The following is a 52,680-nucleotide window of genomic DNA, read 5'->3' on the forward strand; positions in this document are numbered from 1 at the left end:
GGTGCTCGCCGAGCGGGGGTACGCCGGGCTCAGCACCAACCGGGTCGCGGCCACGGCCGGGGTGAGCGTCGGCTCGCTCTACCGCTACTTCGGCGACAAGGACGACCTCGTGCGGGAGCTCCGCGTGCGCAGCACCCAGGACATCCTCGGCGAGCTCACCGCGGCCATGTCCTCGGCGGTCGGCCTGCCCACCCGCGACGCGATCCGCCAGGTGCTCGCGACCCTCGTCGCCGCGCTGCAGCGCCACCGCGCGCTCACCTCGGCCCTGGTCAACGAGGTCCCGTTGGGTGCCCAGAGCAACGTGCTGCCGGAGGTCGAGCAGCAGCTCGCGCAGTTCACCCGGCTGTTCGTCGCGGTCCACGCCCCGCACCTCGAACCGGCCGAGGCCGACGCGCGCATCTACCTCGCGCTGGGCGTCACGCTCAGCACCTGCCTGCGGATCGCGCTCGACCCTCCGCGGGGGATCTCCGAGGAGAGGCTGCTCGACCTCACCGCCGACCTGCTGCACACGGGCCTGGTGCTGCCCTAGAAAGGGGCCCTGCGCTCGGCCGGGCTGTCAGCGCGAGGACTCGTTGCTCTCCTCGGGAGGGTTGTGGCGAGGGGGCGCGAGCGGCCCGGCCGTGCCCTCCTCGGGCTCGCCGCTCTCGCTCGGCGGGTAGCCCCCGGTGGCGTCCTCGGGGGAGATCGGGTCGGGGCTCTCGCCCATCCCCGAGACCTCCGACACCTGGCCGGAGCGGTCCGGGTCCTCGGTCGGGCTCTGCTCTGCGCTCATGCGTCCTCCTCGGTCTGGGCCGACAGTGACCGCAGGTGGTGTCGACCATGCGTCTCAGGCGGTCGAGCCATCGGACCGCCCGAGGTCCACGCGAGGGCCGGAGCCGATCTCGGCCGCGGCTCCGGTGAGGTCGTCCGCGTCGGCACGCACACGCCGAGGAGTGGTTAACAATCGCTAACCGAACGGTTAGGGTGGCCGCCATGAGCGAGTCGACCTACGAGCTGTCCCGCGAGCACGAGGAGTTCCGCCGCAGCGTCCGCGAGTTCGCGGAGGCCGAGATCGGGCCGCACGCCGCGAAGTGGGACCGCGACCACCACTTCCCGGTCGACGTGGTGCGCAAGATGGGCGCGCTCGGGCTCTTCGGGCTCACCTCCCCGGAGGAGTACGGCGGCGCGGGCGAGCACGGCGACTTCACCAGCCTGTGCGTCGCGATCGAGGAGATCGGCCGGGTCGACCAGTCGCTCGGCATCACCCTCGAGGCGGCGGTCGGCCTCGGTATCAACCCGATCCTCACCTACGGCACCGACGAGCAGCGCCGGACGTGGCTGCCCGACCTGGTGGCAGGGGAGCGGCTCGCCGGCTTCGGCCTGACCGAGCCCGGCGCCGGCTCCGACGCGGGCGCCACCAAGACCCGTGCGGTCCTCGAGAACGGTGAGTGGGTGGTCAACGGCGCCAAGCAGTTCATCACCAACTCCGGCTCCGAGATCACCAGTGTGGTCACCGTGACCGCTCGCACCGGCACCCGCGAGAACGGCTCGCCCGAGATCAGCGCGATCATCGTCCCGAGCGGCACCCCCGGGTTCACCGCCGAGAAGGCCTACGACAAGCTCGGCTGGCACGCCTCGGACACCCACCCGCTGGCTCTCGAGGACGTGCGCGTCCCCGAGGCGAACCTGCTCGGCGACCGCGGTCGTGGCTACGCCCAGTTCCTCGCCACCCTCGACGACGGCCGGGTCGCGATCGCCGCCCTCGCCGTCGGCTGCATCCAGGCCTGCCTGGACCTCAGCCTCGAGTACGCCGGCGACCGTCAGACCTTCGGCGGCCCCATCGGCCGCAAGCAGGGCGTGGCCTTCCAGATCGCCGACCTCGAGGTGATGCTGCACGCCAGCCGCCTGCTGACCTACCGCGCCGCCGCGATGAAGGACAGCCAGCGCGACGGCGGCGGCGCCTCGATGAAGGACTTCAAGCAGGCGGCAGCCGTCGCCAAGCTCTACGCCACCGAGTCGGCCGTGACCGCCACCCGGATCGCGACCCAGGTGTTCGGCGGCTACGGATTCATGGAGGAGTACCCGGTCGCCCGGTTCTACCGCGACGCCAAGGTGCTCGAGATCGGCGAGGGCACCAGCGAGGTGCAGCGGATGCTGATCGCGCGCGGGCTCGGCCTGCCGGTCGAGTAACCGCGTCCGGCGCGCGGGTGCCGGCCTTTCCCGTTCGGGCAGATCGACCCGATAGCCTGATGGGCATGGGGAGTCGGTGGCACCGCGTCTTCACCGAGGCCTACCGGTTCCTCGCGGTGGGCGGCATCGCGACGATCGTCGCGTTCGTGATCTTCAACTTCCTCGTGCACGGGTTCAACACCGAGCACAAGGCGCTGCTCGACGGGCATCCCTACCTCGGCTACGTCATCGCCAACACCGTGGGCATGATGGTCAGCTACCGCGGCAGCAAGACGTGGGTGTTCAAGCACCGGCCACCGCGCTCGGCCGACGGCGGGCGTACGGCGTTCATCGCGATCAACCTCGTCACGATGCTGATCCCGATCGCCTGCCTGTGGCTGAGCCGCAACGTCTTCGGCCTCGACGACCCGTGGTCGGACAACGTCTCGGCCAACGTGGTCGGCCTCTTCCTCGGCCTGGTCGCGCGGTTCTACCTGTTCCGCAGGCTCGTCTTCAGGCACCCGGTGCATCTGCCCGACCTCATGCACAACCCGATGCAGGTCTTCGACCTCAGCGAGCTCGTCGAGGAGGAGCCGGTCGCGGTCGAGGTCGTCACGGACGTCCGGAGCCGGCCCACAGGGCCGTCCAGGAGTGACCCAGCTCGGCGACCAGCTCTCTGAGCAGCGGCAGGCTGACGCCGACCACGTTGTGGTGGTCGCCCTCGATGCCGGTCACGAACGCGCCGCCGAGCCCGTCCACGGTGAACGCTCCGGCGACGAGCAGCGGCTCCCCGGTGGCGACGTACGCCGTGATCTCCTCGTCGCTCACGTCGGCGAAGTGCACGGTCGTCGCGGCGGTCGCCGCCGCGACCTGACCCGAGGCGGTGTCGGTGAGGCAGTGCCCGGTGAGCAGGACGCCCGACCGCCCGCGCATCGCGCGCCACCGGTCGACGGCCTCCGCGGGGTCGGCCGGCTTGCCCAGCGCTGCGCCGTCCAGCTCGAGCACGGAGTCGCAGCCCAGGACGAGCGCGTCGGTCGGCAGGTCGTCGCGGGCGGCGACCGCGGCGCTCTTGAGCTCCGCGAGCTGGAGGGCGAGCTCGGCCGGCGGCAGGCCGTCGAGCTGGGACTCGTCGACGCCGGACACGACGACCGTCGGGTCCAGGCCCGCGCTGCGCAAGGTGGCGAGGCGGGCGGGAGAAGCGGAGGCGAGGACGAGGGTCACGCCGGCGATTGAAGCATCTCGAGGTCGGCGCCGAACGCGCAGGCCGTGAGCGGGGCCAGGGGGTCGTCCGGCTCGAGGTGCTCCAGGGCGCGCATCGAGACCATCACGTTGAGCAGCATCCCGTAGGCGATGAAGTCGCGGACCTCCTCGTCGGTCCAGCCGGTGCGCCGGATGGTCGCGAACACCTCGCCCATGCACGAGCGCGCGGCGGCCGCGATCTCGTCGATCCCGCCGGCGGAGAACCCGTGCATCATCACCTGCAAGAAGGCGTGGTCCTGGAGCAGCTCGGTGTACGCCATCGCCATCCGCTCCCGGCCGTCCTCGGTCGTGGGGTCGAACCCCGGGTCGTCGACGACCGCAGCGAAGGCGTCGCGGATCCCGCCCACCGCGCGCTCGAACACCGCGAGGAACAGCTCGAGCTTGGTGCCGAACATCCGCACGACGTACGGCTGGGAGACCCCGGCCTCCTTGGCGACCGCATCCGTGCTGGTGCCGTGGTAGCCGCCGCGCGCGAACGCGCGCGTGGCCGCTTCGAGGATCGCCTCGCGCCGCTCGTCCGCACTCATCCGGGTAGCTCTCGAGGGATTCATGCTTGACAGATTATCAGTCGATTACTTAGCGTCGGCGGCCTAGTAATCATTCAATTACCAACTTGGAGATCCGATGACCCTCCTCGACGTGGCGGCCCCGCCCGCCCCGGCGCGATCACGCCGCGCGCCGGTCTGGCTCGCGATCGTGGCCGCCTCGCTCCCGATGTTCATGGCCACCCTCGACAACCTCGTGATGACGAGCGCGCTGCCGGTCATCCGTGCCGACCTCGGCGCCAGCGTGGGCCAGCTGTCGTGGTTCATGAACGCCTACACGCTCACGTTCGCGACCTTCATGCTGCCGGCGGCGACGCTCGGTGACCGCCTCGGCCGGCGCCGCGTGATGCTCGCCGGGCTGACGATCTTCACGCTGGCCTCCATCGCCTCCGCGACGAGCACGACGTCGGAGGCCCTGATCGCCGCCCGCGCGGTCCAGGGGCTCGGCGCGGCCGCGATCATGCCGCTCTCCTTGACCCTGCTCGCGGCTGCGGTGCCGCCGGCCATGCGCTCGGCCGCGATCGGGATCTGGGGCGGCGTCAGCGGCCTCGGGGTGGCGCTCGGCCCGGTCGTCGGCGGTGCGGTCGTCGAAGGGGTCAGCTGGCAGGCGATCTTCTGGCTCAACGTGCCCGTGGCCGCCGTCGCCGCCCCGCTGCTCGTCGTCGCCGTGCGGGAGTCACGGGGCGCGTGGCAGCGGCTGGACCTCCCGGGTGCGGTGCTGCTCGGCGGCGCGGTGTTCGCCGGCATCTGGGGGATCGTCCACGGCAACGACGACGGGTGGACGGCGCCCGGTGTCCTCGGCCCGCTGGTGGCAGCGGTGCTGCTGGTGCCGGCGTACCTGCTCTGGGCGCGGGGCCGCTCGTACGCCGTGCTGCCGCTGCGCCTGTTCGCGGCGCGCGGGTTCTCGGTGTCCAACGTGATCGCGCTGTTCTTCACCCTCGGGATGTTCGGCACCGTCTTCCTGCTCTCGCAGTACCTCCAGGTGGTGCAGGGCTACAGCCCGCTCGAGGCCGGACTGCGGACGCTGCCGTGGACGGCGGCCCCGATGGTGGTCGCGCCGGTCGCGGGGCTGCTCGCCCCGCGCACCGGGATCCGCGCCCTCCTGCTGACCGGACTGGTGCTCCAGGCCGGCTCCCTGGTGTGGTTCGCCGGGCTCACCGAGAGCGGCGCCGGCTACCCGTCGTTCGTGCCCGCGCTGCTCATGGCCGGCGTGGGGATGGGGCTGACGTTCGCGCCGATGGCGACCGCGGTCCTCGAGGGTCTGCCGGAGGACGACTTCGCCATGGCGAGCTCCGCGAACTCGACGATCCGCGAGTTCGGGGTGGCGCTCGGGATCGCCGTGCTGACCGCGGTCTTCCTCGGCAACGGGGGAGCGATCGAGCCGCTCGGCTACGACGGAGCGATCGGCCCCGCCCTGCTGACCGGCGCCGCGGCGGTGGCGGTCGCGACACTCGCGGCGTGGCTCGCCCCCGGGCGCGAGCGAGGCGGTGCTCCTCGGGCATGATGGCGCGGTGCCTCGCCGCCTCGCGCCGACCCGGCTGCTCGCCCTGTCGCTGGCTGCGGCCTCGCTCGCGCTGACCCTCGTCGGCTGCTCGGGCAGCGACGGTGCCCCTGCCGGGGAGCGGCCCCAGGGCGACCCCGCGGCGACCAACCCGTACGCCGACCGTGCCGGCTACGCCGACCCGGGATCGCGGACGGCCCAGGCCGCGGCCCGCGCGAAGTCCGAGGGGGACGCGGAGGCCGAGCGGGTGTTCTCGCGGCTGGCCACGACGCCCCAGGGCATCTGGCTGACCCCCGAGGAGTACCCCGCCGGCTCGGTCGCCGCCTTCGTCACCACCATCGTCGAGGGCGCCGACGACGCGGACCAGGTGCCGACGTTCGTGGTCTACGGCATCCCCGACCGCGACTGCAGCGGCGGGTTCTCCGGTGGCGGTCTCACCGCGGACCAGTACGGACCCTGGGTGCAGGAGATCGCGGACGCCGTGGACGCCGCCGCGCCGTCGGTGCCGATCGTCGCGGTGGTCGAGCCCGACGCCCTCGCGTCGGCGATCGAGTGCGACCGCCGGGAGGAGCGCGTGCGGCTGGTCGACGACGCGGTGACCCGGCTCGCCGACGCCGGCGTGACGACGTACCTCGACGGCGGCCACTCCCACTGGATCGAGCCGCAGCGGCTGGCGCCGCTGCTGCGCAAGGCGGGCGTGGAGCGGTCGCGCGGCTTCGCCACCAACGTCTCCAACTACCAGACCGACGACGACGAGCGTGCGTACGCCGAGCAGCTCAGCGGCCTGCTCGACGGCGCGCACTACATCATCGACACCGGGCGCAACGGGAACGGCTCGACCGACGAGTGGTGCAACCCGACCGGCCGTGCCTACGGCACCGATCCCGCGCCCGCGCCGCAGGGCGACGCCGAGCACCTGGACGCCTCGGTCTGGGTCAAGCCACCCGGCGAGAGCGACGGGGAGTGTGGCGGCGGTCCGCCCGCCGGCAGGTTCTGGCCCGAGCGCGCGCTGGAGATGTCGATCTCGTCCGGATGGTGAGCGGCGGCCCCGATCTTCGACCGCTCCCCGCGCGTCTGTCGGCCCTGGCGCTCGGGAGCGGCGGTCCGTTGTTAGCATTCGGCCCATGCAGCCGGGCAGCGAATGGGTGGCCGTCATCATCGAAGATGACCCCGATGTCCGCGACCTCATCGACATCGTCCTGACCCAGTCGGGATTCCGCACCGTGGTGACCGAGAACGGTCCCGACGGCGTCGAGGCCGTGCGCCTCCACAACCCGCTGATCACGACGCTCGATGTGAACATGCCCGGCATGGACGGCTTCGCGGTCGCCAAGCGGCTGCGCGAGTTCAGCAACACCTACCTGATCATGATCACGGCGCTCGCCGACGAGATCGATGTGGTGCAGGGCTTCGAGGCCGGCGCCGACGACTACCTCGTCAAGCCGTTCCGCCCCCGCGAGCTGCGGGCCCGGGCCGACTCCATGCTGCGCCGCCCACGCACCCGCTTCGAGGTCCCCGCCGGCTGGGCCGAGGGTGAGGAGCACCCGCACGCCGAGGAGCACCCGCACGAGGAGTCCTGGGCGGCCGCCGCGGCCCGCGACCTCGCCGCCAACCACCCGCTGCAGCCGCTCCACCACGAGCAGCCGCCGGCCACCCAGCCGGTCCAGCAGCCCGCGCCGCAGCCTCAGGCGCCGCAGCCGCCGGTCCAGCAGCCCGCACCGCAGCAGCCCGTCCAGCCGGTGCCCCAGCCCGGCTACCCGCCGCAGCAGTACCCCGACCCGGCCTACCAGCAGCCGGCTCAGCAGTACCCACCGGCCTACCAGCAGCCGCAGGCCGCCCCGGCCTACCAGCAGCCGCAGCCCGGTGTCGTCCAGCCCGCGCCCCACCAGCACGCGGGCGAGGCGCCGGGCGCCCCGCAGCAGCAGGGCGGCTGGATCCGCTTCAACGGGCTCGCGCTCAACAACGAGACCCGGGTGGTCACCGTCAACGGTGGCGCGGTCGACCTGACGCGCACGGAGTTCGACCTGCTCGCCTCGCTGCTCAGCACCGGCCGCCGGGTCCGCAGCAAGGCCGACCTCGTGCTGACGATGCGCGGGCAGCAGTACGTCACGTCGTACTTCGTCAACGAGGCCGACAAGCGCTCGGTCGAGGTGCACATCGCCAACCTGCGGCGCAAGATCGGCGACGACGCCGGCACCCCGCGCTACATCGAGACCGTTCGTGGCGTCGGCTACCGCCTCGCCGAGGCCTCCTGACCGACCTCAGTTCGCGTCGACCGGGATCGACTGGACCTCGGTGGGCTTCTCGCTCGCGAAGATCGCGATCGGGACCTTCTGGCGGATGACCTTCTTGTAGAACTTCGACGACCCGGGGCTCTCCTGGATCCACACGGTCGCCGTGAACAGCAGGTCGATGCCCTTGGTGTCCATCGAGACGGGCTTGATCTTCTGGTTGCGCAGCTCGAAGGCGCCCTTGGGGGAGGTGATGATCATCCCGTACTCGGTCGTCACGGGCTCGGGGTCGAAGGTGACCTTCTTGGCCACCGCGTCGAGCTCGTAGGGGTGCTGGACGGCGCCGCCGTCGGTCGTCTTGGTCTCCGAGGTCACCGTGATGTGGTCGAGGTAGACCTTGCGCTTGGTGGCGAACTTGTCGCGCAGCGAGCGGTCGAGGTCGTAGGCCTGGAAGGTGAACGAGAAGAACTTGTTGCCCTTCGGGTACCACTCGTTGGTGCGCGGCGTGGACTTGGTCGGGTACAGCGTGTAGACGAAGTCCAGCCCGTTGACGTCGATGTGCGACTGGAACGTGCCGTCGCGGGTGAACTGCGAGTCGTACGGCGTCTCCACGGCGGTCGGGGAGGCCGCGGGGGACTCCGCGGGGTCGTTGGAGCTGGTGAGCCCGTCGAAGGCGGAGCAGCCGCTGAGCAGCGCCGCGACGGTGGCGAGACTGGCCACGGCCGGGAAGAGGCGCGAGCGGGTGCGGGACATCGGTACTCCTGGAGGTCGGGGAAGGCGTCGGGCAGAGGGAGGGTCAGGCCTTGAAGCCGCGGTAGCGCTTCATGGACTTGATGATCATCCACGCGGTCTGCAGCACCGTGATGACGCCGAGGATCGGCCAGGCGACCGCGAGGATGTCCGAGCGCAACGGGATCGAGAGCAGCTGGGACCAGATCGCGTAGAACAGGACGAAGACCACCACGAAGGCGACGAACGGGTAGGTCCACGCGATGCCCTTGCCGCGTTCGGCCTTGGCCTGGGCCGCCCAGTTGTCGGTCTGCTGGCGGCTGAAGAACTTCAGCCAGGCGCGGATGAAGTGGCCCATCCGGATCACCATGTAGAGCTCGGCCGGGAACACCAGCAGCGCGAACAGGTAGTCGCGCCGGTTGGCGAACGCCATCGAGCGCGCGACGCGGAAGTTCAGCCACACCGCGGCGAGCGGCGGGATCAGCCACCACGGGCTGAAGACGAACGCCGAGATGTTCAGCGAGCCCGCGAGCAGCAGGATGAACATCGTGCGAGTCGTGATGTTGATGATCATCGACATGTGCTCGAACCAGCGCAGCCGCAGGTTCGGGTGGAAGGGCTGGCCCTTCGTGTCGCCACGCTGTCCGGGCCACATCAGGTCGATCGCGCCGAAGTTCCACTTCACCTGCTGGGCGTCCAGCGAGCGCAGCGTCGTCATGCCGCCGACGTGCGCGCGGGCGCGTGCGCTGATCTTGGTGAGGTAGCCGGCGCTCTTGATCTGCAGCGAGAGCAGGGAGTCCTCGACCTCGCTGTCGTTGACCCACGGCGTGCGCTGGTGGCTGTCGCGCATGACGTCGCGCAGCGCCTGGGTCGAGAAGATCGAGAACTGGCCGCCGAGCACCGCCATGTTGCGGCCCTTGAGCAGGTTCTGCATGTTGAAGGCCGAGAACTGTGCGCGCTGACCCGCGATCAGGAACTTCGCCATCCACCCGTCGAGCGCACTGTCGTCGATCGAGTAGATCGCGGAGATGCCGCCGATGCGGTCGTCGCTGGCGATCTCGTTGACGAGGTGCTCGACGGCGTCCGGCTCGGGGGTGGTGTCGCCGTCCACGCCGAGGAGGTAGTCCATCGTCTCGACGAGGGAGTAGCCGTAGTTGAGGGCGCCGACCTTCTTGTCGGGGTTCTTGCCGATGTCGTGGACGTAGATGACCGTGCTCTGCTCACCGGTGGCGGTCATCCGGGTGTGCGGTCCGGCGTAGTGGCTGGCGATCTCGACGGAGTCGTCGCTGGTGTTGTTGATGACGACGTGGATCGTGTCGGGGATGCGGGTCTGCTGGAGCAGCGAGTCGAGCACGCCGGCGATCGTCTCGGCCTCGTTGTAGGCCGGGATGATGCAGCCGACCGTGGGGCGGTACGTCGGCAGCTCGTCGACCTCGTCGAGGAACTGCGGCTCGTAGGCCGCGAGCCCGGGATCGGCGGTGCGCACGTACGGCGGGGGAGTCCCCGCCGCAGCGACCGGCGGCCCGGCCTCGGGTCCCGGGTCGCCCGGATAGTTGGTGTTCACGCCTCGTCGTCTCCCGTCGCGTGCGGGTCGCCTGCGCGGCCCGCCCGGTCGTCTGGTCACACCAGTCTCGGGAGCCCACCTCAAGACGCCCCACGGTAAACCTCAAAGATTCGCCCAATTCGTGAGCGTAGTGGTCTGGACCAGGCGGACGGGAGATTTCGGTGAAGTCCGTCCCCGGCTGGCCGGGAGGCGGTGCGGGGGTCCTCGGAGGGGGTGGGACGGACGGTCAGCGCGGGAGCGCGCTCGCCCGCCAGCCTCCGGGGCCGTGGGGAAGCGTGCGACGTACCTTGCGGTGGTGCGCCGCCCACGCGGGCGCCGGACGCCGGGTCGGCGGCTCGTCGGTGCGCAGCGCGGCGAACACCGCGACCAGCGCGGCCACCTCCTCCGGCGTCGCGTCACCCTTCACCACGCGGAGCAGGGGTGGCTGCTGGACGGGGTCGGGGCCGGCGTCGGTGTGGGTGGTTGCGGTGGGCTCGGTGCTTGCGGTGGTCTCGTTCATTTCCTCGCTCACCGTCGTCTCTCGTCGTGCTGTTCGCCGTGGTGGCGCATGTCCAGCTGCTCGGGGGGCGCTTCGCTGCCCCCGCTCACAGCGGGATGTTGCCGTGCTTCTTGGCGGGCAGGCTCTCCCGCTTGGAGCGCAGGAGGCGCAGGGCGCGGACGATCTCGAGGCGGGTCTCGTGGGGGGCGATGACCGCGTCGATGTAGCCGCGCTCGGCCGCGATGTAGGGGTTGGCGAGCGTCGTCTCGTACTCGTCGATCAGCTCGGCGCGGCGCGACTCGACGTCGCCGCCCTCGGCCTCGATCGCCGCGAGCTCCTTGCGGTAGACGATGTTCGCGGCGCCCTGGGCACCCATCACCGCGATCTGGGCGGTCGGCCACGCGACGTTGATGTCGGCACCGAGGTGCTTGGAGCCCATCACGTCGTAGGCGCCGCCGTAGGCCTTGCGGGTGATCACGGTGATCAGCGGGACGGTGGCCTCGGCGTAGGCGTAGATCAGCTTGGCGCCGCGGCGGATGATGCCGTTCCACTCCTGGTCGGTGCCGGGCAGGAAGCCCGGGACGTCGACGAACGTCAGCACGGGGATGTTGAAGGCGTCGCAGAAGCGGACGAACCGGGCGGCCTTCTCGGAGGCGTCGATGTCGAGGGTGCCCGCGAACTGCATCGGCTGGTTGGCCACGACGCCCACCGACTGGCCCTCGACCCGACCGAAGCCGACGATGATGTTGGGCGCGAACAGCTCCTGGACCTCGAGGAAGTCCTCGTCGTCGAGCGAGGCCCGGATGACGTCGTGCATGTCGTAGGGCTGGTTCGGCGAGTCGGGGATGATCGTGTCGAGGCTGCGGTCGAGGTCGGTGAACTCCTCGATCGCTGCGTCGTCGTACGACGGGACCTCGTCGAGGTTGTTCTGCGGCAGGTAGGACAGCAGCGCCTTGACGTACTCGATCGCGTCCTCCTCGTCCGAGCCCATGTAGTGGGCGTTGCCGGACTTGGAGTTGTGGGTGCGGGCGCCGCCGAGGTCCTCCATCGAGACGTCCTCGCCGGTGACGGTCTTGATGACGTCGGGGCCGGTGATGAACATGTTCGAGGTGCCGTCGACCATGATCGTGAAGTCGGTGACGGCGGGGGAGTAGACGTGGCCGCCGGCACAGGAGCCCATGATCAGGCTGATCTGCGGGATCACGCCCGAGGCGTGCACGTTGCGCTTGAAGATCTCGCCGTACAGACCGAGCGAGACGACGCCCTCCTGGATGCGCGCGCCGGCGCCCTCGTTGATGCCGATGATCGGGCAGCCGGTCTTGATCGCCAGGTCCATCACCTTGGTGATCTTCTCGCCGTAGACCTCGCCCAGCGAGCCGCCGAACACCGTGAAGTCCTGGGAGAACACGCACACCTGGCGCCCGGCGATCGTGCCGTAGCCGGTCACGACGCCGTCGCCGTAGGGCCGGTTCTTCTCCAGGCCGAACGCGGTGGAGCGGTGCCGGGCGAGCTCGTCGAGCTCGACGAACGAGCCCTCGTCGAAGAGCATCGCGATCCGCTCGCGGGCGGTCTTGCGGCCCTTGGCGTGCTGCTTCTCCACCGCCTTCGCCGAGCCCGCGTGCACGGCCTCGTCGAGCCGCCGGTCGAGATCGGCGAGCTTGCCGGCCGTCGTGTGGATGTCGGGCCGGTCGGCGGTCGGCTCTGCCATCTGCTCTGCCATTGCTGGGGGCTCCTCGTTGGCGGGTGGTTGGGCCGTGGGTCAATGTAGTGCCCGTGACCCCAGACCCGGTGCGACGCTCATCACTCGATCCACGACCGCTCGCCGATCTCGCCCCCGACCTGGTGGTCGAGGTGCTGGAGACCGCGACCTCGACCAACGCGGTGGCCGCCGAGCGCGCCCGGGCCGGCGCTGACGAGGGGCTGGTGGTCGTGGCCGAGCACCAGACGGCGGGCCGGGGCCGCCTGGACCGCTCCTGGGAGACCCCGGCCCGGTCGTCGCTGACGTTCTCGCTGCTGACCCGGCCCTCGGTGCCCGCGGCCGACTGGCCGTGGCTGCCGCTGCTCACGGGCTACACGGTGGCCAAGACCCTGCGGGCGCAGGGCTACGACGCGGACGTCAAGTGGCCCAACGACGTGCTGATCGGCGACCGCAAGCTCGTCGGCATCCTCGTCGAACGGGTCGAGACCCCGGCCGGGGCCGCGGCGATCCTGGGGGTGGGCCTCAACGTCGACCTCACCACCGAGGAGCTGCCGGTGCCGACAGCCACCTCCCTGGCCCTCGAGTCCCCGGCCGGCGCGGCCCCCGACCGGACCCGCCTGCTCGTCGAGCTGCTGCGCTCGCTGCGCGAGGCCTACGACGCCTGGCAGGCGGGCGGCGCCGATGCCGTGGCGCGGCTGCACGCGTCGTACGCCGCCGCGTGCGTCACCGTCGGGCGCGAGGTGCGGGTCGACCTGCCGGGTGGCCGGGAGCTGACCGGCAGGGCCACGGCGGTCGACGAGGCCGGCCGGCTCGTGGTGCTCGCCGACGACGGCGAGTCCGTGGTCGGGGCAGGTGACGTAGTCCACGTGCGGGCCCGCGAACAGTGACATGATCGGCCCGTGGCCATCTCCAGCAAGCTGCTCAACGAGGGTGAGACCGTCGTCGTCGACACCCGCACGCACATCAAGGCGCTGCTGCTGCCCCTGCTGATCCTCGTGGTCCTGCTCGCGGTCGGCACCTTCGCCCAGGTCACGTGGGACCAGACGGTCGCCTTTGTCGTGTGGGCGGTGGTCGCGGTCGGCATCGTCTGGTACGTCCTGCGTCCCGCGCTGATCTGGGCGACGTCCAGCTACACGTTCACCAACCGGCGGCTCATCACCCGCAGCGGCATCCTGGTGCGCCGCGGCCACGACATGCCGCTCGCCCGGATCAGCGACATCGCCTACGAGTTCGGGCTGATCGACCGGATGCTCGGCTGCGGCACGCTGATCATCTCCGACGCCAGCGAGTACGGGCAGATCAAGCTGCACGACATCCCGCGCGTCGAGGAGACCCAGCGCAAGGTCAACGCGATGCTGCACCCCTCGGCGGGTCATGACGGAACCTGACGGCACAGGGGCCGGCCCCGGCGCCGATCCCGGCCCCAGCTCCGAGGACCTCGAGCGGGCGATCCTCGGCGAGAACCCGGTCTTCAACGCCCACGAGGTCGCGGCGCGCACCGGCGTGACCGTCGCCGAGGCGCGCCGGCTCTGGCGCGCCCTGGGCTTTCCCGAGCACGGCCTCGAGACCGCGTTCACCGACGCGGACGCGGAGGCGCTCTCGACGCTGCTCGGCGTCGTCGAGTCCGGCGCCATCGACTTCGACATGGCCGTCAACCTCACCCGGGCGGTCGGCCAGACCATGGCGCGCCTCGCCGACTGGGAGGTCGCGACCCTCGTCCACCGGGTCGAGGAGCTCGAGTCCGGTGATGCGGCCACCGGCAGCCGCACCGGGTCGGCGATCCGGCTGATCGACGAGATCAACCAACCCTTCGAGGAGCTGCTCGTCTACGTCTGGCGCCGCCACCTCGCCGCCGCGGTGGCGCGCGTCGAGGCGCTGCGCGCCAACGAGGAGGACCTCAACACCGTCCAGCTCACGGTCGGGTTCGCCGACATCGTGAGCTTCACGGCACTCTCCAATCGGCTCAGCGAGGAGCGCATCGGTGACCTCGTGGAGCTCTTCGAGTCCCGCTGCGCCGACGTGGTCGCCTCCCAGCGGGGTCGGGTGATCAAGAGCATCGGCGACTCCGTGCTGTTCGTGAACGACGACCCGGTCCGCGCCTACGACACCGCCGAGGGGATCATCAGCGTGGTCGGCCGCGACTCGCGGATGCCCGACGTACGCCTCGGCCTGGCCAGCGGCTCGGTCGTGATGCGCCTCGGCGACGTCTTCGGCCCCCCGGTCAACCTGGCCGCCCGCCTGACGGCGGTCGCGCGGCGCAACCGGATCATCATCGACGCCGCCACCGCCCAGCTGCTGCCGGCCGACGAGTTCGAGACGAGGCCGCTGCCGGCGCGCCCGGTGCGCGGGTTCGGGATCGTCGAGCCGGTCGCCGTACGCCGCTCCTGACCGCGTCTCGCGGCCGCGGGGTCGATCTCGGTGCGGACCTCCGACGGTGTGGTTGCGGTGTGGTTGCGGTGTGGTTGCGGTGGGGTCGTCGGCTGCGGGGCCTCCTCTGCTCGTCACCTCACGGGGACCGGTCGTCGCTCATCGAAGGTAAAATTCGGCGATTACCCCTCCGGCGCGCTGGCGCGTTCCTACGGTGGGAAAATGATCGAGGTGCAGGACATCCGGCTCGATCCGGTCTCGCGGCGGACGTGGCGCGGATCCAAGGAAGTGGTGCTGTCCCGCAAGGAGTTCGACCTGGTCCAAGCGCTGATGGAGCGCGCCGGGAGGGTCGTCAGCCGTGACGAGCTGATGCGCGAGGTGTGGCACACCACGTTCTGGACCTCCTCCAAGACCATCGACGTCCATCTGGGGTGGGTGCGACGCAAGCTCGGCGACGACAGCAGGCACCCGCGCCTGATCACGACCATCCGCGGCGAGGGCCTGCGGTTCGAGACCGAGGACCACTCCAACTGAGCTCCGGCTCGGTGTCGTGCCCTAGAGTTCCGGCGTGCCCAGCCCTGCCCCGACCCTCGCCGTGATCGGCGGCGGCCAGCTGGCCCGCATGATGGCCGCTCCCGCCAACGAGCTCGGACTCCCGCTGCGCCTGCTCGCCGAGGGCGAGGGCGTCTCGGCCGCCCAGGTGATCCCCGACCACCTCGTCGGCGACTACCGCGACCTGGCGATGCTGCGCCGGGTGACCGCCGGCTGTCCGGTGGTGACCTTCGACCACGAGCACGTCCCGACCGAGCACCTGCACGCGCTCGAGGAGGACGGCATCGCCGTCCGCCCCGGCCCGCACGCGCTGGTGCACGCCCAGGACAAGGCCGTGATGCGAGAGCGGCTCGCCGAGCTCGGCGTCCCGTGTCCGCGCAACGCCGTCGTCCACACGGTGAGCGACGTGGAGGCCTTCGGGTTCCCGTGCGTGCTGAAGACCACGCGCGGCGGATACGACGGCAAGGGCGTGTGGTTCGTGCGCTCCGCGGGTGACTGCGAGGAGGCGTTCCGTGCGGCCTCCGAGGCCGAGGTGCGGCTGCTCGCGGAGGAGCTCGTCGACTTCCGGCGCGAGCTCTCCGCGCTGGTCGTGCGCTCGCCGAGCGGCCAGGCCGCGGCGTACCCCGTCGTCGCCTCCACCCAGGTCGACGGGATCTGCTGGGAGGTGGTCGCCCCGGCCCCCGACCTCGACCCGGCGCTGGCCGGCCAGGCCCAGGAGATCGCGCTGAGCATCGCCGGTGCCCTCGACGTCACCGGCGTCCTCGCGGTCGAGCTGTTCGAGACACGCGACGGCCGGGTCCTGGTCAACGAGCTCGCCATGCGTCCCCACAACACCGGCCACTGGACCCAGGACGGCGCGGTGACCTCGCAGTTCGAGAACCACCTGCGTGCGGTGATGGACCTGCCGCTCGGCTCGCCGGCGCCGCGGGCGCGGTGGACCGTGATGGTCAACATCCTGGGGAGCGACGACGCGGCCGTGGGCCGGCTGTACGACGGCTACCCGCACGCGCTGGCCCGCGACCCGATGCTGCGGGTGCACCTCTACGGCAAGGAGCTGCGCCCGGGCCGCAAGGTGGGGCACGTCAACGCCTACGGGGACGACCTCGACGACTGCCTCGAGCGCGCGCGGCACGCCGCCGCGTGGTTCCGCGGCGACCTCGGGAACGAGAGTGAGTAAGGGATGACGCAGACTGCTGACGGCGCCGCTCGTGTCGGCATCGTGATGGGATCGGACTCCGACTGGCCGGTGATGAAGGCCGCCGCGGAGGCGCTCGGGGAGTTCGACATCGCCTACGAGGCCGACGTCGTCTCGGCGCACCGGATGCCGGAGGAGATGCTGGCCTACGGCCGGGAGGCGGCCGACCGCGGGCTCGCGGTGATCATCGCCGGAGCCGGGGGAGCGGCGCACCTGCCGGGCATGCTCGCCTCGGTCACGCCGCTGCCGGTCATCGGGGTGCCCGTGCCGTTGAAGAACCTCGACGGCCTCGACTCCCTGCTCTCGATCGTGCAGATGCCCGCCGGGGTCCCCGTCGCGACCGTGGCCGTCGGCGGCGCCCGCAACGCCGGCCTGCTCGCCGTACGCATCCTGGCGGCCGGTGATGCGTCCCTGCAGGACAAGATGCGCGCCTTCCAGGCCGAGCTGCGCTCCACCGCCCAGCAGAAGGGCGAGGTCGTCCGCGGCGACCGGCCCGGCCGGAAGCTGGGGTTCTAGGAGTCCTGGGTCCGGTCCCAGCCGACCATCGCCGCGACCTCGTCGCCGAGCGTCATCGGGCTGAACGGCTTGGCGATGACTCCGGCGACGTCGAGGTCGTCCCAGACCTGGGTGCCGCCGACCTGCAGCTTCGCGGTCAGCAGCACCACCGGGATGTCGCGCGTGGACTCGTCGGCCCGGAGCGCCTGGAAGGTCGCCCGCCCGTCGACGTCGGGCATCATCAGGTCGAGCAGCACAGCGTCGGGATGGTGCTCCTTGGCGGCCACGATCGCCTTGGCGCCGCCGTCGACGGCGATCACCTGCCAGCCCGCGACGACCTCGAGGGCCACCTGCGTGATCTCCCGGATCGAGTCGTCGTCGTCGACGACCAGGACGGTCGGCATCGTTCCCTCCTCAGGGCCGGTCCGGTGGGCCCGCCGGGTGGAAGGTACCCAGGTAGTAGGTCTGACGATCAATGGGTGCGACGGTGACCACACCGGTGCGGCCGAGCACCCGGGCCGCGTGCTCCCCGAACGCGAAGCCGTCGTCGTTGAAGGCGCAGATGTCCCACCCGACGACCGCCCGGGCGGCGGCGAGGACCTCGCCCATCCGGTGGATCATCGCCTGGAAGACGTGGCTCTGGCGGTGCTCGCGGCGCACCAGCGTGAACCCGATGTAGTAGACCGCGTCGCGGGCGGCGTGGTCGGGATAGTGGTGGCGGAAGTACGCCGGGCTGATCCACGGCACCGTCTCGAGGTGGTGGGTGAGCGTCGAGAGACCGATCGCCTCGCCCCGGTCGTCCCAGGCGACGTACTTGTCGACGCGCGGGTCGAGCATCTCCTCGAGGAACTCCTCGCGGTGCAGCAGCTGCCGCGCCACCGCCTGGGTCTCCAGCTCACCGAAGGTCTCGCGGTAGAGCGCGTAGTAGCTCTCCGCCATCGCCGCGTCCACGGCGCCCTCGATCGTCACCGCCACGGTGCCGGTCGGGCCTGGCGCGCTCACGGGGTGCTCCAGTCGGCGACGGCGTACGCCGCGAGCACCAGGGCGCACGCCGGTCGGTCCTCGCAGCGGGCGGTCGTGACCGCGGTGTGCACCACGCCGAAGTCGATCCCGCGCGTCTCGGCCATGTCGGCGAGGCTGAGCTCGATCTGCCGCTCGACGTCGGTCACCGTCGGACCGGTGTGCTCGACGAACAGGCCGCCGACCTCGGGGTGGATCACCCAGCCGAGCCCGGCCGCGACCTCCTCGCCCGGGCGGTCGGCGTACGCGACGGACTCGACGCAGTAGAGGCGGTCGCCGTGGCCCCCGGGCAGGGGACCACCGCCGCGGGTGACCGTGCTGCGCGGTGGGATCACCGACGAGAGCGGGATCAGGTTGAAGTCGCCGACCCCCGCCTCGAGCAGTGCCCGGTCGAACGCGGACAGGCGGGTGCGTCCGGCGCCGGCCGCGGTGCGGACGGTGATGTCGAGCAGCCGGCCGTCGGGACGGATGTCCTGCAGGGTGGGGGCGGTCACGCGTCGTTTCCTCCTGGTGATCGGGAATCCTCGAGGCGCTCGACCACGCGGTCCTCCAGGCCGGCCGCGTCGACCCGGCCCTTGGTCACGAAGTCGGTGCGGCCGAGCGTGAGCAGCGGACGGTCCACTGGCTCGACCTCGGCGGTGCTGTAGACGATCAGGTCGACGGTCGCGGTCTCGGGGTCGCGGCGCAGCTCGCTCACCACGGCCCGGGCGCGGCCGCTGGCATGGTCGAGGTCGAGGTCGAGCACGACGACCTGTGGCGTCCGCTCACGGGCGAGGCGTACGGCGTCACCGGCGTCCGGTGCGCGCAGCACGGAGACCCCGTGGCTGGTGAGCAGCCCGTCGAGCTGCTCGGCGAGGCCGTCGTCGTCCGAGACGAGCAGCACCGCGCCCCACCCCGCAGCGAGCAGCGTGGGCGCGTGGTGGCTGTGGTGGCCAGGGCCGCGCCGGCCGGTCGAGGGCAGCGTGAACGCGACGGTGGTGCCGGTCCCGGGCGTGCTCTCGGCCCAGATCCGGCCGCCGTGGCCCTCCACGATCCCTCGGCTGATCGCCAGGCCGAGACCGGTGCCGCCCTTCTGGCGTGCGTCGGAGGAGTCGACCTGCTCGAAGCGCTGGAAGATCGACTCGAGCTTGTCCGCGGGGATGCCGCGGCCGTGGTCGCGGACCCGGAAGGTGACCTGGCCGTCCTCGGCTGCGGCGCCGAGCACCACGCTCTGGCCCGCGCTGGAGAACTTGATCGCGTTGCTGAGCAGGTTGGTCAGCGTCTGCACGATCCGGTCGGCGTCGACGAGGACCCGGCCGGTGCTCGGCGCCACCTCGATGCGTACGCCGCTGGACTGGGCCTGTCCGGCCATCTCGGTGGCCGCGCGGGTGAGGAGCTCCTCGGCGGCGACCGGCGCGATGTCCATCGACCGGGCGCCCGACTCGATGCGCTCCAGGTCGAGGATGTCATTGATGAGGCGGGTGAGCCGCTCGCTGCTCTCCAGTGCGATGCCGGTCATCGACCGGGCCCGCGGCGAGAGCTCGCCGAGCACGCCGCTGGCCAGCAGGTCCAGCGAGCCGCGGATCGAGGTGAGCGGTGTGCGCAGCTCGTGGCTGACGACCGAGATGAACTCGTTCTTCATCCGGTCCACCTCACGGCGCTCGGTGACGTCGCGGAAGACCACGACGGCGCCGCGCACGACCTGGCTGCCGGGAGTGCCGTCGAGCTGGGGGCTCGCGGTGATCTCGACGGGGAAGCTCGAGCCGTCGCACCGGATGTAGACGTCCTCCTCGGCGAAGGTGCTGATCCCGGAGGCGATGGCCTCGGCGATGTAGCAGCCCTGGTAGGGGTACGCAGGCCCGTCCTCGGCGGGCGCGTGGAAGACGTCGTGCGCCGAGCGACCGAGGAGGTCCTCCGCGGCGTACCCGAGCGCGTCGGCGGCCGACGGGTTCACGAAGGTGACCCGGCCCTCGTCGTCGACGCCGTAGATGCCGTCGCCCACCGACGTGAGCAGCACCTCGGTCTGGCGGGCCAACCGCTGCAGGTGGGCCGTCTGCTCGCTCACCCGGTGCTCCAGGCCACGGCGCAGGGCGTTGTTGTCGCGCGTGAGCACGATCTGGCGCGCGGCGGCCGCCACGGCGACGACCAGCCACAGCGCCCCCATCGTGGGCGGCAGCGCCTCGTTGTCGCCGACGACCACCTGCACGCCCGCTGCGAGCATCAGCACGAAGTAGACCAACGCCGTATCGCGCGCGTCGACCGCGGCGCCCGACGCCGCGGGCACGTCCACCTCGGTGCTGGGGTACCAGGCGGCCAGCGCGAGCAGCGCGTACCCGACGATCCAGCCCAGGTCGACCTGGGTGCCGAACTCGAAGTCGTCCTGGGCGACGAGCACGGCGAACCGCAGGTCGGCCACGGCGTAGGACAAGAACCCCAGCGCGAGGAGTGCCAGCGCCCGGCGGTCCGACCCGCTGGCGCGCAGCAGGAGCAGGAGGCCGACGACGACCAGCACCACGTCGAGCACGGGGATGAGCAGCGTCGAGACCTGGGAGGCGAGGCCGCCACGGCTCTGCTCGAGCAGCTCGTCGTAGACCAGCGTCGAGGCGATGATCAGGACCGCGCCCCCGACCACCAGGCCGTCCATGCTGATCACGACGAGGTCGACACCGCGCCGCCGGACGCTCGGGAACCCGAGCACGCCGGCGATGCACAGGCCGAGCGCCACGACGATCGTCAGGTCGCTGAACGCGCTCGGCGAGGTGACGGGGTCGGAGCCGATCGCGGTGGCCCACACGTTGCCGGCGATCGCGACGACCGCGCCCGCCATGATCAGCAGCCAGGACCGGCGCCGGCGGCCGACCGTGCGGCGCGACCGCACCCAGCACGAGACCGCCAGGAACAGCCCGCTGGTGATCAGGCCGAGGCCGCTCGCGAGCTGCCGCACGTCCTGGTCCACCCAGGCGGGCTCGAGCAGCGCCGCGAAGACCACGATCGCCGCGACCGTGCACGACAGCACCACGAGGTACTGGCGTCGCTGCCGCGCGAGCGAGTCAGGCATGAGGAGGTCCCGAGAGATGGTGGAGGCCACGCCCAGGTAGGGCCGCGGTCACCACATTCTTGCTCAGCCCCCCGAAACCGGTCCGCCGGGCTCGGACGGACCCACCAGACCGTGCTCGTGGGCGAAGACGACGATCTGGACCCGGTCGCGCAGCCCCAGCTTGCGCAGGATCGCACCGACGTGGGTCTTGACCGTGGACTCGCTCGCGAAGACCAGACCCGCGATCTCGGTGTTCGAGAGGCCGCGGGCGACCGCGCTGAACACCTCGCGCTCCTTGTCGGTGAGCGTGAGGTACGCCGCCGGCGCGGGCGCCCGGCTCTGGAACTGACCGTCGAGGAGCGTGGCGAGGTCGTCGGGGGCGAGCACGGCGTTGCCGGCGTGCACCGTGCGGATGGCGTCGGCCAGCATCACCGGCGTGGTGCCCTTGAGCAGGAACCCGCTGGCGCCGTACCGGATCGCGGTGGCCGCCCGGTCGTCGAGGTTGAACGTCGTGAGCACCACCACCCGCACCGGCCGCTCGCGGCGCGCCGCACGGTCGGGCAGGAAGATCTGGCGGGTGGCCTCGACGCCGTCCATCTCCGGCATCCGGATGTCCATGAGCACGACGTCGGGCTCGAGCTCGTCGACGAGCGCGACGGCCTCGATCCCGTCACCGGCCGCGCCGACGACCTCCATGCCGTCCTGGGCGTCGACGATCACCCGGACGCCCTCGCGGAACAGCTCCTGGTCGTCGACCAGGAGCACCCGGATGGCGGGGTCGGGCGCGCTCACCGGCTGCGCACCGGCAGCCAGGCGGTGGCGGTGAAGGTGGGCGGGTCGTCGCGCCGGCGTACGTCGAGGCGACCGCCGACCGACTCCAGCCGGCGCCGCATGCCGTCGAGGCCCTGACCGCCGCCCGTGGGGGTCGCCACCAGCGGCTGGGTCTCCTCGGTCGCGGGCTCGACCACGTTCTGCACCTCGATCCTCAGCTCTCCCTCCCAGTGTCTCTCGACGCGCACCGGAGCGCCGCGCCGACCGTGCTTGAGGGCGTTGGTCAGCATCTCCTGGAGCACCCGGAAGGCCACCGTCGCCAGCTCGGGCGGCAGCGGCTGGGGAGTGCCGAACTCGGTCGAGGCCACCTCGTTGCCCGCGGCCCGCACCCCGGCGACCAGGCTGTCGAGGTCGGTGGTGCCCGCGCGCGGTCCGGCCTCGGCGCCGGTCGAGGCGAGCACCTGGCGGATGTCCTCGAGCGAGCTGCGGGCGGTCGTCGCGATGTTGTCCATGGTCTTCTTCAGCGCCTCGGTGTCGGCGTCCTTGAGATATTGCGCGGACTCGGACTGGACGAGGATCACCGCGAGCGAGTGCCCGACGACGTCGTGCACGTCGCGAGCCAGCTTGGCCTGCTCCTCGCGCAGGCGGGCGATCTCCTCGGCCTGGTCACGCTGCTCCTCGGCGACGACCTGCGAGACGCGCGACTCCCGGGCCCGGTCGGAGAACCTCAGCGCGAGACCGGCGAGCCACGGCACCCCGAGCACGGACATCCCCACGACCGCGGCGGTGACCTGCCACCGGTCGCTCAGCTGGGAGGTCTGCTCGACCAGCGTCCGGAAGCCGGCGGTGTCGAGCGCGCTGTAGAAGACGCCCGAGTCGACCCACCGGACAGCGATGAAGGCTGCTGCCGGGATGGAGAGGGCGCTCGCCCAGACGGTCGCGGTGCTGCCCCAGCGCGAGGTGCCGAAGGCGACCGCGGCGAGCGCGATCTCGAACAGGAAGAGGTCGGTGCCGGTCGAGATCTGCAGCGCGCAGATGACCCAGGTGAGGGCGAGGGCGGCGGCGGGCAGGTGGCGGCTGAGCGTGACGGCGCTGGAGATCGCGACCGCGAGCAGGATCATCGGCGTGCGCGTGTCGGGCCAGTACACCGCGCGGGTGGCGACCTCGAAGAGGCCGACGAGCAGCACGGCCAGGCCGAACCCGATGTCGGGCGCCCAGCGCACGAGGATCTTCACGCTGCCACCCGCACCCGATCCCGGCGCTGGTGCAGGGGCGCCTCGACGTACCGCCACGACACAGCGGCCGCGACCAGCGTGAGCACCACCGCCGGCAGGGCGGGCAGCCACAGCGAGAGGGGGTAGTTCCAGAGGTACGCCGCGTAGGAGACGGTGCCCAGCCAGACCCCGGCGCGCAGCGGTCCGGTGATGGTGCGCCAGTGCCGCCAGGCGAGGACCAGCACCCCGGTGAGCGCGGCGATGGCGGGTCCTCCTGCCAGGTAGGTGAGCACGTGACCCCGCAAGGGAACCACACTCATGAGGCCGATCGCCGCCAGGGCGATGGGCACCGCCCAGGTCGGGACGGCGAGCCGGTCGCCGTACAGCCGGACGGCCGCGCCGACGACGAAGCAGAGCGCCCAGCTCGTGGGCAGCGCGTAGGCGAGGTCGGGGTCCTCGGCCAGCCACCAGGTCGTCGCGACGCAGGCCAGAGCGGTCGTCGTGGCCGCCACCAGCAGCGCGCGGCGGCGGCCCAGCAGGAGGAGGACGGCGGGCCAGACGAGGTAGAACTGCTCCTCGGTCGCCAGGGTCCACAGGTGGAACGTCGCGTCGCTCGCGTGCCCGAACGGCAGGTTGCCGGTCCACGTCAGCGCCCACAGCACGGTCCAGCCGAGCCGGTCGCGGTCGCCGAGCGGGTCGAGCGCGAGGGTCACCAGCGACACCCCGGCGACCAGCACCAGCAGGGGCGGCACGAGCCGTCGCGCCCGGCGTGCGTAGAAGCGACGCAGCGGCGGTCGCTCCTCGAGCAGGCCGGTGATCAGGTAGCCCGACAGCGCGAAGAACATCACCACGCCCACCACGCCCGCCCCCGGGAACAGGTCCGGCAGGGCGTGGCGCAGCATCACCAGCGCGATCGCCAGGCCGCGGAGCAGGTCGAGGCCGTCGATCCTCCTCGTCTCGGGCCGCGGAGCGTCGCTCACCGGAGGGCGCCGCGGACCAGCTCGTCGAGCAGGTCCGCGTAGGGGAGCCCCTGGGCCGCGAACATCCGCGGGACCTGGGAGTGCTCGGTCATACCGGGCATCGTGTTCACCTCGTTGAGCACCGGCCCCGCCTCGGTGAGGAAGAAGTCGACGCGGGCGACCCCGGCGCAGCCGAGGGCGTCGTACGTCGCGACCGCGGCGTCGGTCAGGGCCTTGGCGTCCACCTCCTCGAGCGCCGCCGGCACCCGGAAGTCGGCGTGGCCGCCGTACTTCGCCTCGAAGTCGAAGAGGCCGTCGACGACGATCTCCAGGGCGGGGGAGACCTGGAGCGTCCCGTCGGCGCGCCGGAGCACGGCGACGTCGATCTCGCGCCCGGCCACGACGTCCTCGACGAGCACCCGGTCGTCGACGGCCAGCGCCGCCTCGAGGGCGGGCCCGAGGTCGGCGGGGGCGCGGACCAGGCTGACGCCCTGGCTGGAGCCGGCGGCGACCGGCTTGACCACGACCGGATGCGTCCAGACCTCCTGGGCGGCGGTGGTCCGGGTGACCAGGCGTCCGGGTGCGGTGGCGATGCCGATCGCCTCCGCGACCAGCTTCGTCGCCCACTTGTCCATCGCGAGCGCCCCCGCGCGGACCCCCGAGCCGACGTACGGGAGGCCGGCGAGCTCGCACAACGCGGCGAGCGTGCCGTCCTCCCCGCGGGGCCCGTGCAGGACCGGGAACACCACGTCGCAGGTGGAGAGCACCGAGGTGGCCCCCGACAGGCCGAGCGGGTGCGCCCCGCTGTCGCGCCACATGCCGTCGAGGTCGATCGTGAGCGGCACCACCTCGTACCGGCGGGGGTCGAGGGCCGCTGCGACCGAGGCGGCCGAGGCCAGCGACACCTCGTGCTCGCAGTTCTGGCCGCCGCCGACGACCGCGACACGGGTCCTCACGACAGGCTCCGCAGGTGGGCCGGACGGCGCACGGTGCGCGGCACGCGGCCGCCGATGCCGGTGACGATCTCGTGCTCGAGGGTGTCCGCCCAGGCGGCCCACTCGGCCACCGTCGGCTCGCCGGCGTCGCCGGGCCCGAACACGGTCACGGGCTCGCCGAGGTCCACGGGCCGCTCGCCCAGGTCGACCACGACCTGGTCCATCGAGATCCGCCCGACCAGCGGACGACGCCGCCCGCGGACCAGCACCTCGGCGCGCCCGGAGGCCAGCCGCGGGAGCCCGTCGGCGTACCCCAGCGGCACGAGGCCGAGGTGGGTGGGCGCGGGGGTGCGGTAGCCGTGCGCGTAGCCGACCGGGGTGCCGGCGCGGACCCGGCGCACCTGCACGATCGGCGCGGTCAGGGTCATCGCCGCGCGCAGGGGGGTGGTGAGCGAGGGGTCGATGCCGACGAGGCCCGCGCCGACCCGGCTCATCGTGTGGTGGCTGCGCGGGTCGGTGAGGGTCGCCGAGGTCGCGGCGAGGTGTCGGTGGGCGGGGCGCAGGCCGGCTGCCCGCGCCGTCTCGAGGGCCCAGGCGAACCGGGTGCGGGCCAGGGCGTTGCAGTCGTCGGCCGGATCGTCGGCGCAACCGAGGTGGCCCATGACGCCGACGACCTCGATCTCGCCGCGCTGCTCGGCCCGCCGGGCCGAGCGGCACAGCTGGGCCCACGTCGACGGGTCCGCCCCGTCGCGGGCCATGCCGGCGTCGACGTGGAGATGCACGCGCGTCCGGGGTGCCGATGCCACCGCGGTGAGGTGGGCGAGGCTGGGCACGGCGACCTCGACGTCCTCCCGGGCGGCGCGGGCGTAGTCGGCGTCGACGGCGTTGAGCCAGCTGAGCACCGGCGCGGTGAGGCCGGCGGCGCGCAGGGCGAAGGCCTCCTCGAGGCTGGTGACGCCGAGCCGGGTCGCGCCGTTCGTGAGCGCCGTGCGGGCGACGTCGACGGCACCGTGCCCGAAGCCGTCGGCCTTGACGACCGCCATCAGCTCGCCGGTGGCCCGCTCGGCGAGCAGCCGGGTGTTCTGGGCGATCGCCGCGAGCTCGACCTCGAGCCGAGGACCCGAGCCGACGTGCGGCCGGGCGGCGGTGGCGAGGCCGGTCACGCCGCCACCTCCGCGGCGACCGGGCCGTAGAGGGCGTGCCCGCTGCCGGTCATCAGTGCCCAGTAGCGGTCGCCGAAGCTCCAATGCCACCACTCGGTCGGGTAGTTCACCAGGCCCTGGGCGCCGAGCACCGCGGCCAGCAGGTCCCGGTGGGCGCGCGCGTCCGCGCCGATGCCGTCGGCCGCGAAGTAGCAGCGCCCGTCGCTCTGCTCGGGCGTCGCGTCGATCTCGGTGCCGAGGTCGAGCTCGTCGCCGCACACGTCGACGAGCGTCAGGTCGACCGCGGCCCCCGCGACGTGCGGTGCGACCTCCACCGGGCTCACGAAGCGGCTCGTCAGCACCTCCAGCTCCGCCGCGTCCGCGTGCGGGTGATGGGCGCGCACCTCGGCGGCGTACGACGCGACGATCGCGCGCTGGACGTCCAGCGGCCGGTAGCCCTCGATCACCCGCAGCCGGATGCCCGCGGGGAGCGTGGCGTCGGCGGCCTCGAGGCGCTCGGCGAGGCTCGCGCGCACGAGCGCGCCGAGGGGGGAGAGGTCTCGGTCGAGGCGGACCAGCGGCTCGCCGGTCTCCGCCACCGGCACGGCGCGGACCCGCGGGTCCGACAGCAGGATCGTCATGCCCTCGACGCTAGAAGTGCGCAAGGTCCTCCGACCTCCACCTCAGGTGCCGCCTCCCTGACCGCGAGTACCGATCGCCCGGGACCACGGGCGCGGTACGGGAGCCGATCTGGTCCGGCGCACGTCCGACCACTGTGCAGACGCGAGACGAGACGCCGGAGGGCGACCGGGTGGCCCGGCCGCGATCGGCGTGGGTGGTCGCGGTCGCGGCGCTGGCGGTGATCCTGGTCGCGACCGGCGCGGCGATCGCGGCGGGGCTGCGGGACGGCTCGGGCCACGAGCCGGCGCGGCCGACCACCGGCCCCCTGCCGACGCCACCGACGCCCGGGGCACGAGGCTTCGACGGGCCGACGCGCCAGGTCTCCTGGCGCGGGGTCGCGGTGGACGTCCCCGCGGACTGGCCCGACGACACCGGGCCAGGGCCCGACTGGTGCGCCTCGGACGACGGTCGGGGCGGCTCGCTGTACCCGACCCGGCCGTACGTCGCCGTCGACCGGACCTACGCCATGACGCTCAGCATCGGCTGCCCGGAGGGCGGCGGGGCACCCGACGCGTTCGGCTCGGCGCCGGAGCGCCTGTGGGCGCCGCACCTGGCCTTCGAGCTGCCGATCGGCCACCTGCCCGACGGCACGCTGACCCACCGGGGATGGACGTTCTCCACGCGCACGGTCGCCGGCGTCCGGGTCACGCTGCTGACCGATGCCGCGACCCGCGACCTGGTGGACCCGATCCTCGACAGCATCCGCCCGGTCGACACCGACGCCCACGGGTGCGACAGCACCTCACCGGTGCAGGCGAGGGAGTTCGTCCGGCCCGAGCCGGCGTTCGACGTGACCGACGTCGACCGGGTCGACGCGATCTCGATCTGCCAGTACGACCGCGGCTCCGGCACGTCCGCGCCGGGGCTCCTCGGCTCACGCCGCCTCGAGGGCGCACCGGCGCAGAGCCTGCTCGACGCCGTCAGGGTGGCGCCAGCGGGAGGAGGCCCCGACGCTCCGCAACACTGCGTCCACGACATGTACGGCGACACCGCCCTCACCATCCGCCTCCACACCGGAGGGACGACGCGCGACCTCTACGCGTACTACGAGTGGTGCTTCGGCAACGGCATCGACGACGGCACCACCCGTCGCGAGCTGACCCGGGGCGACTGCCTGCCGCTGTGGGGTGACCGCGTCACGCTCTGGGGCGGCAGCGCCGAGTCGTTCAGGCGCTGTCACGATCCGCGGTGAGGGCCCGGATGCCGGGGAGCATCGCGAGGCCGTTCACCACGACCGAGAAGACCAGCAGCGCGACCGCCCAGCTGTGGTGGTCGAGGTCCCACAGGGCGAGGGTGGCCAGGCCGAAAACCAGCACCTTGGCCACCGGCCGCACGACGACCCCGCCGTACGGCGCCTTCGGCGAGGCGAACCAGTACCACGTCGAGGCCGCCAGCACCGGCAGCAGCCACACCAGCACCCAGCCCGGGACCCCGAGCGCCGACGACTCCCATCCCCAGATGCCGAACGCCGTGACCGCGGCGATCTCGTCGACGAAGACGAGGAACAGCACCACCCACCCGAAGACCACCATGCGGCGATCATCTCGCGACCGGGCCGGGCGTCAGTAGGGTGCCACGCATGCTGTTCCCCGAGGCCCGGCGAGCGGTGGAGGCGGCCGCTGCGGACACGCCCGTCTGGGCCGAGGGCCACGACATCGACGAGGTCCGCGCCCAGGCCCGGGAGGCGGCGGCCGCCGAGCCGCGGGAGGACGTCGCGGAGGTGCTCGACGTCGACGCCGACGGTGTGCCCGCCCGGCTCTACCGGCCCGAGGGAGCCGCGCCGGGCGTGGTGGTGCACGTCCACGGCGGCGGCTTCGTCTTCAACGACGTCGACGTGCACGACCCGGGCGCTCGGCGGCTGGCCAACCGCACCGGGATGAGTGTGCTCAGTGTCGACTACCGCCGCCCACCCGAGCACCGGTTCCCGGCCGCGCCCGACGACGTCTCCGCCGCATCCGGCTGGGCGCAGCGCGAGCTGGGCGGACCGGTGTCTGCCCACGGCGACAGCGCCGGCGCCAACCTCGCGCTGGTCGCGGCGCTGCGCCACCCCGGCCGGTTCGCGGCGCTCGTGCTGATCTACCCGTTCCTCGACCCCACGGCCGGCTTCGACTCCTACGACACCGCCGCCGACGGCTTCGACCGCCGCGAGGCCCAGTGGTACTGGCAGCAGTACGCCGCCAGGCCGGACGACCTCACCCACCCCGACCTGGCTCCGCTCCGCTCCGACCGGCTCGGCACGCTGCCGCCGACGCTGGTCGTGACCTCGGAGCACGATCCGCTCCGCGACGAGGGCGAGGAGCTGGCCAGGCGGCTGGCCGAGTCGGGGGTGGAGGTCACGGCCACCCGCTACCTCGGCCAGATCCACGGGTTCTGGCGCCACCACGCCGCCTTCCCGGCCTCGGAGTCACTCCTCCGGCAGGCAGCCGGGTTCCTCCGCGAGCACTGCTGACAGGATGGGCTCCATGCGCGTGCACCTCGGCTGCGACCATGCCGGACTCGACCTCAAGGACCACCTCAGCCGATGGCTCACCGAGCACGGCTACGAGCCCGTCGACCACGGGCCCTTCGAGTACGACTCGCTCGACGACTACCCGGTCTTCTGCCTGCGGGCGGCGGAGGCGGTCGCGCAGGAGCGGGCCGCCGGCGCCGACAGCCTCGGCGTCGTGATCGGCGGGTCCGGCAACGGCGAGCAGATGGCCGCCAACAAGGTCACGGGCATCCGCTGCGCGCTGGTCTGGTCGGAGGAGACCGCCGTCCTGGCGCGCCAGCACAACGACGCCAACGTGGTCTCGATCGGCGGCCGGATGCACTCGCTGCAGCACATGACGCGCTTCGTGGAGGTCTTCCTCGCCGAGCCGTTCAGCGGCGAGGAGCGGCACGTGCGCCGGATCGGCCAGATGGCGGCGTACGAGGCCACCGGCGAGCTCCCGCCGCTGCCCGGCGATGCCTGAGGGGCACACCCTCCATCGCCTGGCCGACGAGCTCGCGGCGACGTTCGCGGGTCGCGTGGTGCGCGTCGGCAGCCCCCAGGGGCGGTTCGCCGATGCGGCGGCGCTCCTCGACGGCCAGGTGCTGGTCGGCGCCGAGGCGTGGGGCAAGCACCTGTTCGTCGCGTTCCCCGACGAACGCTTCGTGCACGTCCACCTCGGCCTGTACGGCAAGTTCGACGTCGCGACAGGCGCCGAGATCCCGCTGCCGGTCGGGCAGGTGCGGCTGCGCCTGAGCGCCTCCGACCGCGACTGGAACGCCTGGGCCGACCTCCGGGGAGCGACGACCTGCGAGCTCGTGACCCGCGAGCGGCGCGACGCGGTCGTGGCCCGGTCCGGACCCGACCCCCTGCGCGAGGACGCCGAGCCCGACCGCGCCTGGGAGCGGATCCGTCGCAGCAAGGCGCCGATCGGCGGCCTGCTGATGGACCAGGCGGTGCTGGCCGGCGTCGGCAACGTCTACCGGGCCGAGCTGCTGTTCCGGCACCGGGTCGACCCGATGCGCCCGGGGCACACGCTGCGCGTCGGGCAGTGGCGCGCGATGTGGGAGGACCTCGTCGCGCTCATGCACGAGGGCGTGCGGACCGGCCGGATCGACACCGTGCGGCCCGAGCACACCCCCGAGGCCATGGGGCGACCGCCGCGGCGCGACGACCACGGCGGCGAGGTCTACGTCTACCGCCGGCACGGCCAGGCCTGCCACGTCTGCGGCTCGAGCGTGCGCACGACCGAGCTCCAGGGACGCAACCTCTTCTGGTGTCCCCGTTGTCAACCCAGGTTCCGCTCGCGAGCACTACAGTGAGCAGCCCCGAGCACGAGGACCCACGACCATGACCGTTCGCCCCCAGGCGGACCGGCCTGACCGACCGAAGCGCCCCCGGCGCTCGGTCGCCCAGATCGTCGGCCGTGGCCTCCCCCCACACAGCCGCATCCTCGCGGCCCTCGTGACCCTCACGGTGGTGACCACCGTCCTCGTGCTGGCCTGGCCCAACGACGTGCCGCTCAACACGCTGATGGTCCCGCTGATGCTCGGCAGCCTGCTCCTCGGCCCGCGCCACCTGCCGTGGTTCGTCGTGTTCTTGATGGTGATGCTGATGCTCGCGGTCGGGCGTCAGGAGCAGATCACGGTGCGGATCGTGCTGACGATCGCCATCGTGTTCCTGCTCTGCTTCATCGTCCTGGTCACCTCGTTCCGCCGGTCCCGGCTGGGCGTCGCGGGCGTCCTCGGCGAGTCGATGCTCGTCGACCTGCGCGACCGGATCCTCAACCAGGGCGGCATCCCGACCCTGCCCGAGGGGTGGCTCGCCGAGACCGCGCTCCGCTCGGCCGGCGGCACGCCGTTCGCCGGCGACTTCGTCGTGGCCAGCCGGGCGCGGCGCGACAGCCGCGTCGAGCTCGCCGTCGTCGACGTCTCGGGCAAGGGCGAGCAGGCCGGCACCCGCGCGCTGCTGCTCTCGGGCGCCTTCGGCGGCCTGCTCGGTGCGCTCCCGCCCGCCGAGTTCCTCCCGGCCGCCAACGACTACCTGCTGCGCCAGGACTGGGACGAGGGCTTCGCGACCGCGGTGCACCTCTCCCTGGACACCGCGACCGGCGAGTTCGAGGTGCGTACGGCGGGGCACCCGCCGGCCGCCCAGCTCGACGCCGGCTCGGGTCGGTGGACGGTCCTCCAGGGCGAGGGGCCGGTGCTGGGCCTGATCGAGGACGCCGAGTTCACCACCGTGCGCGGCCTGCTGCGATCCGGAGACGCGCTGCTGCTCTACACCGACGGCCTGGTCGAGACGCCGCGGCGCGACATCGGCATGGGCATCGACCGGATGCTCGGGCAGGCCGAGCGGCTGCTGCGCGATGGTCTCGACGGCGGTGCCGCCCGTCTGGTCGACTCGCTCGGCTCGGAGAACGACGACCGCGCCCTGGTGCTGGTCCACCGGCGCTGAGCCCGGCTGACCACGCTTCCGCCGACCACATGGGGGTCGTCGGTGTCCTCCCGATAGGCGCCAGCGTTCGTCCTCCGTCAGGCGGGTCAAGGGTTCCCTGCGGCGGCTTCGCCGCCCTTGACCCGCCTGTCTTCGGACGAGTTGGCGCCTATCGGGAGGACGCCGACCTGTGGTCGCCGCGGGGACGTCATGCGTTGTGGTGGCTAGGACGCCCACTTCGCATGACGTCCCGGAGCCGCGCGCAGGATGTCATGCGTTCTGGTGGCTAGGACGCCTACTTCGCATGACGTCCGGGAGTGCCGACACGTGTGGTGGGGGCTCGGGCAGCCAACAGAGGAGCCGGCTGACCGGGGTCTCGCGCGGCGCCCTCGGTTGGGTGGGGCGCTGCCGGGTGTGGCAGGATTCGGGGGTTCCTGGGGGACCGATCCCAGGGCGCGCGGATGTAGCTCAATGGTAGAGCCCCAGTCTTCCAAACTGGCTACGCGGGTTCGATTCCCGTCATCCGCTCCAAGCAGGGACCGACCGCACCCGCTGCGGGCCGGGAGCCCACTTGGCGGGGCGTAGCGTAGTGGCTAGCGCGCCTGCTTTGGGAGCAGGAGATCGCAGGTTCGAGTCCTGTCGCCCCGACACCCACCCAATGAGAAGCATGAGGAGAAGACCTGTGAAGAGCGCCGTCGAGACCTTGAGCCCGACCCGGGCCAAGCTGACCGTCGAGGTGCCCTTCGAGGAGCTCAAGCCGAGCCTCGACGCGGCGTACAAGAAGATTGCTCAGCAGATCAACGTCCCCGGCTTCCGGCGCGGCAAGGTCCCGCCGATGGTGATCGACCGCCAGGTCGGTCGCGGTGTCGTGCTCGACGAGGCGATCAACGCGGTCGTGCCGCAGAAGTACATGGAGGCCCTCCAGGCCAACTCCCTCCAGCCGCTGGCGCAGCCGGAGATCGAGGTCACCAAGTTCGAGGACAACGACGCGCTCGAGTTCACCGCCGAGGTCGACGTCCGTCCCGAGATCGAGCTGCCCGACTACGACGGTGTCGAGGCGCAGGTCGACGACGTCGAGCTGACCGACGCCGACGTCGACGAGCAGGTCGAGGCGCTGCGTGAGCGCTTCGCGACCCTGATCGACGTCGAGCGCGCCGCCGCCGAGGGCGACTTCGTGGTCATGGACCTCGTCGCGACCCGCGACGGGGAGCCGATCGAGGGCGCCGAGGTCTCCGGGATGTCCTACCGCGTCGGCCGCGGGGGCATGCTCGACGGCCTCGACGAGGCGCTGACCGGCATGGCCGCCGGCGAGACCAAGACGTTCCAGTCCGAGCTGGTCGGCGGCGACCTGATGGGCGAGGCGGTCGACGTGGCCGTGACCGTCAGCCAGGTCCAGGAGCAGGAGCTCCCCGAGCTCGACGACGAGTTCGCCCAGATGGCCTCCGAGTTCGACACCGTCGAGGAGCTGCGCGACGACGTGCGCGAGCGCCTCGGTCGGGGCCGCCGCCTCGAGCAGGCCGCCGCCGCTCGCGACGCCGTGCTCGAGCAGCTGCTCGACCGCGTCGAGGTGCCGCTGCCCGAGACCGTGGTGACCGACGAGCTCAACGCCCGCCGCCAGAACGTCGAGCAGCAGCTCATGTACTCCGGGCTCACCATGGAGAAGTACCTCGAGGACGAGGGCCAGACCCAGGAGGAGTTCGAGGCCGACCTCGAGCGCCGGGTCCGCGACGCCGTCGCCGCCCAGTTCCTCCTCGACGAGATCGCGAAGAAGGAGGAGTTCGGCATCGACCAGGCCGAGCTCTCCGAGCACCTCGTGCGCCGTGCCCAGCAGTCCGGGCAGGACCCGCAGGAGTTCGCGAACCACATGTTCGAGCACAACCACATCCCCGAGCTCGTGCAGGAGATCCTGCGCGGCAAGGCCCTCGCCCGGATCGTGGAGTCGGCGGTCGTCAAGGACGCCTCCGGCAACGTCGTCGAGCTGAAGAACCTGCGCCCCGACGGCACCATCGGTGAGCCCGAGGCCGAGGGCGACGCCGTGGCCGCCGAGGAGCAGCCGGCCGAGGAGCCTGCGGTCCAGGAGTGACGTCGTACCGAATGAGTGCACACATGTGCACTCATTCGGTACGCTCCGGCGGGTGAGCACCCCCCTCGACGCGGGCACCGCGCCCACCTACCTCGACGCGTTCTCCCTGCTCTCGGAGGTCGCCGACGAGCTCGTCGTGCAGAGCGTCCGCGACACGCACGACGCCTGGGCCGACCGGTTCGGCGGCTATCCGGGCCGGTCGATCACCACTGCCGTCTGCGGCGGTCTCAGCCTCGGGCTCCGCGCCGCCTCCGCGGGCCTGGGACGGGTCGCCGAGACCGGCGCGGGCCCGCGCCTCGAGGACGGCCCCCGGGGGCGCTTCGTGAGCTCGGCGGTCAACGGCCTGATCGGCGACCGGCTCGTGGCCGAGCGGCCGCGCCTCGCGATCCCCATGGCCGTGCGCTCCGAGGGCCGCGACGTGCTCCCCGAGCGGGACGCCCTGGCCCGGGCCTTCCCCGAGGCCGGCGGCCGGATCGTGGTGTTCGTCCACGGTCTGTGCGAGAACGAGTCGTACTGGAACCGGTGGCGCGAGCGCACCGGCACGACGTACGCCGAGACGGTGACCGCGGCCGGGTGGACCCCGGTGTTCCTGCGGGCCAACACCGGTCTGGGGCTGCGCGAGAACGGCGTCGCGCTCTCCGCGCTGATGCAGCGGCTCGTCGAGGAGTGGCCGACCGAGCTGGAGCGCATCGCGCTCGTGGGTCACTCGATGGGCGGCCTGATCCTGCGGGCGGCCGGAGCGGTCGCCCACCCTGCCGGTCGGCCGTGGGCCGACCTGGTCTCCGACGTGGTGACGCTCGGCACCCCCCACCTGGGTGCGCCGATCGCCCGCGGCATCGGTCACGGCAGCCGTGGGCTCGGCCGGGTGCGCGAGACGGCCGCGTTCGGCCGCATCCTCGACCTCCGCTCCACCGGCGTGCACGACCTCGTCGCAGGGCTCGCCGAGGACGTGCCGCCGCTCCCACACGCGCGCTACCGGCTGGTCGCGGCGACGGTGACCGCGCGCAAGCGACACCCCGTCGGCCACGTGGTCGGGGACCTGCTGGTGCGGGTGCCCTCGGCGTACGGCCACGACCGGCACGGCCGGCAGCTGTTCCCGGACGCCGACGTGCTGCACGTCGGACGCACGGACCACTTCGGGCTGCTCAACCACCCCGAGGTCCACCGGGCTCTGCGAGACTGGCTCGCATGACCGGACCTGCCGACCGCGAGCTGCGCGCCGAGACCACGATCCAGGCGCCCCCGGAGCGGGTATGGGCACTGCTCACCGACTTCTCGCGGATGCCCGAGTGGAGCCCCGAGCTGGTCCGGATGGTGCCCCTCAAGCCCGGGGGCCTCCGGGTGGGGCAGTGGTACCTCGGCGTCAACCGCCGCAAGGCCGCTGTCTGGCCCACGCGCAACGTCGTCTCGGCGCTCGAACCGGGCCGCGCGGTCGCCTGGGACACCACCTCCAGCGGCGCCCGGTGGGTGTGGGAGCTCGCGCCCGAGGCGGACGGGACCGCCACCCGGGTCGTGCACCGCCGACCCGTCCCGCGGCGGATCACGGCGATGAGCAAGGTCTTCGCCCCGCTCGCGCTGGGCGGCAGCGAGGGCCACGCGGACGAGCTCGAGGAGGGCATGGCCCGCACGGTCGCCCGCCTGAAGGCCGCCGCCGAGGCCTGACCCATGGGCCCGCCCGGTCGCCGACTTATCTGCTGTCGGCGAACAGCGGGGGATTGGCCGTGGAAGTGTCGATGCTTCCGGCTAGGGTCGCTCTCGTGACCCAGAACTCCAGCCCACAGCTCAACGGCGGCGCGGGCATGAACGTCCTCGACGACCACATCTACCAGCGCCTGCTGCGCGAGCGGATCGTCTTCCTCGGATCCGAGGTGCGCGACCAGAACGCCAACGCGATCTGCGCCCAGCTGCTGCTGCTCTCGGCCGAGGACCCCGAGGCCGACATCTTCTTGCACATCAACAGCCCCGGCGGCTCGGTGGACGCGGGCATGGCGATCTACGACACCATGAACTACATCCCCAACGACGTCGCCACGGTCGGGATGGGCCTGGCCGCCTCGATGGGCCAGTTCCTGCTGTGCGCCGGCACCAAGGGCAAGCGCTACGCCCTGCCGCACGCGCGGATCATGATGCACCAGCCCTCCTCGGGCATGGGCGGCTCCGCCTCCGACATCAAGATCCAGGCCCAGCAGTCCCTCCACATCAAGAAGGTCCTGCTCGAGCTCATCGCGGAGCACACCGGCCAGACGGTCGAGCAGATCGAGATGGACGCCGACCGCGACCGCTGGTTCACCGCCGACCAGGCGCTCGAGTACGGCCTGGTCGACCAGGTCATCAAGAGCGCCCGCGAAGCCGCCGACGACGGGCGTCCGGCCCGCAAGAAGGACTGACATGAACTACTACATCCCGCAGTGGGAAGAGCGCACGTCCTACGGCTTCCGCCGCATCGACCCCTACGCCAAGCTGTTCGAGGACCGCATCATCTACCTCGGCACGCCGATCTCCGACGACGTCGCCAACGCGGTCATCGCCCAGCTGCTGTGCCTGCAGTCGATGAACCCCGACCAGGACATCAGCATCTACATCAACAGCCCCGGTGGCTCGTTCACCGCGCTGACGGCGATCTACGACACGATGAAGTTCATCAAGCCCGACGTGCAGACGGTGTGCATCGGGCAGGCCGCCTCCGCGGCGGCGATCCTGCTGGCGGCCGGCACGCCCGGCAAGCGCCTCGCGCTGCCCAACAGCCGGATCCTCATCCACCAGCCCTACACCGAGGGCACGTTCGGCCAGACCTCCGACATCGAGATCCAGGCCAACGAGATCCTGCGCATGCGCGAGCTGCTCGAGAAGATGATCAGCGACCACAGCGGCCGCCCCCTCGAGCAGGTCAGCCGCGACATCGAGCGGGACAAGATCCTCACCGCCGAGGGTGCGGTCGAGTACGGCCTGATCGACGCCGTGCTCGAGTCGCTCAAGGGCACCCCCGCGGTGACGGGCTGACCCGGCCCGCTCAACGTGGCGACGAGTCGGCCGATGTGTTCCCACGTGTCCGTCCCCCAATGGGGGGCGGCACGGGGTACCGTCGTAGTGGTCTCGCACCACGTCGGTCGGCGCCCTGAGGGCACCGACCCGCAGCACCCCCTGCTCCACGCACGCACCAGGCTCGACCCGCAGAGCCCGACTACCCGGAGGATGACCACCCGTGGCACGAATCGGTGACGGCGGCGACCTGCTCAAGTGCTCTTTCTGCGGAAAGAGCCAGAAGCAGGTCAAGAAGCTGATCGCGGGTCCTGGCGTCTACATCTGCGACGAGTGCATCGACCTGTGCAACGAGATCATCGAGGAGGAGCTCAGCGAGGGCGCCGAGGTCAGCCTCGACGAGCTGCCCAAGCCGAAGGAGATCTTCGAGTTCCTCAACTCCTACGTGATCGGGCAGGAGCAGGCCAAGAAGTCCCTCGCGGTCGCGGTCTACAACCACTACAAGCGGGTGCAGGCCGGGCTCCAGCCCGGTGGCGGCTCCGGCCCCGGCAAGCACAGCAAGGACGAGGTCGTCGAGGTCGCCAAGTCCAACATCCTGGTGATCGGTCCCACCGGCTGCGGCAAGACCTACCTCGCCCAGACGCTCGCGCGGATGCTCAACGTCCCGTTCGCGATCGCCGACGCCACCGCGCTCACCGAGGCCGGCTACGTCGGTGAGGACGTCGAGAACATCCTCCTCAAGCTGATCCAGGCCGCTGACTACGACGTCAAGAAGGCCGAGACCGGCATCATCTACATCGACGAGATCGACAAGGTCGCTCGCAAGGCCGAGAACCCCTCCATCACCCGCGACGTGTCCGGTGAGGGAGTCCAGCAGGCACTGCTGAAGATCATCGAGGGCACCACCGCCTCGGTGCCTCCGCAGGGTGGGCGCAAGCACCCCCACCAGGAGTTCATCCAGATCGACACCACCAACATCTTGTTCGTGGTGGGCGGCGCCTTCGCCGGGCTCGAGCACATCATCGAGCAGCGGGTCGGCAAGAAGACCCTCGGCTTCACCGCCGAGGTGCGCGGCAAGGCCGAGAAGGAGGCCGAGGACCTCCTGGCCCAGGTGCGGCCCGAGGACCTCACCAAGTTCGGCCTGATCCCCGAGTTCATCGGCCGGCTGCCCCTGATCGCGAGCGTCTCCAAGCTCGACCAGGAGGCGCTCGTGCAGATCCTCACCGAGCCGCGCAACGCCCTGGTCAAGCAGTACCAGAAGCTCTTCGAGCTCGACGGCGTCGAGCTCGAGTTCACCCCCGAGGCCGTCGAGGCCATCGCCGACCACGCCCTCGAGCGCGGCACCGGTGCCCGCGGGCTGCGCGCCATCATCGAGGAGGTCCTCCTCCACGTGATGTACGACGTGCCGTCCCGCGGCGACATCGCCCGGGTGATCGTGACCGGCGAGGTCGTCACCGACGGCGTCTCCCCGACCCTCGTCCCGCGCGAGTCCGAGGCCAAGAAGAAGAAGTCGGCCTGACCGAGACCCGCGGCGAGACCCGCGACGGTCGGGTCGAGATCCCGGCAGTCGGGCAGGGATGAGGCGCTCCCAGGCGGCGGTCGGATAGCCACCTCGCGCGCGGTGTGCACACCGCCCCTGGTCACCCCTGACTAGCCTGACTAGTCCATTCGGGTCATATCGTGCCCAGAGGGCCTCGAAGGCTTGGAGCGGCCGCTCTCCGCCCGGGAGACTGGGCCCCGATGAACGACCGTCGGCGCGTCCGCCTCTTCCTCGACCACAAGCCACCGCTGGTGGCTTTCACGGTCGTGTCGATCGCGTGCGCCCTGATGATGGTCCACGTGGCCCGCAGCGAGGCGGCTCCCGGCTGGCTGCGCGCCGGCCTGAGCGGCGTGGTCGCCCAGAGGATCGCCGAGGCGACCGTGCTGGAGCCGGAGCCGGCTCCCGAGCGTCGCACCGAGGCGGCGGGCCCGCTCGCAGACGGCCCCCGCGACCCCGGAGCGGCGCCGTCGGACGACGCGCCTGGCTCGTCCACCTCTCGGGGTCCGGACGGCGGGGCCAGCGGCGTCGGGGCCGGCGTCGTCAACCCGAGCGGCAGCCAGCACGCGGACAGCACGAGGGACGACGAGCCCGCGGCGCCCGGTGACGCGGTCGTGGTGGACGGCGACCCGACCGGGCCGGGCCACGGCCACCGCGGTCCCCAGTCCGTCTCCGACGTGCCGGTCCCCGGTGCCGCGCCCGGCCGCGGTCCCCGTGGCTCGCACGGGCCCCACGACTGGCGCGGTGACTGGGTCGGCGACCGCGGTCCCGACCACGACCACGGACGCGGGCACGACGGCGACCGCGGCCACGGACCGAAGAGCTCGACGCCTCCCGGGCACAGCCACGGCGACCCCGGGCACGGCGACCACGGGCACGGCGAGCACGGCCACGGCCCGAGCGAGCACGGTCACGGCGGGCACGGCCACGGCGGGCCCGGCAAGGGCCACGGCGACCGCGGCGAGCACGGGCGCGACGGGCACGGCCGCGGCGGCAGCAAGCACGGCTCCGTGCGCGGGTACAGCCACCACTAGCGTTCGGGGCCCCGCCCCACTCACCTCCCACGCTGCGGAGGCTTCGAGGTCACCGCTCCGGTGTCGTGATGTTCCCGGCGCCGGGCGCGAGGGCCACCGCCCGAGCGGTGGACCTCGCGGCGGCTACTCCGTCGGGGCCAGCTCGGCGTCGACGCTCAGCTCGGCGGCGGAGCCGTCGACGGTGAAGACCAGGTCACCGGTGATCTTGCCGGTCTTGCGCAGGTCGTCGGCGGCCAGCTCGGCCGCGCGGACCAGGGCCTCGGGGCCACGGATCTCGACCCGGGAGAGCTCGGCGCGCATCGAGACCTTGGCGTTCGACTTCGCGCCGCGGATGCCGATCAGGGCGGCCGAGACCGCCTCGAGGGTGGCGGCGTCGGTGGCCGCGGCCGACCCGAGCTCGACGACGGTGGGCCAGGCGGCGTGGTGGATGGAGCTTCCCCCTGAGTTGGCGGAGCGCCACCACGACCAGACCTCCTCGGTCACGTAGGGCAGGAACGGCGCGAGCATCCGCAGCTGGGCGTGCAGCGCCAGCGCGAGGGCGGCCTTCGCCGACGCGGTGGCCGCGCCGCCGTCCGCGTCGTACGCGCGCTCCTTGACCAGCTCGAGGTAGTCGTCGCAGAACTCCCAGAAGAACTTCTCGACCGTCTCGAGCGCGGTGGTGTAGTCGTAGGCCTCGAACGCGTCGGTGGCCTTGGTGATCACCTCGGCCAGCCGGCCCAGCAGCGCGCAGTCGACGGGCTCGGAGACCTCGAACGCGTTCACGCTGGTCGCGCCCACGCCGCCGAGGACGAACTTCGAGGCGTTGAGCACCTTCATCGCCAGCCGTCGGCCGACCTTCATCTGGGTCTCGTCGAACGGCGAGTCCAGGCCGGGGCGCGCCATCGCGGCGCGCCAGCGGACGGCGTCGGCGCCGTACTTGTCGAGGATGTCGGTGGGGACGACGACGTTGCCCTTGGACTTCGACATCTTCTTGCGGTCGGGGTCGAGGATGAACCCGGACACCAGCGCATGCGACCAGGGCGCTGCGTGGTTCTCGAAGTGGGCCCGCACGACGCGCGAGAACAGCCAGGTGCGGATGATGTCGTGTGCCTGCGTGCACAGGTCCATCGGGAAGACCCGCTGCCACAGGTCGTCGTCGCTCTCCCAGCCGCCGGCGATCTGCGGGGTCAGCGAGGAGGTCGCCCACGTGTCCATCACGTCGGGGTCGCCGATGAAGCCGTCCGGCTTGCCGCGCTGGTCCTCGGAGTAGCCGCCGGGCGCCATCGTCGACGGGTCGACCGGCAGCTCGTCCTCGCGGGGGAGCAGCGGGTGGTCGTAGTCGGGCTCGCCGTCGGCGTCGAGGGGGTACCAGACCGGGAACGGGATGCCGAAGAACCGCTGCCGCGAGATCAGCCAGTCGCCGTTGAGGCCGCCGACCCAGTTGTCGTAGCGGTGCTTCATGTGGCCGGGCACCCACTCGATCTCGGCGCCGCGCTCGAGCATCTCCGAGCGCAGGTCGCCGTCCCGGCCGCCGTTGCGGATGTACCACTGGCGGGTGGCGACGATCTCGAGCGGCTTGTCGCCCTTCTCGTAGAAGTTCGTCATCCGCTGGGTGGGCTTGGGCTCCCCGTCGAGGTCGCCGGCCTCACGCAGCTTGGCGACCACGGCCTCGCGGGCCGAGAACGCCGTCTTGCCCTTGAGGTCCTCGTACGCCGAGGCCGCCGGCTCGTGCGCCAGCCACTCCGGCGTCTCGCGCGACATCCGGCCGTCGCGGCCGATCAGCGTGCGGACGGGGAGGTTGAGCTCGCGCCACCAGGTGACGTCGGTCAGGTCGCCGAACGTGCAGCACATGGCGATGCCGGCGCCCTTGTCCATCTCCGCCAGCGGGTGGGCCAGCACGGGGATCTCGACGCCGAACACCGGGCTGGATACAAACGACCCCACCAGCGGCTGGTAGCGCTCGTCGTCGGGGTGCGCGATCAGCGCCACGACCGAGGGGATCAGTTCGGGGCGGGTCGTCTCGATGAAGACGGGGGTGCCGTCGGGCTGGTGGAACGCGACGCGGTGGTAGGCGCCGGCGTACTCGCGCGCCTCGAGCTCGGCCTGTGCGACCGCGGTCTGGAAGGTGACGTCCCAGAGGGTCGGCGCCTCCTGGAGGTAGGCCTCGCCGCGGGCGAAGTTGCGCAGGAACGCGCGCTGGCTGACGGTGCGGGCCTTCGCGCCGATCGTCGTGTAGTGCTGCTTCCAGTCGACCGAGAGGCCGAGGGTGCGCCACAGCTGCTCGAAGACCTGCTCGTCCTGCTCGACGAGCTCCTCGCACAGCGCGATGAAGTTGGGCCGGCTGATCGGCACCTGCTTCTTCGGGTCCGGCTTCTCCGGCGGGGTGAAGTCGGGGTCGTAGGGCAGCGAGGGGTCGCAGCGCACGCCGTAGTAGTTCTGCACCCGGCGCTCGGTGGGCAGGCCGTTGTCGTCCCAGCCCATCGGGTAGAACACCGACTTGCCGCGCATCCGCTGGAAGCGGGCGACCAGGTCGGTGTGGGTGTAGGAGAACACGTGCCCGACGTGCAGGCTGCCGCTCACGGTCGGCGGCGGGGTGTCGATCGAGTAGACGTTCTCGCGCGGCTGGGCGCGGTCGAAGGCGTAGGTGTCCTGCTCGCGCCAGCGCTCGCTCCAGGTGGCCTCGAGGCCCTCGAGGGCAGGCTTGTCGGGTACGGCTACGACGGCCTGCGGCGGGGTCGTCGTCTCCGGTGCCTGGTCAGCCTGCGTCTCGGTCATGACGAAATCCTAGGGTCAGGGCTCCGCGGTGGAGAAACCGGTTGTGACGATGGGCACCCGACTGGCTGACTTCGGTCATGTCGCACACCATCCAGCTCACTGAGGACCCGGCCGAGTTCCTGGGTGCCGCGGCCGACCACCTGGCCGCGGATCCCGTGGTGAGCACGGTGATCGCGTCGGTGACCCAACGCGCCGTCGAGGCCGACGAGCGCGGCCTGCCGCGCGGCGAGCACCCGCGCTGGTGGGCGATCGTGCGCGACGCCGAGGGGGTGGTCGTCGGCGTCGGGATGCGGACCGCGCCGTTCGCGCCCTACCCGATCTACCTGCTGCCGATGCCCGACGACGCCGCGGTGGAGCTGGCCCGCCTGCTCCACGTGCGCGGCGAGGTGGTCGCCGGCGTCAACGGCGCGCTGCCGGCCGCCCGGCTGGCCGCGGAGGAGACCGCCCGCCTGGCCGGGGGAGAGGTGCGGGTGCACGAGCACCTGCGGCTCTTCGAGCTCGGTGAGCTGGTCGCACCACCCAGCACGCCGGGCCGGCTGCGGCTCGCGACCCCCGAGGACGCCGAGCTGTGTCTGGCCTGGTTCCGCGCGTTCGGCGCGGCCGCGGCCGAGCAGGCCGGCCGGGACGAGCCGCACCAGGGTCCGCTGGAGACGTTCACGCTCGCCGACATGCTGCTGCGCATCGAGCAGGAGGTGATCTGGCTGTGGGAGGACGACCACGGCGAGCGGGTGCACCTCACCGGCGCCAACCCGCCTGCCCACGGCGTCACCCGGATCGGGCCCGTCTACACCCCGGTCGGGCACCGCGGCCGGGGCTACGCCAGCGCGGCCGTCGCCGAGGTCTCCCGGCAGTACGTCGAGCAGGGCGTGCGCTGCTGCCTGTTCACCGACCAGGCGAACCCGACGTCGAACAAGATCTACCAGGCACTGGGCTACGAGCCGGTCGTCGACATGGTCAACCTCGTCATCCAGCGTTGACCCGCCCGAAAGTTTCGGGCGGGTCAACGTGTCACCAGACCAGGACCGGCTTGACCACCTTCCCTGCGAGCACGTCGGCGATCGCGGCGTTGATCTCGGTGAAGGGGTACGTCGTCACCAGGTCGTCGACCGGGAACTTCCCTTCGGCGTTCAGGCTCAGCATCCGCGGGACCATCTCCTGGGGGTCCGAGTCGCCCTCGACCGAGCCGCGCACGACCTTGCCGTTCTGCAGCAGGTCGATGGCGTCGACGGGGAACTCCGGGCGGCTCATGTCCAGGCCTAGCACGACGAGCGTGCCCTGGACGCCCAGGGACTGGGCGGCCTCCTTGAGCACCGAGGGCACGGCGGTCGTCTCGATGCCGTAGGTCGCGCCGCCGCCGGTCAGCTCCTTGACCTTGTCGACCACGGTGGTCTCGCCGAGCCCGGCCGGGTCGACGGCGATCGCGCCGAGCTTCTCCGCCGCCTCCAGTCGGCTGGGCTGGAGGTCGACGGCGACGACGGTCCCCACTCCGCTGGCTCGCGCGGACGCGACCGCGGCCAGGCCGACCGCGCCCACGCCGTACACGACGACGCTGTCGCCGGGTGCGGGACGGGCGACGTTGAGCACCGAGCCCGACCCGGCCATGAACCCACAGCCGTACGGCGCGACCCGGGTCAGGTCGAGCTCCGGGTCGACCACGACCACGCTCGAGGCCAGCGCCACCGCATGCTGGGCGAACGACGATTGCCCGAAGAAGTGGCCGTAGACCGGGCCGGACTCGCGGGCGTAGGACGTCGAGCCGTCCATCCGGAAGCCCATGTAGTTGAGCATGAGCGTCTGCTCGCAGTACCCGGCGCGCCCGTCCCGGCACCGCGCGCACTCGCGGCACGACGCGAGACTGAGCACGACGTGGTCGCCCACGCTGACGCCGGTGACGTCCGCGCCCACCTCCTCCACGACCCCCGCGCCCTCGTGGCCGAACACCCGCGGGAACATCTCGGTGGGCAGCGTGTCGCGCAGCGAGAGGTCGGTGTGGCACAGGCCGGTCGCGACGATGCGCACGAGCACCTCGTCGGCGCGCGGGCCGTCGATCTCCACCTCCTCGAACGCGAACTCCTCGCCGGGACCGTTGACGACCGCCACCGTGGTTCTCATGTCGAGCAACCTAGAACCTGTTCCATTTCCTGTCAGCAGTTCGGTCGTCCCTAGACTCGGGGGATCATGACGGAGACCCCTGACGCCCCCCGCCTGGCCGAGACGATGGCGGAGGTCGAGGACGCGCTGCTGTCCCGCTGGCCCGAGACGCGCCTGGAGCCCTCGCTCGACCGCATCCAGGCCTTCACCGAGCTGCTCGGCGACCCCCAGCGCGCCTACCCGGTGATCCACCTGACCGGCACCAACGGCAAGACCTCCACCTCGCGGATGATCGACACGCTGCTGCGCGCCCTGGAGCTGCGCACCGGGCGGTTCACCAGCCCCCACGTCGAGCGGATGAACGAGCGCATCTCCGTCGACGGCGAGCCGCTGAGCGACGAGGACTTCGTGCGCGCGTTCAACGACGTCGCGCCCTACACGCACCTCGTCGACGCCGACCAGCCGCACCCGCTGTCGTTCTTCGAGACCGTCGTCGGCATGGCGTACGCCGCGTTCGCCGACGCGCCCGTCGACGTCGCCGTGGTCGAGGTCGGGATGGGCGGGTCGTGGGACGCCACCAACGTCGCCGACGCCACGGTCGCGGTGCTGCTGCCGGTCGCGGTCGACCACGCGGCGTACCTCGGCGGTACGCCCGCCGCGATCGCGGTCGAGAAGGCCGGCATCATCAAGCCCGGCTCGGTCGCGGTGCTCGCCCAGCAGTCGCCCGAGGTCGCCGAGATCCTCCTCGCGCGCGCGGCCGAGGTCGGTGCGCGGGTCGTCGCGGAGGGCGTCGACTTCGGCGTGATCTCCCGGGTGCCGGCCGTCGGCGGCCAGGTGCTCTCGCTGCAGGGCCTCCGGGCGCGGTACGACGACATCTTCCTGCCGCTCCACGGCGCCCACCAGGCGCAGAACGCCGCCGTCGCGCTCGCCGCGGTCGAGGCCTTCCTGGGCGACGAGAGCCAGGCCCTGGACGGCGAGGTCGTCGGCGCGGCGTTCGCGGAGGCCACCTCGCCGGGGCGCCTGGAGGTCGTGCGCCGCAGCCCCACGATCGTGCTCGACGCGGCGCACAACCCGCACGGTGCCGAGGCGCTGGCCGCCGCGCTCGAGGACTCGTTCACGTTCGACCCGCTGATCGGCGTGCTCGGCGTCATGGGCGACAAGGACCACGAGGGCCTGCTGGCCGCGCTCGAACCGGTCCTCGCGCACGTCGTGTGCACGCAGAACTCCACCCAGCGCGCGCTGCCCGCCGAGGAGCTCGCGGCGGCGGCTCGCGAGGTGTTCGGCCCCGACCGCGTCAGCGTCGCCTCGACCGTGGCGGCGGCCATCGAGGAGGCGGCCACGTTGGCCGAGGCCGGCGAGGCCTTCGGCTCCCCGCTCGGCTCGGGTGCGGTGCTGGTCACCGGGTCGGTGGTCACCGTCGGGGAGGCCCGCTCGCTGCTCGTCCGACCGGAGCGTCACGCGTGAACACCCCACGACAAGGCTCGCTGCGCTCGCTTGCCGCGGGGACCCCGACGTGAGCGGGCCCGAGCGCTCGCCGCGGCGCGGCATGTGCGCCGCGGTGCTCTCGCTCGAGGCGGTGACGCTGGGTCTGACGACGCCGGTGATGATCTCGGTCGCCGACGTCGACGTGACGACCGCGCTCCTCGTCGGCCTCGGGCTGGCCCTCGCGTGCCTCCTGCTCGCCGGGATGCTGCGGGCCGAGTGGGCCTACAGTCTCGGCTGGGTGATCCAGGGCGCGGCGATCGGACTCGGCTTCGTCATCCCGCTGATGTTCTTCCTCGGCGCGATCTTCGCGCTGCTCTGGGGCAGTGCCTACGCGCTGGGTCGCAAGATCGAGCGCGAGCGTGCGGCGGCCTACGCCGCCCTTGCCGAGCAGGGCTCGAAGGGCCAGCAGTCAGAGAACTGAGGTGAGCGCCGCCAGAGCCTGGTCGAGCTCCTCGTCGCTGACCCCGCCGAAGCCGACGACGAGCCCGGTGAGGTCGGCGCTGCGGCAGTAGTCGGCCAGCAGGTTGACCTCGAAGCCCGCCCGTCGGGCCGCGTCGCGCGCCCGGACGGCGTCGGCGGCCGGCAACCGCCAGGTCGAGTACATCCCCGCGAGCGGCCCCGCGAGCTCGGCGTACGGCGCGAGCGCGGCCGCCACCCGCGGCGCCCGCTCGGCGTAGACCCGGCGGGCGGTGCGCACGACCTTGTCGACGTAGCCGTCGCGCAGGAGCGCGAGGTAGGCGCGCTGCACCGGCCACGGGGCGCCCTCGTGGGTGACCAGTCGCCGCGCGTTCACGAGATCGGCCACGTCGGGTGGGGCGACCAGCCAGCCCAGGCGCAGCGACGGCGCCACGGACTTGGCGGCGGTGCCGAGGTAGGCGACCCGGCTCCGGTCCAGGCTGGCCAGGGCCGGCACCGGCGCGACGTCGTAGCGGAACTCCGAGTCGTAGTCGTCCTCGACGACCAGGGCCTCGGCCGCCCGGGCGGCCTCGAGCAGCGTGACCCGGTCGGCGCCCGGCATCACGCGCCCGAGCGGGTGCTGGTGGGCCGGGGTGACGTACGCCGCGGCCACGCCGGCCAGGTCGGTGACCGGTGCGAGCGCCGGCAGGTCGACCACCTCGCGGCCGACGCCGCGGGCCGTCTCGACCGCCGCGCGGTAGCCGGGGTCCTCCAGCGCCACCGGACCGGGCGGCAGCACGGTCAGCAGGTGCCGCAACCCGTCGGTCGTGCCGTTGACGACCGTCACCTCGTCGGGATCGACCGCCAGCCCGCGGGTCCGCGCCAGCCGGTCGGCCAGAGCGGCGCGCAGCTCGGGGATGCCCCGCGGGTCGTGGTACCCCCGTGGCGGCCGGGCGACCGACACCTCGCGCCAGGCGCGGCGCCAGCCGGCCGCGTGCCGTGGGTCGATCCAGGGCGTGCCCGCGTCGAGCCGCACCAGCTGCTGCTCCGGTGGCGTGGCCCGGCGGCGGGGGATCCCGGCCGGCTCCGCGCCGGTCGAGGCCACGAACGTCCCCGCCCCGCGGCGGGCGACCAGCCAGCCCTCGGCGAGCAGCTGCTCGTAGGCCTGCTCGGTCACCGCTCGGCTCACGCCCAGCTCGGCGGCGAGGGCCCGGCTGCTCGGCAACCGGTCTCCGCGGGCCAGGGTGCCGCCGAGGACCAGCGCGCGGATCCGCCCCGAGAGCTGCACGCCCAGCGGGCCGGGGGCCGCCCGGTCGAGGCGGAGGGGGAGAGTGGCCACGAATTGTCCTGTTGAAACGGTGTCGGATTGGCCCGTGTGCGCAGGCCACTTCTCCAGGATCGTAGTACCCGTGACCACCGCCGCCACCTCCACGACCCCGCTCTCGCCCACGCCCCGCACGACGGTCGGCCGGGGCCGCAACCGGATGGTCGAGGACCGGGCCGAGCTGCACCGGCTGCTGGAGGACGGCCTGGTCGCCCACCTCGGCGTCACGGTCGGCGACCACCCGCTGGTGCTCCCGACGGCGTACGGCGTGGACCTCGACGGTCCCGACCGGGGCGGCAGCCTGTACGTCCACGGGTCGGTCGCCGCGGGCTGGGTCGGTGGGGCCGCGGGCGCGACGGTGTGCGTGACGATCACCGAGCTGGACGGCCTGGTGGCCGGCCGCTCCGCCTTCCACCACTCGATGAACTACCGCTCCGCGGTCGTCATCGGCGAGGCCAGGCTGGTCGAGGACCGCGAGGAGCGCGAGCGCGCGCTCGCGCTGATCGTCGACCACATGATCCCGGGTCGCAGCGCGACGCTGCGGCCCTCGACCCGCAAGGAGCTCGCAGCGACCGCCGTGCTCGCCGTACCCCTCCACGAGGCCTCGATGAAGGCGCGCGCCGGGGGCCCGGTCGACGAGCCGTACGACGTCCTCGCCGGCACGTGGGGCGGGCACATCCCGCTGCGCCGCGTGGCCGGCGCCCCGGTGCCCGACGACGACGCGACGGTCCCGGTCCCGCGCGACGTCCTCGCCCGGGCGGCGTCCCACCACTGAGCGGAGTCCCACGCTGATCGGCACAAAGGCCCGGGAGCGGGCGTCCAAGGGCCCTCGCCGCAGCCCCCGGGTCGCTCAGTAGGGTGCCGATCATGAGTCAGCGCACCCTCGTCCTCCTCAAGCCCGATGCCGTCCGCCGCGGGCTGGTCGGAACGATCCTGTCCCGCTACGAGGCGAAGGGTCTGACCATCGTCGCCATGGAGCACCGCACCATCGACGCCGCGTTCGCCGACCGGCACTACGCCGAGCACGTCGGCAAGGGGTTCTACGCGGGCCTGCGTGACTTCGTCACCAGCGGCCCGATGGTCTCCCTCGTGCTCGAGGGCGACGAGGCCGTCGAGATCGTGCGCGCCCTCAACGGCGCCACCGACGGCCGCAAGGCCGCCCCTGGCACGATCCGCGGCGACCACTCGATCTCCAACCAGCAGAACCTCGTGCACGGCTCGGACTCCCCGGAGTCGGCCGAGCGCGAGATCGCGATCTGGTTCCCGGGTCTCTGACCTGCGTCGATTCCGCCCCGCAGGGCCGCGTGTCCTGCCGGGAGGCAGCGCCCTGCCTTCGTAGCCTGTAGTCACACCTTCCCCACCTGCACCACCGCTCCCCGGCATGGTGCTCCACCGACAGGGCGACGCATGGCGAACAGCTTCATCGGCCGCGACATGGCCGTGGACCTCGGGACCGCCAACACGCTGGTCTACGTGCGCGGCAAGGGCGTCCTGCTCGACGAGCCGAGCGTGGTGGCGCTCAACGACACGACCGGCGAGATCCTCGCCGTCGGCCACGAGGCCAAGCGGATGATCGGGCGCACGCCCGACCACATCACCGCGATCCGCCCGCTCAAGGACGGCGTGATCGCCGACTTCGAGGCGACCGAGCAGATGCTGCGCTACTTCATCCAGCAGGTCCACCGGCGCCGCTACTTCGCCAAGCCGCGCATGGTGATCTGCGTCCCCAGCGGCATCACCGCGGTCGAGCAGCGCGCGGTCAAGGAGGCCGGCTACCAGGCCGGCGCGCGCCGCGTCTACATCGTCGAGGAGCCGATGGCCGCCGCGATCGGCGCGGGGCTGCCGGTGCACCAGCCCACCGGCAACATGGTCGTCGACGTCGGCGGCGGCACCACCGAGGTCGCGGTGATCTCGCTGGGCGGCATCGTCACGAGCCTCTCGGTGCGCACCGCCGGCGACGACCTCGACCAGGCGATCGTCGCCTGGATGAAGAAGGAGCACTCGCTGATGCTCGGCGAGCGCACCGCCGAGGAGGTCAAGATGACCATCGGCTCGGCGTTCCCCATGACCGACGAGCCCGAGGCCGAGATCCGCGGCCGTGACATGGTCTCCGGGCTGCCGCGCACCGTGACCGTCTCGAGCTCCGACGTCCGCCAGGCGCTCGAGGAGCCGGTGCACGCGATCGTCGACGCGGTCCGCACCACCCTCGACCAGACCCCGCCCGAGCTGGCCGGCGACATCATGGACCGCGGCATCGTGCTCACCGGCGGGGGAGCGCTGCTGCGCGGCCTCGACGAGCGGCTGCGCCACGAGACCGGCATGCCCGTGCACGTCGCCGAGGACCCGCTCAGCTCGGTCGCCCTCGGCGCCGGCAAGTGCGTCGAGGAGTTCGAGGCCCTCCAGCAGGTGCTGGTCAGCGACCAGAGGCGCCGCTGATGCGACGCCCGGACCGTCCTCGGACTCCCCGGGAGCGCCGCTGGCGCGGCTCGGGCCAGGGACCGCAGCCCTCGCCGGCGCTGCTGGTCGCACTGGTGCTCGCCTGCCTGACGCTGATGACGCTCGACCAGGCGGGCGACAGCTCGCCCCTCGAGCCCGCCCGGCGCGCGGCCGGAGAGGTCTTCGGCCCCGTCGAGGTCGCGGCCAGCACCGCGATCCGACCGTTCACCGGCGTCTCCGACTGGTTCCGCTCGCGCGACGCGATGCAGGACGACCTGATCGCCCTCCAGGCGGAGAACTCGCGGCTCAAGTCCGACCTCGCCACCCAGGGCTACGACCGCAACCGCCTCGAGGAGTACGACGGTCTCACCGCCGCCGCCCGTGACCTCGGCTACGACCTGGTGCCGGCGCGCGTGGTCGGGCTCGGCCCCTCGCAGTCGTTCTCGAGCACCGTCACCATCGACGCCGGCTCCGACGCCGGCATCCACCCCGACCTCACCGTCATCAACAACGACGGGTTGGTCGGCCGCGTCCTGCGGGTGACCCGCACGACCGCGACCGTGCTCCTGATCGTCGACTCCGACTCCGTCGTCGGCGGCCGGGTGGGGGAGAGCATGGAGGTCGGGTTCCTCCACGGCCGAGGTGTCCTCGGCCAGGATGGCCGCCTCGACCTCGAGCTCGTCGACCAGACGGCGGTGCCCGCCAAGCACGACTCGGTGGTCACCTGGGGCAGCGAGGCCGGCGGTCCGTACGTCTCCGGCGTCCCCGTCGGCCGCGTCACCAGTGTCTACAGCAGCCTGCGCGAGACCTCGACCCGCGCGGTCATCGACCCGTACGTCGACTTCGGCGCTCTCGACCTCGTCGGCGTCGTGGTGCCGTCCGGCACGCCCAGCGACCGCGCGGTCATCGAGTCCGACGGAGATCTACGGTGAACGCGCTGCGCGCGGCCGTCGCCGCGGCCGCCGTCGGCGTCGCGCTCGTGCTCCAGGTCTCGGTGTTCCCGCACCTCGCCTGGGACGGCATCGTCCCCGACCTCTGCCTGCTGGTCGTCGTCGGCGCCGCCCTGACCCGCGGCCCGCAGTTCGCGATGGTGCTCGGCTTCGGCGCCGGCGTCGTCCTCGACCTCGCGCCGCCGGCCGACCACGTCGCCGGCCGCTGGGCGCTGGCGCTGGTCCTCGTGGGGTACGTCGCCGGCCGGGTGCGCCAGGACGTCCGGCCCTCCGCCGGCACGGTGCTCGCCACGGTCGCCGCGTCGTCGTTCGTCGGCACGTCGGTGTTCGCGCTCAGCGGCCTGCTCCTGGGCGACCCGGCGCTCGGCGTCCCGCAGCTGCTGGAGGTGATCGTGCTGGCGCTCGTCTGGGACCTCCTGCTCACCCCGCTCGTCCTGCCCGCCGTGATGACCCTCTTCCGTCGGCTCGAGCCCGACCGATCGCTGGCGTAGGGCCGAGGTGGACCGATGACGACCCCGAGGACCTCGAGCACGGGCCGCCTGCGCCTGGTGGTGATCCAGGCGCTGGTCTTCGCGCTCTTCGCGACGCTGTTCGCCCGCCTCTACTACCTGCAGGTCGTCGGCGGCGAGGAGTACCACGCCAAGGCGGCCTCCCAGTCCGTGCGCGAGATCGTCGTCCAGCCCCAGCGCGGCCTGATCGTCGACGACCAGGGCCGACCCCTGGTCGCCAACCGCACCTCGTGGGTCGTCTCGATCGACCGGACGCTGCTCGAGAAGATGACCGAGCACCAGCAGGACGTGCTGATCGGCCGCGTGTCCGACGTCGTGCACGTCTCCGAGCGCACCATCCACCGCTCGCTGGTCACCTGCGGTGAGGACGGCAGCGTCCCGGGCGAGTGCTGGAACGGCTCGCCGTACCAGCCGGTGCCGGTGGCCACCGACGTCAAGCAGGCTGTCGCGCTGCGCATCCTCGAGCAGCCCGAGGACTACCCCGGCGTGCTCGCCGAGCAGCAGAGCGTCCGCGCCTACCCGCGGCCCTACGGCGTGAACCTGGCCCACGTGCTCGGCTACCTCAGCCCGATCACCGAGGACGAGCTCGACCGCGCGCAGGACCGCGACGACCGGTCGGTCAACGGCGCCTCGTCGGTGGGCCGGGCCGGCGTCGAGAAGGAGTACGACCGCTGGCTGCGCGGCATGCCCGGCTACAAGCGGGTCGCCGTCGACTCCATGGGCCGGGTGCTCGGCGACGACAGCGAGGTCGACAGCTCGCCCGGCGACACGCTGGTCACCTCGATCGACGCCAAGGTCCAGTCGGTGCTCGAGCAGCAGCTGCTCGAGCGGATGCGCTACCAGCGCACCCAGCGCGACCCCGTCACCGGCCGCAACTACGTCGCCGACTCGGGCGCCGCCATCGTCATGGAGGCCGACACCGGGCGGATCGTCGCGATGGCCAGCCAGCCGACGTACGACCCCGGTGTCTGGGTCGGCGGCATCAGCAAGAAGCAGCTCGCCCGGCTCTACTCCGAGGCGGCCGGCACCCCGCTGCTCGCGCGAGCGACCCAGGGGCAGTTCGCGCCGGGCTCGACCTGGAAGCCCTTCATGACCGCCGGCGCGCTGACCCACGGCTACACCCCCGACACCCGGCTCAACTGCTCCTCGGCGCTGCGGGTCGGCAACCGCGACTTCAAGAACTACGAGTCGGGCGCCTACGGCTTCATCGGTTTCGACAAGGCCCTCGAGGTCTCCTGCAACACCTTCTTCTACCGGATCGGCTACGCCTACTGGCAGCGGTACGGGTCGGACGTCGCGGACGTCCACGCCAAGGACCCGCTGGTCGCCGAGGCCAAGGAGTTCGGCTTCGGCCGCGAGACCGGCATCGACCTGCCGGGCGAGGCAGCGGGCAGGATCGCCGACCGGAAGTGGAAGCGCGCGTACTACGAGTCGATGAAGGGCTTCTACTGCAACATCGCCGGCAAGCCGCAGGACAGCGACACCAGCGACTTCGTCTACCTCTTCGCTCGCGAGTTCTGCGCGGAGGGCTACGCCTACCGCGCCGGCGACGCGGTCAACTTCGCCATCGGTCAGGGCGACACCTTGGTGACCCCGTTGCAGCTGGCTCGCGCGTACGCGGCGATCGCCAACGGCGGCACGCTCCTCGCCCCGCGCGTCGCCAAGGCCATCGTCAGCCCCGACGGCGAGGTCGTGCGTCG

54 protein-coding genes and 2 tRNA genes are annotated in these 52,680 nt (G+C 72.3%); 35 read left to right on the forward strand and 21 right to left on the reverse strand.

Annotated elements, in window-relative coordinates:
* Positions 1 to 529, forward strand: a 529-nt coding sequence (locus Q0L15_RS04495) for a TetR/AcrR family transcriptional regulator (RefSeq protein WP_296602540.1), incomplete at its 5' end; no start/stop codon positions are given.
* A gap of 27 nt (positions 530 to 556) precedes the next feature.
* Here Q0L15_RS04495 and Q0L15_RS04500 read toward each other — a convergent pair.
* Complete coding sequence (locus Q0L15_RS04500) at positions 557 to 772, reverse strand: hypothetical protein (protein ID WP_296602542.1); 216 nt, start codon at positions 770 to 772, stop codon at positions 557 to 559.
* 200 nt (positions 773 to 972) lie between these two features.
* On the opposite strand from Q0L15_RS04500, the gene Q0L15_RS04505 reads away from it, so the two are divergent.
* Positions 973 to 2,169: an acyl-CoA dehydrogenase family protein gene (locus Q0L15_RS04505; RefSeq protein ID WP_296602543.1), complete on the forward strand. Its 1,197-nt coding sequence runs from the start codon at positions 973 to 975 to the stop codon at positions 2,167 to 2,169.
* A gap of 65 nt (positions 2,170 to 2,234) precedes the next feature.
* A complete protein-coding gene (locus tag Q0L15_RS04510; RefSeq protein ID WP_296602545.1) occupies positions 2,235 to 2,828 on the forward strand; it encodes a GtrA family protein in 594 nt (197 codons plus the stop codon).
* Here the strand turns inward: Q0L15_RS04510 and Q0L15_RS04515 are convergent.
* Positions 2,761 to 3,369 (reverse strand): nucleoside triphosphate pyrophosphatase, encoded by a 609-nt coding sequence (locus Q0L15_RS04515; RefSeq protein ID WP_296602547.1) that lies wholly within the window; start codon positions 3,367 to 3,369, stop codon positions 2,761 to 2,763. The two genes, Q0L15_RS04510 and Q0L15_RS04515, sit on opposite strands and share 68 nt — an antisense overlap.
* A complete protein-coding gene (locus Q0L15_RS04520; protein WP_296602548.1) occupies positions 3,366 to 3,935 on the reverse strand; it encodes a TetR/AcrR family transcriptional regulator in 570 nt (189 codons plus the stop codon). Before Q0L15_RS04520 ends, Q0L15_RS04515 begins: the two co-directional genes overlap by 4 nt.
* Before the next feature lie 97 nt (positions 3,936 to 4,032).
* On the opposite strand from Q0L15_RS04520, the gene Q0L15_RS04525 reads away from it, so the two are divergent.
* The 3 genes from Q0L15_RS04525 (at position 4,033) to Q0L15_RS04535 (ending at position 7,709) form a co-directional block, all read left to right on the forward strand.
* A complete protein-coding gene (locus tag Q0L15_RS04525; protein WP_296602549.1) occupies positions 4,033 to 5,457 on the forward strand; it encodes an MFS transporter in 1,425 nt (474 codons plus the stop codon).
* A gap of 7 nt (positions 5,458 to 5,464) precedes the next feature.
* Complete coding sequence (locus tag Q0L15_RS04530; RefSeq protein WP_296602551.1) at positions 5,465 to 6,493, forward strand: glycoside hydrolase family 6 protein; 1,029 nt, start codon at positions 5,465 to 5,467, stop codon at positions 6,491 to 6,493.
* Between the two features lie 85 nt (positions 6,494 to 6,578).
* Positions 6,579 to 7,709 (forward strand): response regulator, encoded by a 1,131-nt coding sequence (locus Q0L15_RS04535; protein ID WP_296602553.1) that lies wholly within the window; start codon positions 6,579 to 6,581, stop codon positions 7,707 to 7,709.
* A gap of 6 nt (positions 7,710 to 7,715) precedes the next feature.
* On the opposite strand, the gene Q0L15_RS04540 is transcribed toward Q0L15_RS04535, so the two are convergent.
* From Q0L15_RS04540 to Q0L15_RS04555, 4 genes are all read right to left on the reverse strand, one after another.
* The gene (locus Q0L15_RS04540) at positions 7,716 to 8,438 is read right to left on the reverse strand and encodes a hypothetical protein (RefSeq protein ID WP_296602554.1); all 723 of its coding nucleotides are present in this window, start codon (positions 8,436 to 8,438) and stop codon (positions 7,716 to 7,718) included.
* A gap of 43 nt (positions 8,439 to 8,481) precedes the next feature.
* Positions 8,482 to 9,978: a glycosyltransferase gene (locus Q0L15_RS04545; protein ID WP_296602555.1), complete on the reverse strand. Its 1,497-nt coding sequence runs from the start codon at positions 9,976 to 9,978 to the stop codon at positions 8,482 to 8,484.
* A gap of 226 nt (positions 9,979 to 10,204) precedes the next feature.
* Complete coding sequence (locus Q0L15_RS04550; protein ID WP_296602556.1) at positions 10,205 to 10,489, reverse strand: acyl-CoA carboxylase subunit epsilon; 285 nt, start codon at positions 10,487 to 10,489, stop codon at positions 10,205 to 10,207.
* A 73-nt stretch (positions 10,490 to 10,562) separates the two neighbouring features.
* A complete protein-coding gene (locus Q0L15_RS04555; RefSeq protein WP_296602557.1) occupies positions 10,563 to 12,176 on the reverse strand; it encodes an acyl-CoA carboxylase subunit beta in 1,614 nt (537 codons plus the stop codon).
* A gap of 68 nt (positions 12,177 to 12,244) precedes the next feature.
* On the opposite strand from Q0L15_RS04555, the gene Q0L15_RS04560 reads away from it, so the two are divergent.
* The 6 genes from Q0L15_RS04560 to purE all read left to right on the forward strand — a co-directional run bounded on the left by Q0L15_RS04560 (position 12,245) and on the right by purE (position 16,785).
* Positions 12,245 to 13,042, forward strand: a complete 798-nt coding sequence (locus tag Q0L15_RS04560; protein WP_296602558.1) for a biotin--[acetyl-CoA-carboxylase] ligase — start codon at positions 12,245 to 12,247, stop codon at positions 13,040 to 13,042.
* A 12-nt stretch (positions 13,043 to 13,054) separates the two neighbouring features.
* Entirely contained in the window at positions 13,055 to 13,543 is a 489-nt protein-coding gene (locus Q0L15_RS04565) for a PH domain-containing protein (protein ID WP_296602559.1), read from the forward strand.
* Positions 13,530 to 14,543: an adenylate/guanylate cyclase domain-containing protein gene (locus tag Q0L15_RS04570; RefSeq protein ID WP_296602560.1), complete on the forward strand. Its 1,014-nt coding sequence runs from the start codon at positions 13,530 to 13,532 to the stop codon at positions 14,541 to 14,543. Before Q0L15_RS04565 ends, Q0L15_RS04570 begins: the two co-directional genes overlap by 14 nt.
* Before the next feature lie 201 nt (positions 14,544 to 14,744).
* Positions 14,745 to 15,056, forward strand: coding sequence for a winged helix-turn-helix domain-containing protein (locus tag Q0L15_RS04575; RefSeq protein ID WP_296602561.1), 312 nt, complete (start codon positions 14,745 to 14,747; stop codon positions 15,054 to 15,056).
* Positions 15,057 to 15,090: 34 nt separating this feature from the next.
* Positions 15,091 to 16,251: a 5-(carboxyamino)imidazole ribonucleotide synthase gene (locus Q0L15_RS04580; RefSeq protein ID WP_296602563.1), complete on the forward strand. Its 1,161-nt coding sequence runs from the start codon at positions 15,091 to 15,093 to the stop codon at positions 16,249 to 16,251.
* A gap of 3 nt (positions 16,252 to 16,254) precedes the next feature.
* Positions 16,255 to 16,785, forward strand: coding sequence for a 5-(carboxyamino)imidazole ribonucleotide mutase (gene purE, locus Q0L15_RS04585; RefSeq protein WP_296602564.1), 531 nt, complete (start codon positions 16,255 to 16,257; stop codon positions 16,783 to 16,785).
* On the opposite strand, the gene Q0L15_RS04590 is transcribed toward purE, so the two are convergent.
* The 10 genes from Q0L15_RS04590 to Q0L15_RS04635 all read right to left on the reverse strand — a co-directional run bounded on the left by Q0L15_RS04590 (position 16,782) and on the right by Q0L15_RS04635 (position 26,462).
* Positions 16,782 to 17,168, reverse strand: a complete 387-nt coding sequence (locus tag Q0L15_RS04590; RefSeq protein WP_296602565.1) for a response regulator — start codon at positions 17,166 to 17,168, stop codon at positions 16,782 to 16,784. The genes purE and Q0L15_RS04590 overlap by 4 nt on opposite strands.
* A gap of 10 nt (positions 17,169 to 17,178) precedes the next feature.
* Complete coding sequence (locus Q0L15_RS04595; RefSeq protein WP_296602566.1) at positions 17,179 to 17,766, reverse strand: hypothetical protein; 588 nt, start codon at positions 17,764 to 17,766, stop codon at positions 17,179 to 17,181.
* Positions 17,763 to 18,278 carry a pyruvoyl-dependent arginine decarboxylase gene (locus Q0L15_RS04600; RefSeq protein WP_296602568.1) on the reverse strand — a complete coding sequence of 172 codons (516 nt, stop codon included), beginning with the start codon at positions 18,276 to 18,278 and terminating at the stop codon, positions 17,763 to 17,765. Before Q0L15_RS04600 ends, Q0L15_RS04595 begins: the two co-directional genes overlap by 4 nt.
* Positions 18,275 to 20,821: an ATP-binding protein gene (locus tag Q0L15_RS04605; protein WP_296602570.1), complete on the reverse strand. Its 2,547-nt coding sequence runs from the start codon at positions 20,819 to 20,821 to the stop codon at positions 18,275 to 18,277. The genes Q0L15_RS04600 and Q0L15_RS04605 overlap by 4 nt, the downstream gene beginning before the upstream one ends.
* Before the next feature lie 63 nt (positions 20,822 to 20,884).
* Positions 20,885 to 21,592, reverse strand: coding sequence for a response regulator transcription factor (locus Q0L15_RS04610; RefSeq protein ID WP_296602571.1), 708 nt, complete (start codon positions 21,590 to 21,592; stop codon positions 20,885 to 20,887).
* Complete coding sequence (locus Q0L15_RS04615) at positions 21,589 to 22,806, reverse strand: histidine kinase (protein WP_296602573.1); 1,218 nt, start codon at positions 22,804 to 22,806, stop codon at positions 21,589 to 21,591. Before Q0L15_RS04615 ends, Q0L15_RS04610 begins: the two co-directional genes overlap by 4 nt.
* Positions 22,803 to 23,765, reverse strand: a complete 963-nt coding sequence (locus Q0L15_RS04620) for an acyltransferase (RefSeq protein ID WP_296602574.1) — start codon at positions 23,763 to 23,765, stop codon at positions 22,803 to 22,805. The genes Q0L15_RS04615 and Q0L15_RS04620 overlap by 4 nt, the downstream gene beginning before the upstream one ends.
* Entirely contained in the window at positions 23,762 to 24,700 is a 939-nt protein-coding gene (locus Q0L15_RS04625; protein WP_296602575.1) for a D-alanine--D-alanine ligase, read from the reverse strand. The genes Q0L15_RS04620 and Q0L15_RS04625 overlap by 4 nt, the downstream gene beginning before the upstream one ends.
* Complete coding sequence (alr, locus tag Q0L15_RS04630; protein ID WP_296602577.1) at positions 24,697 to 25,842, reverse strand: alanine racemase; 1,146 nt, start codon at positions 25,840 to 25,842, stop codon at positions 24,697 to 24,699. The genes Q0L15_RS04625 and alr overlap by 4 nt, the downstream gene beginning before the upstream one ends.
* Entirely contained in the window at positions 25,839 to 26,462 is a 624-nt protein-coding gene (locus tag Q0L15_RS04635) for a M15 family metallopeptidase (protein WP_296602579.1), read from the reverse strand. Before Q0L15_RS04635 ends, alr begins: the two co-directional genes overlap by 4 nt.
* A 170-nt stretch (positions 26,463 to 26,632) precedes the next feature.
* Here Q0L15_RS04635 and Q0L15_RS04640 point away from each other — a divergent pair, with 170 nt between their 5' ends.
* A complete protein-coding gene (locus tag Q0L15_RS04640) occupies positions 26,633 to 27,694 on the forward strand; it encodes a hypothetical protein (RefSeq protein WP_296602581.1) in 1,062 nt (353 codons plus the stop codon).
* Here the strand turns inward: Q0L15_RS04640 and Q0L15_RS04645 are convergent.
* Positions 27,669 to 28,034, reverse strand: a complete 366-nt coding sequence (locus Q0L15_RS04645; protein ID WP_296602582.1) for a YrdB family protein — start codon at positions 28,032 to 28,034, stop codon at positions 27,669 to 27,671. The genes Q0L15_RS04640 and Q0L15_RS04645 overlap by 26 nt on opposite strands.
* A 47-nt stretch (positions 28,035 to 28,081) precedes the next feature.
* Between Q0L15_RS04645 and Q0L15_RS04650 the strand changes: the two genes are divergently transcribed.
* The 13 genes from Q0L15_RS04650 (at position 28,082) to Q0L15_RS04710 (ending at position 39,035) form a co-directional block, all read left to right on the forward strand.
* A complete protein-coding gene (locus Q0L15_RS04650) occupies positions 28,082 to 28,951 on the forward strand; it encodes an alpha/beta hydrolase (protein ID WP_296602583.1) in 870 nt (289 codons plus the stop codon).
* 13 nt (positions 28,952 to 28,964) lie between these two features.
* Positions 28,965 to 29,453: a ribose-5-phosphate isomerase gene (locus Q0L15_RS04655; protein ID WP_296602585.1), complete on the forward strand. Its 489-nt coding sequence runs from the start codon at positions 28,965 to 28,967 to the stop codon at positions 29,451 to 29,453.
* The gene (locus Q0L15_RS04660; RefSeq protein ID WP_296602587.1) at positions 29,446 to 30,291 is read left to right on the forward strand and encodes a DNA-formamidopyrimidine glycosylase family protein; all 846 of its coding nucleotides are present in this window, start codon (positions 29,446 to 29,448) and stop codon (positions 30,289 to 30,291) included. The genes Q0L15_RS04655 and Q0L15_RS04660 overlap by 8 nt, the downstream gene beginning before the upstream one ends.
* A gap of 157 nt (positions 30,292 to 30,448) precedes the next feature.
* Positions 30,449 to 31,423 carry a PP2C family protein-serine/threonine phosphatase gene (locus tag Q0L15_RS04665; RefSeq protein WP_296602588.1) on the forward strand — a complete coding sequence of 325 codons (975 nt, stop codon included), beginning with the start codon at positions 30,449 to 30,451 and terminating at the stop codon, positions 31,421 to 31,423.
* Positions 31,424 to 31,859: 436 nt separating this feature from the next.
* Positions 31,860 to 31,933, forward strand: a tRNA-Gly gene (locus Q0L15_RS04670).
* A 44-nt stretch (positions 31,934 to 31,977) separates the two neighbouring features.
* A tRNA-Pro gene (locus Q0L15_RS04675) sits at positions 31,978 to 32,050 on the forward strand.
* 34 nt (positions 32,051 to 32,084) lie between these two features.
* Complete coding sequence (gene tig / locus Q0L15_RS04680) at positions 32,085 to 33,485, forward strand: trigger factor (RefSeq protein ID WP_296602590.1); 1,401 nt, start codon at positions 32,085 to 32,087, stop codon at positions 33,483 to 33,485.
* 52 nt (positions 33,486 to 33,537) lie between these two features.
* Positions 33,538 to 34,677 carry a hypothetical protein gene (locus Q0L15_RS04685; protein ID WP_296602591.1) on the forward strand — a complete coding sequence of 380 codons (1,140 nt, stop codon included), beginning with the start codon at positions 33,538 to 33,540 and terminating at the stop codon, positions 34,675 to 34,677.
* Positions 34,674 to 35,147, forward strand: coding sequence for an SRPBCC family protein (locus Q0L15_RS04690; RefSeq protein WP_296602592.1), 474 nt, complete (start codon positions 34,674 to 34,676; stop codon positions 35,145 to 35,147). The genes Q0L15_RS04685 and Q0L15_RS04690 overlap by 4 nt, the downstream gene beginning before the upstream one ends.
* A gap of 137 nt (positions 35,148 to 35,284) precedes the next feature.
* The gene (locus Q0L15_RS04695; protein WP_284536803.1) at positions 35,285 to 35,872 is read left to right on the forward strand and encodes an ATP-dependent Clp protease proteolytic subunit; all 588 of its coding nucleotides are present in this window, start codon (positions 35,285 to 35,287) and stop codon (positions 35,870 to 35,872) included.
* Position 35,873: 1 nt separating this feature from the next.
* Positions 35,874 to 36,485: an ATP-dependent Clp protease proteolytic subunit gene (locus Q0L15_RS04700; RefSeq protein ID WP_296602593.1), complete on the forward strand. Its 612-nt coding sequence runs from the start codon at positions 35,874 to 35,876 to the stop codon at positions 36,483 to 36,485.
* A gap of 202 nt (positions 36,486 to 36,687) precedes the next feature.
* On the forward strand, positions 36,688 to 37,983 hold the full coding sequence (gene clpX, locus Q0L15_RS04705; protein WP_296602594.1) for an ATP-dependent Clp protease ATP-binding subunit ClpX: 1,296 nt from the start codon (positions 36,688 to 36,690) through the stop codon (positions 37,981 to 37,983).
* A 221-nt stretch (positions 37,984 to 38,204) separates the two neighbouring features.
* A complete protein-coding gene (locus Q0L15_RS04710; protein ID WP_296602595.1) occupies positions 38,205 to 39,035 on the forward strand; it encodes a hypothetical protein in 831 nt (276 codons plus the stop codon).
* A gap of 123 nt (positions 39,036 to 39,158) precedes the next feature.
* On the opposite strand, the gene valS is transcribed toward Q0L15_RS04710, so the two are convergent.
* The gene (valS, locus tag Q0L15_RS04715) at positions 39,159 to 41,789 is read right to left on the reverse strand and encodes a valine--tRNA ligase (protein WP_296602596.1); all 2,631 of its coding nucleotides are present in this window, start codon (positions 41,787 to 41,789) and stop codon (positions 39,159 to 39,161) included.
* A gap of 77 nt (positions 41,790 to 41,866) precedes the next feature.
* On the opposite strand from valS, the gene Q0L15_RS04720 reads away from it, so the two are divergent.
* Complete coding sequence (locus Q0L15_RS04720; RefSeq protein ID WP_296602597.1) at positions 41,867 to 42,766, forward strand: GNAT family N-acetyltransferase; 900 nt, start codon at positions 41,867 to 41,869, stop codon at positions 42,764 to 42,766.
* A gap of 31 nt (positions 42,767 to 42,797) precedes the next feature.
* Here Q0L15_RS04720 and Q0L15_RS04725 read toward each other — a convergent pair whose 3' ends face one another.
* The gene (locus Q0L15_RS04725) at positions 42,798 to 43,901 is read right to left on the reverse strand and encodes an NAD(P)-dependent alcohol dehydrogenase (protein ID WP_296602598.1); all 1,104 of its coding nucleotides are present in this window, start codon (positions 43,899 to 43,901) and stop codon (positions 42,798 to 42,800) included.
* A 66-nt stretch (positions 43,902 to 43,967) separates the two neighbouring features.
* Here Q0L15_RS04725 and Q0L15_RS04730 point away from each other — a divergent pair, with 66 nt between their 5' ends.
* Both Q0L15_RS04730 and Q0L15_RS04735 read left to right on the forward strand, forming a co-directional pair.
* Positions 43,968 to 45,344 (forward strand): folylpolyglutamate synthase/dihydrofolate synthase family protein, encoded by a 1,377-nt coding sequence (locus Q0L15_RS04730; protein WP_296602599.1) that lies wholly within the window; start codon positions 43,968 to 43,970, stop codon positions 45,342 to 45,344.
* Between the two features lie 49 nt (positions 45,345 to 45,393).
* Positions 45,394 to 45,786, forward strand: a complete 393-nt coding sequence (locus Q0L15_RS04735; RefSeq protein ID WP_296602601.1) for a DUF4233 domain-containing protein — start codon at positions 45,394 to 45,396, stop codon at positions 45,784 to 45,786.
* Here the strand turns inward: Q0L15_RS04735 and Q0L15_RS04740 are convergent.
* Positions 45,775 to 47,100 (reverse strand): PLP-dependent aminotransferase family protein, encoded by a 1,326-nt coding sequence (locus tag Q0L15_RS04740; protein WP_296602602.1) that lies wholly within the window; start codon positions 47,098 to 47,100, stop codon positions 45,775 to 45,777. The two genes, Q0L15_RS04735 and Q0L15_RS04740, sit on opposite strands and share 12 nt — an antisense overlap.
* Before the next feature lie 70 nt (positions 47,101 to 47,170).
* Here Q0L15_RS04740 and Q0L15_RS04745 point away from each other — a divergent pair, with 70 nt between their 5' ends.
* The 6 genes from Q0L15_RS04745 to Q0L15_RS04770 form a co-directional block, all read left to right on the forward strand.
* Positions 47,171 to 47,860 (forward strand): pyridoxamine 5'-phosphate oxidase family protein, encoded by a 690-nt coding sequence (locus Q0L15_RS04745; RefSeq protein ID WP_296602603.1) that lies wholly within the window; start codon positions 47,171 to 47,173, stop codon positions 47,858 to 47,860.
* A 92-nt stretch (positions 47,861 to 47,952) separates the two neighbouring features.
* A complete protein-coding gene (ndk, locus tag Q0L15_RS04750; protein WP_296602604.1) occupies positions 47,953 to 48,360 on the forward strand; it encodes a nucleoside-diphosphate kinase in 408 nt (135 codons plus the stop codon).
* A 132-nt stretch (positions 48,361 to 48,492) separates the two neighbouring features.
* Positions 48,493 to 49,521 carry a rod shape-determining protein gene (locus Q0L15_RS04755; RefSeq protein ID WP_296602606.1) on the forward strand — a complete coding sequence of 343 codons (1,029 nt, stop codon included), beginning with the start codon at positions 48,493 to 48,495 and terminating at the stop codon, positions 49,519 to 49,521.
* Complete coding sequence (gene mreC, locus Q0L15_RS04760) at positions 49,521 to 50,453, forward strand: rod shape-determining protein MreC (RefSeq protein WP_296602607.1); 933 nt, start codon at positions 49,521 to 49,523, stop codon at positions 50,451 to 50,453. The genes Q0L15_RS04755 and mreC overlap by 1 nt, the downstream gene beginning before the upstream one ends.
* Complete coding sequence (gene mreD / locus Q0L15_RS04765) at positions 50,450 to 50,962, forward strand: rod shape-determining protein MreD (protein WP_296602608.1); 513 nt, start codon at positions 50,450 to 50,452, stop codon at positions 50,960 to 50,962. The genes mreC and mreD overlap by 4 nt, the downstream gene beginning before the upstream one ends.
* Positions 50,963 to 50,977: 15 nt before the next feature.
* Positions 50,978 to 52,680: penicillin-binding transpeptidase domain-containing protein (locus Q0L15_RS04770; RefSeq protein WP_296602610.1), on the forward strand; the 1,703-nt coding region annotated here is incomplete at its 3' end.

Source organism: Nocardioides sp. (genome assembly GCF_024509035.1).
Classification (GTDB): Bacteria; Actinomycetota; Actinomycetes; order Propionibacteriales; family Nocardioidaceae; genus Nocardioides.

Coding starts and splice junctions, on each gene's coding strand:
- Q0L15_RS04500 (WP_296602542.1), bottom strand. CDS start 772: ATGAGCGCAGAGCAGAGCCCGACCGAGGACCCGGACCGCTCCGGCCAG.
- Q0L15_RS04505 (WP_296602543.1), top strand. CDS start 973: ATGAGCGAGTCGACCTACGAGCTGTCCCGCGAGCACGAGGAGTTCCGC.
- Q0L15_RS04510 (WP_296602545.1), top strand. CDS start 2,235: ATGGGGAGTCGGTGGCACCGCGTCTTCACCGAGGCCTACCGGTTCCTC.
- Q0L15_RS04520 (WP_296602548.1), bottom strand. CDS start 3,935: ATGAGTGCGGACGAGCGGCGCGAGGCGATCCTCGAAGCGGCCACGCGC.
- Q0L15_RS04525 (WP_296602549.1), top strand. CDS start 4,033: ATGACCCTCCTCGACGTGGCGGCCCCGCCCGCCCCGGCGCGATCACGC.
- Q0L15_RS04535 (WP_296602553.1), top strand. CDS start 6,579: ATGCAGCCGGGCAGCGAATGGGTGGCCGTCATCATCGAAGATGACCCC.
- Q0L15_RS04540 (WP_296602554.1), bottom strand. CDS start 8,438: ATGTCCCGCACCCGCTCGCGCCTCTTCCCGGCCGTGGCCAGTCTCGCC.
- Q0L15_RS04555 (WP_296602557.1), bottom strand. CDS start 12,176: ATGGCAGAGCAGATGGCAGAGCCGACCGCCGACCGGCCCGACATCCAC.
- Q0L15_RS04570 (WP_296602560.1), top strand. CDS start 13,530: ATGACGGAACCTGACGGCACAGGGGCCGGCCCCGGCGCCGATCCCGGC.
- Q0L15_RS04575 (WP_296602561.1), top strand. CDS start 14,745: ATGATCGAGGTGCAGGACATCCGGCTCGATCCGGTCTCGCGGCGGACG.
- purE (WP_296602564.1), top strand. CDS start 16,255: ATGACGCAGACTGCTGACGGCGCCGCTCGTGTCGGCATCGTGATGGGA.
- Q0L15_RS04590 (WP_296602565.1), bottom strand. CDS start 17,168: ATGCCGACCGTCCTGGTCGTCGACGACGACGACTCGATCCGGGAGATC.
- Q0L15_RS04605 (WP_296602570.1), bottom strand. CDS start 20,821: ATGCCTGACTCGCTCGCGCGGCAGCGACGCCAGTACCTCGTGGTGCTG.
- Q0L15_RS04635 (WP_296602579.1), bottom strand. CDS start 26,462: ATGACGATCCTGCTGTCGGACCCGCGGGTCCGCGCCGTGCCGGTGGCG.
- Q0L15_RS04645 (WP_296602582.1), bottom strand. CDS start 28,034: ATGGTGGTCTTCGGGTGGGTGGTGCTGTTCCTCGTCTTCGTCGACGAG.
- Q0L15_RS04650 (WP_296602583.1), top strand. CDS start 28,082: ATGCTGTTCCCCGAGGCCCGGCGAGCGGTGGAGGCGGCCGCTGCGGAC.
- Q0L15_RS04655 (WP_296602585.1), top strand. CDS start 28,965: ATGCGCGTGCACCTCGGCTGCGACCATGCCGGACTCGACCTCAAGGAC.
- Q0L15_RS04660 (WP_296602587.1), top strand. CDS start 29,446: ATGCCTGAGGGGCACACCCTCCATCGCCTGGCCGACGAGCTCGCGGCG.
- Q0L15_RS04690 (WP_296602592.1), top strand. CDS start 34,674: ATGACCGGACCTGCCGACCGCGAGCTGCGCGCCGAGACCACGATCCAG.
- Q0L15_RS04695 (WP_284536803.1), top strand. CDS start 35,285: ATGAACGTCCTCGACGACCACATCTACCAGCGCCTGCTGCGCGAGCGG.
- Q0L15_RS04700 (WP_296602593.1), top strand. CDS start 35,874: ATGAACTACTACATCCCGCAGTGGGAAGAGCGCACGTCCTACGGCTTC.
- Q0L15_RS04710 (WP_296602595.1), top strand. CDS start 38,205: ATGAACGACCGTCGGCGCGTCCGCCTCTTCCTCGACCACAAGCCACCG.
- valS (WP_296602596.1), bottom strand. CDS start 41,789: ATGACCGAGACGCAGGCTGACCAGGCACCGGAGACGACGACCCCGCCG.
- Q0L15_RS04720 (WP_296602597.1), top strand. CDS start 41,867: ATGTCGCACACCATCCAGCTCACTGAGGACCCGGCCGAGTTCCTGGGT.
- Q0L15_RS04725 (WP_296602598.1), bottom strand. CDS start 43,901: ATGAGAACCACGGTGGCGGTCGTCAACGGTCCCGGCGAGGAGTTCGCG.
- Q0L15_RS04730 (WP_296602599.1), top strand. CDS start 43,968: ATGACGGAGACCCCTGACGCCCCCCGCCTGGCCGAGACGATGGCGGAG.
- ndk (WP_296602604.1), top strand. CDS start 47,953: ATGAGTCAGCGCACCCTCGTCCTCCTCAAGCCCGATGCCGTCCGCCGC.
- Q0L15_RS04755 (WP_296602606.1), top strand. CDS start 48,493: ATGGCGAACAGCTTCATCGGCCGCGACATGGCCGTGGACCTCGGGACC.
- mreC (WP_296602607.1), top strand. CDS start 49,521: ATGCGACGCCCGGACCGTCCTCGGACTCCCCGGGAGCGCCGCTGGCGC.